The organism is Paenibacillus sp. PSB04 (assembly GCF_025809195.1).
In the GTDB taxonomy this organism is placed as follows: Bacteria; Bacillota; Bacilli; order Paenibacillales; family Paenibacillaceae; genus Paenibacillus_AQ; species Paenibacillus_AQ favisporus.
Genome location: NZ_CP081301.1, coordinates 4,053,512 through 4,111,182, shown reverse-complemented (window position 1 = coordinate 4,111,182; position 57,671 = coordinate 4,053,512). Strand labels below are relative to the sequence as shown.

Below are 57,671 nucleotides of genomic sequence, written 5' to 3'. Positions count from 1 at the left end.
CGGCTACGGCAACGCCGCTCACCCTTTAATCCCCGACAGGCTGATCCCCTTTATGATTTGCCGTTCAAAGATCACAAACAGAATAATGATCGGGATGGAAGACAGCGTGTTCACAACCATCGGCTTCACGTAATCCTCCGAGTACTGGCTCATCAAGGTCGGAATTCCCATCGGCAGCGTAAACAGCTTGTCGTTTGTCAGCGACAGGAATGGCCACAGGAAATTGTTCCACGAGCCGATAAAGGTCAGAATCGCCATCGACGCGAGCGCCGGCCGGGTCAGCGGCAGCATGATCACCGCGAATATTTTCCACACGCCGCCTCCATCCATCTGCACGCTCTCAATCAGGTCGTTCGGGATGCCGTCAAAAAATCCTTTAAGCACGATTACCGCCATCGGCGAAGCCAGCGCTGTGACGATCAGCCCCTGGTACGAATTCAGCAAATGCATGTCCTTGGCGACCTGATACAGCGGAATGATGGTTGCTTCGCCGGGAACGAGAAGACCCGCCAAAATGAAAAAGAACATGATGGCTTTAAACCGGAAAGGAATTTTGGACAATGCATAAGCCGCCATCGCCGCAACTAGAACGGTCAGAACCGTGACGACGCCTGCGACGAAGAAGCTGTTCCACACCCACTGCATCAGCTTAGTGCCGCTGATAATTTGTCCGTACACCGCGAAAGAATATGGCGGCGTAAACCAGTCGAACAAACCGGAGACCTTCATCCCTTCCTGCTTGATCGATACGACCAGCATCCAGACCAGCGGAATCAGAAACACGCACGCCGCGATGACAGAAACGATCCGGTATACCCATTTCATGCCTTAAGCCGCCTCCTTCCGGTTGTTAACGACATACTGGATAATCGACAATACGAGCAAAATCGCAAACAGCATATAGGACATCGTCGCCGCGTAACCCAGGTCATTTTTTTTGAAACCGCTCTGGTAAATGTACTGGATGATCGGCCTTGTCGAATCCAGCGGTCCGCCGCCCGTAATGATGTAAATTTGCATGAACACTTTATAGGAAGCGATAATTTGCAGCATCAGAATCATCCGTGTGATCGAATTCATCATCGGCAGCGTGATCCGCCAGAACATCTGCCCTTTGGCCGCTCCGTCCAGCGATGCCGCCTCATAAATTTCGTCCGGGATTTCCTGCATGGCGGACAGATACAAAATAAAGTTGAACCCCACCGTCCACCACAGAGTCAGAGCGGCGACCGCAATCCAGGCCAGCGACGGCTCAGTGAGCCAGAAGATCTCTTTCCCTTCCGCCAGGATGCCGAGTCCATGCAGAATCCCGTTAATGAAGCCGGTATAGGGCTGGAACATAAACAACCCCAAATACGATGCCACCGAAACCGAAAGAATGCTCGGCAGAAAAAACGCACTGCGGTACAGCTTCTGCAGCTTGGATTTCCGGTTCGCGATAAGTGCCAGCGCGATGGCCAGCACGATCATGGTCGGCGTCGTCAGAAAAACGAAAATCGTAGAATGCCATACCGCAGCCCAGAACTGGTCGTCATGAAACATGCGCTGGAAATTGTCCCACCCGACATATTTCATCTTCCGGATCAGGGTCCATTTATAAAAGCTCATCTGCGCGCCCTTAATCATCGGCCAGATCGTAAACAACACATACACAATCAGAAAGGGCAGTAAAAAAATCAGTGCCTGCAAGTCGATCCGAAGCTTCTTCATGACTCACCTTCCTCTCCCGCATCGCTCAGGCAGGCTTGGAGCCAGCCGCCCCAAACCTGTCTGATGGATCATACCCTCATGGTTACTCGCTTAAAACTTTACCGATCTCGGTCTGCATTTTGTCAACGGCATCCGAGCTCGACATCTTGTTGGACCAAACTTCGTTCAAATATTTAAAGAGCGCGTTATCGCGGATCTGCCAGTTCTTGTCGGAATGCTTGTTGAATTTAACGGTGCTTGCCACCGAGACATAATCGCTCCGGTACGGCATCTCTTTGAATTCCGGCTTGTCGAATACGGCCGGCTTCGAAGGGATATGGCCCGCTTTCGCCCAGATTTCTCCGTGGTCGGCGATCCAGTTGGCGAAAATCAGTGCAGCTTTGCGCTTCTCCGGATCTTCATTGCTCGTTGCCGGCAGAATGATCGTATGCGAATCGCCCCATGTCGCTTCCTGATCGAATACTTTAGGGATCGGCATGGCTCCGAATTCCAGCCCTTTCGTTTTCTCCCACGTTCCGGTCGCCCACACGCCGGTCATCATAATCGCCGCATTTCCGCTCTGGAACGTTTTATAGAAATCCGGGTCGTTCAGCTTGATGAAATTGTACTTATGGTATAAGTCCTTAATATAATCCGCGGCTTTTACTGCTTTTTCTTTGTCGATGTCGGCTGATTTCAGGTCGTCGGATACGACGTCATTGCCGCCCTGCTGCGAATAAAGTGCCCACCAGAAACGGAATGGATCGTCGTTGGAGCTCGAGAGCGCAAACGGATATTTGCCTTTCGGAAGCTTCTCTTTCAGCGTTGTCAGAAACTTGATGAATCCCTCGCCAGATTGCTCCAGAACCGGCTTGCCGTCTTCGCCGAGCAGCCCTGCGTCTTTAAGCAGCTTTTTATTGTAGTACATAATAAACGGATGTGTATCGATCGGAACCGCATAATGCTTGTCATCGTAAACGGAAGCTTCCAGAATGTTCTGGTTGAACGTGCTCCAGTCGATGTTGGCATCCTTTGCCGAATCGTCCAGCTCGGTTGCAACCCCCTGATTGATCAGGTCGGGAAGACGGGAAATATGGGAGATGCCCACATCCGGACCGTTGCCTGCGCCAACCGCTGTGATCAGCTTCGTATAATACTCGCCCCAGACGAGCTTCGTATTTTTCACTTGAATATCGGGATGCTCTTTATTGAACTGGTCTACCATCGCCTGCATGTTATCACCGTCTCCGCCGTCAAACAGCGTCCAGAAGGAAAGGTTCACTTTCTCGCCGCTGCCGCCGCCCGTATCCGTCGAAGCGCTTTCACCAGTACCGCCGGACGCGTCTCCGCCTGCACTGTCTGCCCCGCCACTGCTGCCGCTGCCACCGCTGCCGCAGGCGCTGAGCAATAAGGTCAGAGACAGTAATGTGATCCACATGAAGCTGAATTTTCTTCTCATACGTACCCCCCATTTTCGTCACCGTAGTCGTTCTAAAGAACAACGTTATTGTTTTATTACAATTTTATTGTTCTTATGGGGCTATATTACGGCTAAACTTCTATTTTGTCAACGCATTCATTTCATTTTTTTGTAATAAAAATTTTGAGTTGTTTCTATTCTCGTGCATATCAAATGGGCTTCATCGCTTTATCAGCAAGAAGAAATTGCCTAACCACGCTCTTCTCCCATAAAAATCCACAAGCCCCGTAACAGAAACAAAAAAACCATTGTTACAAACTTGTTGTAACAATGGTTTTACGCTTCGTCCGTGAGGGGAACATATTGGATACGCATCTTGATGTCCTGCTCATAATCGCCGAACTGCCGCCCAAAGATGTTCACCCCGCCTTTATGGACCGCATTTGGATCCACGCCGATTCGCAGGCGCAAATTCGGACGCCCTTCCAGCTGAAGATCGTTGATGCCTACATCCGATACCTTTTTCATATCCAGCGTCGTCCGGTCCTCATCGACCCGCCACGTTTTCAAGAGGCCGTACTGCGTCGTCCAATCGAGCCACCAGGAGGGGTTCAGCCTGCCGCGGCGGTCCCCGAAATCCCCCGGACTCGTCCACATCCCGATCTCAAGCCCGTTCACCCAGACCGATATGTCCGAGGGCCAATCGTTATCGAAGTTGGGCGCCTCCGAGCAGATTTCCATGGACAGCTCAAGCGATTTGATTTTGACGTTTTGCGGAAGCTCCAGCGGCAAAATGTACTCCAAGTAACCTTTGCGGAACCAGATGATCTGTGCATCGATATGCTTCGGATGGTAGAAGCTCGCCGGCTCGTCTTCCCGGATGATCATTTCGGTGCCGCTCGCCATGCCGCAGGTCGGGTATACTTCGCAATCGCTGTACAATCCGATCGGAATCTCGACCTCATACACGCCGTAATTTTCCTTGGTCGATTGGATCGCCGGGTTGAGACTGATATGGATGTCATCATAACTGCGGGTGCATACCTTCATCGCCCCCCGGGCCGCGGGCAGAAGCTCTGTCGTCAGCAGCTTGGCGGCCTCCAAAATTTTGACGTTGTTCGCCACTGTCGACACCGGCAGCTTGAGTGCTTCCGAAATTTCGATGATATTCATGCTCCGCGTGTAGAGCAGTTTCAGCATATCCACCCTCGCCCGGGTGGACAATGCATGAGCAACCTGAACCAGCTGATCCGGCTCATTCACATTCAGATCCAACATGCTAATCCTTCCTTCTCGTTCCAGCTCTTTTTATGCCTAAGTTTGAGTTTACCTTGTTTGGGACAGCAGAAGCAAGATCTTCGCAAGAAAACAAGAATTAGGGAAAGCCGGGAATCCCGTTCCCTGATAGAGAATGGAGCCTTCGATCCGGAATTTTTTTTCTTTTAGAAGGCTGCGTCCCCATCGTAATGATGATACAAATTGGCTTAACTGTGACTGTTTCCTTCATCGAATTGACATATACAATCACTGAATCCAAAAAATCCAAATTGATAGATCGAATACGGTTTACCAGATTCTATTCTGGAACACACCGTCATATCCTGATTATGGAAAAGGCGTGATTATGCACGGCACCGATATGTTTATGCACGGCTTACAGCAATCCGGATACGCAAAAAAGGAGCCCGCAGGCTCCTTCAGGGGCTCTATATTTACCCCCTCTTGGTTATGGTTACCGGCAATCCGCTTTGTGCCGATTCGTTGGCAGCCAGCGTCACTTCCAGCGTATGCATCGCTTCTTCATACGGAGCCAGAATCAAGCTCTGGTCACCCGTGGCAACGGCCCGAATGAAAGCGTCGTCCTGGACTTTGTAGAAATCGGATTTGCCGCGAAGAATGATCGTCTGCTCCGGTTCCAGAATGGTAAGCGACGTTCCTTCGAGCGTCAATCTGAAATCCCTTCCAATGATCTCCAGGGAGGAACGGCTGTCCGGCTGGGGTAGAAAACCGGTGTCGATGTGACCGATTGCGCCCGAATCGAACACCAGGTTGACCGAAGCGGCATCCGGCGTCGTGATCCCGGGAACGTCTCTGTTCAGCAGCAGGGCCATGTCAGCACTGACCTTGTGGACTGTTCCGGCCAAGTACAGCATAAGATCCACATTATGGGTCGTCTGCTCTACCAGCTGTCCGCCCGACTTGGCATGGTCCACCCACCAAGGAGTATCCGGCAACCCGCCGAACCTGTGGGCCCGCACCATGGCGATTTCTTTGCCGGCCAGGTACTGTTTCGCCTTCTGTACCGGCTCCATATACCTTAGGCAATAGCCTGTGGCCGTCATGACGCCCGCTTTCCGGATAAAATCCGCTTTTTGCCGTACAATGCCCATATCCAGCCCCAGCGGCTTTTCCACCAGCAGATGAATGCCTCTTCCTGCCGCCTGCTCTTCAATATCACCATGGGCAAAAGGAGGGACGCATACAAAGAGTGCATCCAGCTGCTCGTTCGCCAGCATCCGCCGGATATCCGTATAGGCGACTCCACCATACCGTTTTACAGCTTGTTCCGCCTGCTTCGCGGAAATATCGCACACGGCGACCAGCTCTGCCTGATCATGATCGTCAATATGCTTCAAATGCTCGGAGGCGATTCCGCCTGCCCCGACCAAACCAACACGAACCATCATGGGACCTCCTTACATACTGTTTTTTAAACACACGCAATGGGATCATTTGCTCCTGCCGCTAGGCAGCTACAATTTCGAATATCGTCCTTGCGTCTCCTGGTAAAAAGGAAGTGCAAAGGCCCCGTGAAGGGCCCTGCACTCGCTTTAACCTGTCACTTCAGATTGGCGGACCATTTCTCCGCGCGGTCCTGCAGTTCGTCCAGGAACTGCTGGATGTCCGGCGCGTTGCCGGAAGCCGCCTTGCTGATAAAGCCGTTGACGGCCGGGACGATGTCGCTCATATAGAACGGATTGGCTTCATCCATCAGCTCGGAGTGCCCGACATTGGCGATATCTAGCGCCTTTTTCACATATTTGTCTTCCGGCTTCACAAAATCGGCCTGCTTGATCGTCGGTGTCATCGCGAAGTTCTCATACGTATATTTTTGCGTCATCGGGCTGGTCAGGAATTTGAGAACTTCCCAGGAAGCTTTCACGTCCTTGGCGTTCTTCGCCATGACGAACGGATCTACGGCCACCCAGCCTTCGCCTTTGGGGCCCATATTCATCACCGGCTCGAACCGGTCCAGCAAATCCTTGTTATTGTTTGCGATAAATTCGTTCATCGTCGCGCCGCCGGTGCTGTCCAGCGCAATCGCGATGTTGTTCTTCTCAAGCCCGAAGTTTTCCGCTCCCTGGGCTGTGATAAAGCCGGCCGGCGGCAGCTTTGCGGCCTCCTTCAGCCATTCCATGACCTTGACCATTTCCGGGGTGTTCAGATGCCATTTGATCGACTTTACGTCTTTCAGCGAGCCTTCGGCCCCTTTCGCTCCGAAAGCCAGGGTCAGCGCCACAAAAGTGGAGCCGTTCAGCGAGTTGCCCGACCAGTATACGCCGTAGTTCTGCTCGCCGGTTTTCGGATTTTTGCCGGTCATCTTTTTGGCTTTTTCCAAAATTTCTTCGGGGGTCGCTTTCTCTGTCAAGCCTTCGACGCCCCAGTCGCTGAACAGCTTTTTGTCATAGATCGTCATGCGGCGGCCCAGCACGGCAGGAATGCCGAACTGCTTGGATCCGTCCGGCGACTTGGTGCTGTAGGAATTGTTCATGATGCCGTCCAGGTAAATGCCGGGATCAAACGATGTGTCTTCTTTGATCAGGTCATCCAGATCACGCAGCAGTCCGTCCTGATACCATTGGGAGGCAAAAGCTCCCCCGGTGTACAGCACGTCGGCATCCCCCGACATGAGCATCGCCGTTTGCTTGGCCTTTACGTTCTCCCAAGGAATTTGGTACAGCTCCACCTTGATATTCGGGTACATTTTCTTGAACGTCTTATCCATGTACTCGGTCAGCCCGATCGTCGGATTGCCCGTCTGCGCGTTGATGCCGTTGTCGAGCTGCCAGCCGGCCAGCGCCACCCGGACGGTTCCTTTCATGTCGGAGACTTGCTTGATTTCCACGCCGCCGGTCACGTCTTTGCCTGACCCTTCAGAGCAGGCTGCCAGCGTGAATACGAGCGTGCAGGACAGCAGGAGCAGAAGCCATTTTTTCATGCGTGTTCCCCCTTTTCATCATCAGTGTGTTCGCAATCATCATTGGTGCCGTGCGGCCCCAAGGCCGCGCTTCGCCGGGTTTACTGCTTGATCCCGGACAAAGCAATGCTTTCGATAATGTAACGCTGCAAAAACATATATACGACGACGACAGGAATGAGACTGACCGCCGTTGCAGCCATAATGATCGAGGGCTGTTGGTTGATGCCGTTGTTATACGTAAACATCGCCAGGCCGATCTGGATCGTATATTTGGCAGCGTTCTTCAGCACCAGCAGCGGCCACAGCATTTCGTTCCACACGCCCAGGAACAGGAGGATGATCATGGTGGCGATAATCGGCGTGCAGAGCGGCAAATACACCCGGCCGAACACGGTGAACTCCCCGGCGCCGTCGAGAATGGCGGCTTCGCGCAGACTGGATGGCAGCTGGTCGATGAAGGCTTTGGCCAAAAACGTGCCGAAGGCATAGTTAAGTGCCGGTAAATAAAAAGCCAGATAATTGTCCAGAAGCCCCAGCTTGCTGAAGAGCAGGTACTGCGGAATCATGGTCATTTCAAACGGAATCATCATCGTACTCAGTGCCAGCAGAAGCACCAGGCTCGCCCCTTTGAACCGCAGCTTGGAGAGGGCATAACCGGACAGCAGCGCGGACAGGGAGCTGACAACGATGACGCCTGCGCTGACGATGATGGAATTGATGATATAACGGAACATTTTAATGTTCGTAAAGGCCACTTCATACGTGCGTATGGACGGCTCTTCCGGCCAAATTTTCGGCGGAAACGTAATGTTCAGCCGGGCCCCCCAGTCGAAGCTGGTCACGAGCATCCACAGAAATGGCACGATCATGATAAAGGAGCCGAGAAACAGCACGATGGCGAGAATCCACTGACTGACAGGGATTTTTTTACGGCGCAGCGCCTTGGAATCGGCCGTTTGGATCATGGCGGGACCTCCTTTGCTTAAGTATCATGTAGTTCTGATATGACGTCGGTATTGGCCCTAGTGCGTCAGTCGAGGCTGTCTTTGCGGCGGTTTAACAGCATCATAACTGCGGTCAGCACCAAAATGATGATGAACAGCAGATAAGAAGCGGCTGTGGCCAGACCCATTTGCGATGCCAAAAATGCGTTCCGGTATATGTACAGCACCACCGTCATCAGGCTTCCGCCCGGATTGCCTGCCGTACCGCCGATCAGCCACACGTCAGTGAACCGCTTCATGCCGCCGATCGTGCCCATGATGAGCATAAAGACGAAGATCGGACGTAAATAAGGGATGGTGATATGGAGCCATTTCTTGTACCCGCCCGCCCCATCGACTTCAGCGGCTTCGTACAGGTCGCGCGGCACGCTTTGCAGGCCTGCCAGAAAAATGATTGTGTTGTAGCCAAGCGCCCCCCACAGGCTCATCAGCACGATGCTGTAGCGCGACACCTCCGGATTCGTAAACCAGCCGATGGGATGGTGTACCCCGAACCAGCTCAGCACAAAGTTCAGCAGCCCTTCTTTCGATGGGAAAAACAGAAACGAGAACAGGAGACTGGTCGCTACCGCCGACACGACGTTCGGCAGAAAATAGACGGCCTTAAAAAAGTTTTTGCCGAAGTTCCATTTGAGATTGTTGATCAGGCTCGCCAGCACAAAGGATAATACGATGCCGAGCACCACGGACAAGACGCCCATCAAAAACGTATTTGTAAGCGCTTGCCAGAAGACCGGATCCTCCAGGGCATACCGGTAATTGCTGAGCCCCACCCACTTTCCGTTTAGCGACAGGCCCGACGTCTGGTGAAAGCTGATAAACAATGCGGCAAACATCGGATAGATGGCAAATGCGAGCACGCCGATAATTAATGGGGCGCTGAACAAATAGCCGGTCCAATCATTGCGCGTGAACCATCTTTTTCGTTTGGGTGTCATTCTCTTGTCAGCATTCATCTCATTGCTTACTATCAATCGGCCCTCCTCCTTCCAAAAGGATCCCTAATGCCAACAACATGCGTCATCATTGGGTGATCATCAGCTTTGGTACATATTTATGTCCGGGACAGCCGTTTATGTTCGTTTGTTATTTCGATGTAAGACTTAAAAATAACTGGCACACTCGCCCATCCCGTGAATAGACTGTGTACCATCAAAAGGTTAAGGAAGGATTGGCCGATGAACTATCCGTATGCTAAATATGGCGTCATTCACCAGTGCAAGGACATTCCGGTGGCTTTTCCGCCGGATCAGCACCAGCACGGGCAGCCGGGGATTGAATATGTGATGAACCCGCTCCCTATCTCTGAGAATCCGAACTATGTCGGAACCGGTAAATTAAAGGGCAAGGTGGCGATCATCACCGGAGGAGACAGCGGTATCGGCCGTGCGGTCGCCATCGCTTTTGCCAAAGAAGGCGCCGACCTTGTGATCGTATATCTTAATGAGCACAGGGACGCGCAGGACACGGAGCGGCGAATCCGCCAGCTCGGCAGAAAATGCCTTCTGCTTCCCGTTGACGTGCGGTCGCCGGGTTTTGCATCGTATATCGTAGACAGCACTCTGAAGGCATTCGGGAAAATCGACATTCTCATTAACAATGCCGGGGTTCAGTACTTCCAAACCTCACTGCTGGACATTTCCGAAGAACAGCTGCGAAATACGTTCGAGGTAAACATTTTGTCCTTTATCCTTCTGACCAAGGCGGTCCTCCCCCACCTCCGGCCGGGAAGCAGCATCGTAAACACCGCTTCCGTGACTGCGTATCTCGGCAATGATACGCTCATGGACTACTCCTCGACTAAAGGTGCGATCGTCAGCTTCACCCGCGCTCTCGCCCGAAATCTTGCCCCTCAATGCATCCGGGTTAACGCGGTTGCTCCGGGTCCCGTATGGACACCTCTCAATCCCGCTTCGATACCTCCTGAGCGGGTTGCCGTCTTCGGCCGCGACGTGCCGCTGGGGCGTGCCGCCCAGCCTTACGAGCTGGCACCCACGTATGTGCTGCTGGCTTCGGACGACGGGTCGTATATCACCGGAACGACGATCCATATCAACGGAGGGCAAATGGTTACTGATTAGTGCTGAGGCAGCATCGCAAAGAGGCGGCGCTTTAGCATCGATGAAATTCGATCTTTACGGGACGGAGGTCCTGGGTCAGTCAGAAGCGTCAAGCGGTTTGCATGCAAAAAAAGAGAGCTGAAAGACAGCTCTCTTTTTTTGCAGCTTATGATTTTCCTTTTCCGCTGACAAGTCCAATGATCATGACGACAAGTGCCAATAAAGCGATCAGCTGATCGATCGTCATCGCCGCCCGCCTCCTCTGTGCAAGGATGGCTCTTCCCAGACGGCTTCTCTCTCCCGTGCTGCTTGCGTACGTTCCCCATTACAGATATATGAGCGGGCCGGGTGGAATATGACCGATCCATAGAACGGCGATTATAAATCCCGCAGAAATTGCTGAACCCGCTCCTTGTATTTCTCCTTATCCAAATAGCCTTGAAACAGCCTGTTGCTGGTTACCTGCTGTCCCCCGAAGAAAAAGCGTTCGTAGAGCTGCTGCCGCCCACCGAAACCGCTGCTGCTCAGCTCCCAGGCCAGCCGGAACAGCGCAGTCTTATCCCGCGCGTCCATGCTGCTGCCTTTGAGATAAGCCGATAAATAGGGAGCAATCCCGGGTGCCTCAAAATCCTGCTCTGACGGAATCATAATGACGTTGCTGGACCCGAGCAGCTGGATAATTTCCATCATCCGTGCATACATTTGGGGATAGACGACGGCAGCGGACCAGAGCGGCTTATAGTCGGGCATCATGCTTCCCCACCGGTCCACCTTTGCACCCGCTTCGGAGGCGAGCAGCAGCGCCTTGAGCAACTCCAGATTTACGATCACCTCTGTCACTTGTTCGGTGACCACGCTTCCGGTTCTTTCCAGTGCGTCGACAATGGACAGAATGATTCCAAGTACAAACTCGGTCTTCGCCACGTATCGGCAGCAAACCTGGTGCGCTGCATGCACGTGAAAGCCGCTCTGTGCAAAGAAGCGTATGGACAGGCTGTCGTTGCCAAGAATGAATATACGCTCCCATGGAACGAGCACGTGATCGAAAATGACGAGAGTGTCCATTTCCTCAAATCGCGAGCTGAGCGGATAATCGTAACCCGAATCGCCGCCGACCAGGCTTTCCCGGCTTATCCACTTCATCCCCGGCAGGTTGTTCGGGACGGCAAAAGCAAAAGTTTCAGGATTGTCTTCCTCCTGAAACACGAACGATGCCGGCGGATACACAAGTATTTCATCCGCTGTGACTCCCTGGGTCGCCAGCAGAAACGCGCCTGACACGATGACGCCTTCTGTCGTCTGGTCGACGATGCGTGCCGCGGTATTGACGATCGTTCCGTCATCAAGCATTTCGGCGGTACGGCTCGCCGCCGGCTGCACGAAGGCGTGGGATAGCGTAATGTCATTCTCTGAGCAGTACCGGTAGTAATTCCGCATGTTGTCCGCATACTTCGCATCCGCTTCAGCCAGCAGCTCCGAGGCGGCAGCGTAGGCCATAACGGCCGTGTTCATATAATCCGGCGATCTGCCGAGTAGGCCGAAATGCCGCTCACCCCACAGCGTCATCGCGCTCCTGCGTCTGGCCAAATCTTCCTTCGTCTTCGGCTGTAAGTACGATAAGCCTACCGGCTCCCCGGTTTCCGGAGATGTGTATGTCAGAAGCTGCGCATACTCCTCCGCGACCTGCATATCGTACAGTGACGCCTGAGTGCTCATTAACCCGCGGAAAGCCGCATGGTCGGACAGCTTTCCTTGGATTTGCTTACCTCGAAGCCAAACCTCCGGCTGTGCCTGGTCGATCCGCTCTATATACTCCTTACCGTTTTTCACCGGCATACGGATGGCTCCCTTCCTAGGAAATGTTACATTCATCCTATTCCGTGCCGCTGTATGAAGTGAGGTATGACCGCCTAATGATGGAGGCTTCGCATGAACAAAAAAACCTTGCATAAAGTGCAATTCACTCTCTTTAACGCGAAATAGGAACATGATATGATAGCAGAAAATAACGAATATGGGGGAAGCAGACTATTCTTAATCCAAGTCAACTAGGCGATATCTCCGCTCTGCAGGAGCTGTGCGAGCGGGCCGATGCCATCACTCTGAAATTAAACTGGAGCATGCTGAAGTCCCGTCCCGCGGACGCAAAGCTGGACTTTTTTCATTATTCCGGCGATATGCTGACCGGTTTTCTCGCCTTATATCCGCTCGGCGGCGGTCTCGAGGTATGCGGCATGGTACATCCGGATTACCGGCGTCAGGGAATATTTACGAATCTATGGAAGGACGCCATCCGCTCGGCTAACGTTTCAGCCTATAAGACCATCCTTCTGAATACCCCGGCTTCCTCTTCCAGCGGCATAGGCTTCATCGAGTCCCAAGGAGGGGTGTTCTGCCATTCGGAGTATCAAATGAAATGGCATGACGACGGCCAAACTGTCGCGGAAGCGTACCCGTCGGTCCAGCTGCGAAGCGCGGAGCTTGCCGACATGGAGGACATCATCGCCATCGATCAGGAAGGATTCGAGATGAGCCGGGAGGAATCAGCCGAAATCTACTCATCGCTGCTGCAGGAAACGGGAACCCGGCCGCTCATCATTAAGCGGGATGGGGTTACCGTCGGCAAGGTATCTCTTGAAGATACAGGATCCGATACGTGGATATACGGCTTTGCGGTGAAAGCATCTGTTCGGGGTCAGGGGATCGGCCGCAGCACACTGATGCTCATCGTATCCGAAGCGATAGCACGGGGGCGGGACATATGGCTGGAGGTGGCGGTTCAGAACCCCAATGCGCTCCGGCTGTATGAGTCCTGCGGATTCAAAGTGATGAGACAGCAGGACTACTACGAGTACATGGCGTCCCAATAATCGCCACAAGAAAAACCGGCTGCGCTTGGCATGTCCAAGGCGCAGCCGGTTTATTGCGTTGTGCGGGGCGGAGTAGGCGCGGTTTTACACCCGCTCCGCATTCAGCTTGGCTTCCATCGATAGAACGGCCTGGAATTCATAGACCAGCGCCCCGTTATCCGCTACACGTAAATGGACCTGTCCTTTGCGGCGCATCGCTTCCAGCGCCTCGCCGGCCTGCTCCATGCTGAGCGTCGTATTCAAGGCGACGTCCGCTGCGGTCAGCAGGTTTTCCTGCTCCGCAGCCAGGTGAAGAATGCTCTTCTCCATCTCGGGGGTGATCTCCATCCATGCTCTCGCTTTTTTCGTTTTCGTGCGCAGTATAAGTCCGATTCCAAGCGGAAGCACGGCGAAGACAAGAAAGCCAAACCAATCCTTCGTGCCGCCACGGACCGCCAGATTGACATAAAGAATGCCGCAAAACAAGCCAAACCAAGTGAGAATCCACGATATTTTCCGTCTGCTGCTCACCGGCAAGTCCTCCTTTCGCGAGGGGTTATCTTTATTATACCTTTACCCGCACCGAGTATGAAGAAAGTGCATTGTATGTATGAAATGTTGTACAATATAAGCTAAATGAAATTAAAGAACAGAAGGATGGAATGCATTCATGTATGTAGCACGCGATTGGCAGGATTATGAATTGATTGATACCGGGGACGGGGAAAAGCTGGAGCGTTGGGGAGACGTCATTCTCCGCAGACCCGACCCGCAGATTATATGGCCGCTCACCAACGAAACGGGGCAGTGGCGCCAAGTTCACGGGCATTACCACCGAAGCTCTTCGGGCGGCGGCCAATGGGACATGAAAAAGCCGATCCCCGACCGCTGGACCATTTCCTACGACAAGCTGAAGTTCCATATCCGCCCTACCAACTTTAAACATACCGGTTTGTTCCCCGAGCAAGCAGCCAACTGGCGCTGGATGATGGACAAGATTGCCGGGGCGGGCCGGCCGATCCAGGTGCTGAACCTGTTCGCCTATACCGGCGGAGCCAGCGTGGCGGCAGCTTCCGCAGGCGCCCAAGTCGTCCATGTCGACGCCGCAAAAGGCATGGTTCAATGGGCCAAGGAGAACCTGCAGCTGTCCGGCCTCGGAGACCGTCCGGTCCGTTTCATAACGGACGACGTGTTCAAATTCGTGCAGCGCGAACAGCGCCGTGGCAATAAATACGACGCGATCATCATGGACCCGCCATCCTACGGCCGTGGACCCGGCGGGGAAATGTGGAAGCTGGAGCAGAGCCTCTATCCCTTCGTCGAGAGCTGCATGAGCATCATGTCGGACAACCCATTGTTTATGCTCATTAATTCGTATACGACCGGTATTTCGCCGACCGTACTGCATAACATCCTGTCCATGACGGCAGCCCGCCGGTTTGGAGGAAGCATTTCCTGCGGCGAGCTCGGACTGCCGATTACCGCCTCCGGACTGAATCTGCCGTGCGGTATTTTGGGAAGATGGGAGTCTTAAACCATGAGCAGAGCCGATGGTCAGGACGTCCGCATTCCGATTTTGTATGAGGACAATCATTTATTAGGCATCGTGAAGCCGGTCAACGTTCCTACGCAGGAAGATGCCTCCGGGGACGCCGATCTGGTCAGCCTGCTCAAGGAGGACATCAAGATCCGGTATAACAAGCCCGGCAACGTATTTGTCGGCCTGGTGCACCGGCTGGATCGCCCCGTCGGCGGGGCGATGGTGTTTGCCAAGACATCCAAGGCCGCCTCTCGGCTTTCGGAAACGGTACGCTCCCGCAAGTTCCGCAAAGTTTACGCGGCCGTCGTACATGGGAAGCTGCCTGCGCCGACAGGAAGCCTGAAAGACTTCCTGCTCAAGGATGCCAAGACCAATACCGTGTCTGTGGTGAAGCCGGGAACAACCGGCGCGAAGGAAGCGCTGCTGGATTACGAAGTGATCGCAGAGACGGACCGCTATAGCTTGGTCAAGGTGGAGCTCCATACCGGCCGGTCCCATCAGATTCGGGTTCAGATGAGCCATGCCGGCTGTCCGCTCTACGGCGATCAGAAATACGGCAATGGGGTAAATAAGCCGGGGCAGCAGATCGCACTGTGGTCTGTCATCGTCGGCGTCCCTCATCCCGTCACAAAGGAAGAGATCGTTCTTGCCTCGCTTCCGCCTGCCGAGCATCCCTGGAATTTGTGGCCGGAAGCGACCCTGAACGCTTTGACGGACAAGGAATCATAATTCATCCCGCCCGGCGGCTGCAATCGGCCGCAAACAGTATAAAAGCCGGAGAGCCCTGCATACGCAGGCTCTCCGGCTTTTTTATGATTTAATAAGAATAAGTTCTGCGGAACTGACAAAAGACGGTTACGATCCAACTTCGGCATTTTGCCGGCATCCAACGACCTTCTCGTTCCGCCATTCTTTTTCCCGTCAGCTTCTTGTCAGCACCAGCATTGAGGCAGCCCCCCGTTGGAATTCGTAGTCCGACGGCCGTTCCTCGGCCGACCATCCGTTTCCGGCAGCGAACGTCAGCAGCTTCCCTATGTCCTTGTACCTGCAGCTGCTCTGGTCCACCAGCGGAAAAATCCGGATTTCATCCTTCGTCACCCGCATCAACTCAGCCACCGTCTGCTCATGAAATGCGTAATCCAGCTTGTCGCTGTACATAAACAAGAAATGCGCCGACAGCGTCATGTCAAACTGCCGGTCTGCAAACGGCAGCACCGGCAAAACCGCAGCAATGTAACGATCAGGGTGCTGCTTCATATCCTGGACTGTGGCGTTCAATGCCCTCGTACGCTCAGCACGAAGTCCTTCGGGACCACCGAATTCGTCCCACCGATAATGATCGCCCAGGCTCTCCACATGCTGCACCGCATGCCCGATATCGAGCCTTCCCTTCGCCTCAAGTGCCGCAGGGTCAAACTGATAGGCTATATCCACAGCAACGGCTTCAATGCCGATCTGCCTCGCTTTAGCCGTAAACGAGCATGCCCCGCCGGGGCAGTCCAGGACGGTTCGTCCCTTCAAGTCCCCGGGATTCAAATGAAACATCCGCAAATATTCGTCATAGGTTCTTCCAATGAAGACGATCCGCTCCAGCCGGATGTCCCCCGCCTTTCCTTCGGAAAGGCTAATCTGATCACGGCTTGGCTCCTCATCGGCCAGCCCTCTGTTTAACGGCTCAGCCACGGCCGCCGCTTCTCCGGGACCCTCTTCTCTGGTACCGACTTCTTCGGTACGATCTCCGCTCGCAAACTCTGCTCTTCTCAACTCTTCTCGGCTCATCTCCAGGGCCACACACCTTTCTGCTCACATGTTAAATCCCTAACAGGATTTCACAAATTGTATCCGCCGGAGCCCCATGTTGTCAATATCCTCCATTGGGGCCAAGACGCGCTTGATGTGCTTTCGCAACAAGAGCCGGCCTACGGCTTCGATAATGCTGCACAAAAAAAGACGGGCGCTGCAATGATGGCAGCAGCCCGTCCGGCTTGTCTTGGAATTCATGCTATTATTCAAAGTGATAAGTCCAGAACCGCTCTTGGCTGAAGCGCTCCAGCACGGCTTTATCCAGCTCCGACTGTCCGCTCGTCTCCCAGCGGAACTGCGACTGATGGGCGCGGATCGAGGCAAACTTCTGCGGTAAAAAATCGCGCACATCCACGAGGACATCCGGTTTGCCAAGGATCTTCTCGCACCCGTTGGAGAACGCCAGGCAGTGCACTTTCGGCCGATCCTTCTTCGACATGGCCGTCACGGTCCGGATAACCGCGGCTCCGGTCGCGTCATGGTCCGGATGAACCGCGTACCCCGGATAAAAAGTGATGATCAGCGACGGCTTCACTTCGTCAATCAGCGCGCGCAGACGGCTGGTGAGCATCTCCTGATCCTCAAACTCCACCGTCTTGTCATGCAGACCCATGAGGCGAAGATCCTGGATGCCGATCGCCCGGCAGGACTCTTTCAGCTCCTTCCGGCGCAGCTCGGGAAGCGTCACGCGGTTCGCCAAGATGGGATTGCCCATGTTGCGGGCCATTTCCCCCAGGGTTAAACAGGCGTACGTCACCTGGGTTCCGGCCTGGATATGCTTAGCCAGCGTCCCCGACGTGCCGAACGACTCATCATCGGGGTGGGGAAACACCACAAGGATATGTTTTTCCATATGTCTAACCTTCTCTCTCGTTAAAATGGTTGGCGGCTCAGCTGAAGCGCCACGACGAGCTTGCCGTCGCTGTCATGTCCGGCCATGATCAGCCGATCCGTTTCCGTTTCTTCAAAATGGGTCAAGCCTTGGGAATAAACCCAGCCCTGCTCCATCTTGAGGCCGACCCGGTAAGGGCCAAAGCCGGCGATGGAGCCTTGCGAATATCGGACGACGCCGTTATGGATAAACGTCGATGCGGTAAATTTGGATGAATCGTTGTGCGAAGCGTAAGCACCCGTTGTCATTTCAAGGTGTATATAAAGGTCCTGGTTTTTCAGTGAATCTAGCATCTCCTGGACCATGCCGGGATTGATCAGCTGCATATTCCTTCCCCCATTCTGATAGCGTCTAACTGCAACATTATTTATTATAATTCAAAACAACGGGAAATCACAATCAAACCCGTAGATTTAGTCATCTTGGGCGGAAGAACGGGCGTGGCAAAGTCCAAAAATATGCATGACGAAAAAGGAAAGAAGCTGCCCATGACAGCTTCTTCAACACATGACATATTTATTGCCGTTTAATCGGCCAGTTCCCTGCCTTTGGTTTCCTTACCGAGAAGCAGCACTCCGATTGCACCAATCAGCACAATGACAAAAAACATGCCGAAAATGGTATCGATGCTGATGCCCTTGCCAACCATGACGCCTACGAGCAGCGGGGCAATTACGCCGCCGACCCGGCCAACCGAGGTGGCCAGCCCCACGCCGGTGGACCGCACCCGGGTCGGGTACAGCTCCGGCGTATAGGCATACATGCCGCCCCACGCACCGAGGTTGAAGAAGGACAAGCAGATGCCCGCGGCAATCAGCATGCCTTCGGTATCCGCATAACCGAACCACAGCGCACTCAGCGCCGTCAGCGTCAAATAAGTGACCATGACGAACTTGCGTCCGAACTTCTCGATGAAGTAAGCCGCGGTAAAATAACCGGGCAGCTGGGCGATCGTCATGATCAGCACGTATTCAAAACTTTTGACCAAACTGAAGCCTTTGAGAACCATGACCGACGGCAGCCACAAAAACATGCCGTAATAGGAAAACACGACGGTAAACCACAGAATCCAAAGCATCAGCGTAGAGCGGCTGTGCTCTTTAGCCCAAATCGACTTGAATTTGCTCCCGAAGGACAGCTTGGAGACGCTTGCCTGCTGTTCCTTGAAACGCGGCGCATCTTCGATGGATTTACGTAAATATATGGCATACAGCGCAGGTAAGGCCCCGATGACAAACGCAATCTGCCATCCGTACTTCGGAATGACGAAGTAAGACACCAGCGCAGCGACCAGCCATCCTCCCGCCCAGAAGCTTTCCAGCAGGACGACGGCTCTGCCGCGGTCACGTGCCGGCATCGACTCCGAGACGAGCGTTGAAGCCACCGGCAGCTCGCCGCCAAGACCGATACCGGTAATAAACCGCAGCAGGCACAGCACGGCAAAGCTTGCAGCCAACGCGGACAAGCCGCTCGCCACCGAAAAAATGAGCAGGGTCCACAGCAGGATCGTCTTGCGTCCGAACCGGTCGGCCATATAACCGGCAGCAGCCGCTCCGATGACCATGCCGACGGAGTTCATGCTGGTCAGGACCCCGACCTGCTGCGGTGACAGCTTCCATTCGGCTGTTAATGCCGTTACGATAAACGATATGATGCCGACATCCATAGCGTCGAACAACCAGCTGAAGCCGGCGCTAAAGAGCAGCTTTCTTTGCTTGGGGTGGCGCAAAAGCTCTAACTTACTCATCCATGATGACTCCTCTTGAAGAAATAATAGGGGTACAAGCATCGTTATCCATACGATGCCCTAAACGGCGCCTTCCAACACGCCCGGCGCGGTTTAGGCCGTGATTTTGCCCAATAGATACACCAGCAGCTGCTGGTTGTGAAGCGAGATTCGGCTCAGCACGCCGGACAGGAACGCATCGCGGATCTGCAGACCGCGGAGCACTTCGTTCTTGCCCTTTTCCGAAATGGACACCCACACGATCCGCCGATCGTTCAAATCCCGCTCGCGCTGGATCAGCCCGTTCTTCTCCATGCGGTCCAGCAGCATGGTGACCGCGGCAGGGCTTGTCGCCAGCAGCGGGGTCAAATCCGAAGGCTTCATCCGTTCCTGATCGCTCAGCACTTCAAGTACAGTTAGCTGAGACTCTGTCAGGGCCGGAGCGAGCTCGTTTTCCATATGTAATTTGTAATCTTTGCTTAGTTTAGACCACATTTTCGCAAATTCGGAAGTCTGCACTGTATATCCTTCCTTTCGCTCAGTATCTTGTAATCGTCATGATTTACATGATTAAGTTTCGCGCAATTTAAAGCAATTCCTTCTTCACCATGAAAAATTTCTTTGCTTGGTTCGTGAAAACTGTGTAAATTTACAGGAAAAACATCCCCTAAAACGCGGCTCCGATGGCCTTCCCGTGCCCATTTAGAACCTTTTCGGGGAGCCTCGAAATTTTTAAAAATTTTCGGTTAAAAACAAAGGGCATCCCGCAGCCCGGGATGCCCTTTGAGCAATAATTTATGATTTGGACTCCGTCCGGCTCGGCTCAGAGCCGGTCACGAGCAAATCGACAATCTCGTCTTTCTTCTCCACATGCACGAGCAGCTTGCCGATCGATTTCCGCTCGGCGAGCGGCGCCTGCTCCGAATTGAAGCTGAAGCTTTGGCCGGCTTGGGTCATGGCCGTGATCTCAAGCGGCTCGCGGCAATAAAAAGCTCCCGCGATGCGGGATCCGTTCGGCTTCACCCGCTTGCCTTCCTTGAACTCGAACGTAGCCAGTCCCTTGCCGCCGCGGCTCTGCGGCAGATAGTCCGCCAGCAGCGTCCGTTTGCCGTAGCCCAGATCCGTCAGGGTGAGGATTTCGCCCTCGTCCTCTTCTACCCACAGGGCGGATACGACCTCATCGCCTTCCTTGAGCTGAATTCCGCGCACCCCGGCGGATACGCGGCCCATCGCATTAACCTCCTGCTCCTTGAAGCGGATGCTCATGCCGTCCCTGCTGACCAGCAAAATGTCTTTGTCGTTATTGCTCATCGTTACCGTCAGAACCGCATCGTCGCTGCCGACCTTGCAAGCGGCAACCGCGCTGGAGCGGTTTGTCATGTATTCTTTCAGCTCCGTCCGCTTCACTTGGCCCTTGCGAGTCACAAAGACGAGCGATTTATCCGGCTGATCAAAATTGTTGACAGGGATGGCCCCGACAATCTCGTCTTCCTTCGCCAGGTTAATGACGTTGACGATCGCGGTTCCCGGGTCCTTCCACTTGAACTCCGGCACCTGATGCACCGGCAGCAGGAAGAACTGGCCTCGCTGCGTAAAGATCAGCAGATTATCCAGCGTGTTGACCTCCAGCACCCTGTTGACATAATCGCCCTCCTTCACCCCGGAGCTGTCCAGCTCCCCGCCGGAACGCGTAAACGACAGCATGCTCGTCCGCTTGATGTATCCATCGTTGGACAGAGTTACGAGCACATCCTCCGAGCTGACCATGACTTCCAGGTTGACCTTGATTTCTTCAACCTCGCCCTGGATCGAAGAGCGCCGGTCCACGCCGTACTTATCGCGGATTTCGAGCAACTCCTTGCGGATCAGCGCGATCAGCTTCTTGTCGCTCTCCAGAATCGCCTGGTACTGGGCGATCTTCTTATGCAGCTCGTCCAGCTCCTTCTGCAGCGTCGTGATCTCCAGGTTGGTCAGACGGTACAGCTGCAGGGTCAGAATCGCATCGGCCTGACGCTCCGTAAACCCGAACATCCACTGCAGGTTGTTCTGCGCATCCTGACGGTTGCTGGAAGCCTTGATCGCCGCGATGACTTCGTCCAGAATGTTCAGTGCCTTGACAAGCCCTTCGAGCACATGGGCTCTGGCCTCCGCCTTCTCGAGGTCAAACTGCGTCCGGTACGTCACGACCTCGCGCTGATGCTCGATGTAGGCCTGCAGCATCGCTTTCAGTCCAAGCTGCTGCGGCGCCTTGTTGACGATGGAAACCATGTTAAAGTTGTACGTCACCTGCAAATCGGTCTTCTTAAGCAGGTACGCCAGAATGCCCTGGGCATCCGCTTCCTTCTTGATTTCGACAACGATGCGCAATCCTTCGCGGCCGCTTTCGTCACGAACCTCCGAAATTCCCTCGATTTTTTTCTCGAGTCGAATATTCTCCATTTGTGTCACCAGCCGCGATTTGACGACCTGGTACGGAATTTCGGTAATGACGATTTGCTGCTTGCCGCCGCGCAAAAACTCAATGTCCGCTTTAGACCGGAGATAAATCCGCCCCTTGCCCGTCTGGTACGCTTCCTTGATTCCGTCTCCGCCCATGATCAGGCCGCCCGTCGGAAAGTCCGGACCTTTGATAAAGGTCATAATCTCGTCCAGTTCGATTTCCGGCTTCTGCATGACGGCGATGCATGCGTCGATCACCTCGCGCAGGTTGTGCGGCGGAATTTCGGTTGCAAAACCGGCGGAAATGCCGCTGACCCCGTTGACCAGCAGATTCGGATATCTGGAAGGAAGAACGACCGGCTCCTTGGCGGTATTATCAAAGTTGTCCTTGAACTGTACGGTGCGCTTCTCAATATCCCGCAGCAGCTCCATGGCGATCGGCGACAGGCGCGCTTCCGTGTAACGCATCGCTGCGGCCGGGTCATCGTCAATCGAACCCCAGTTGCCGTGACCGTCCACCAGCACATGCCCCATCTTCCAAGGCTGGGCCATCCGGACCATGCCGTCATAGATGGACGCGTCCCCGTGGGGATGATAGTTGCCCATGACGTCCCCGACGGTTTTGGCGGATTTGCGGTAAGGTTTATCCGGTGTGTTGCCCGAATCGTACATTGCATACAGAATCCGGCGCTGAACAGGCTTCAGGCCGTCCCGCACGTCGGGAATGGCCCGGTCCTGAATAATATATTTGGAGTACCGGCCAAAGCGGTCGCCGACGACCTCCTCCAGAAAGGCCGGCAAAAATTGTTCCGATAAGCTCATCCATTCACCTTCTATTCCTCGAACTCTCTAAAGTCCACGTTTTCCACGATCCAGCGCTTGCGCGGATCAATCTTGTCGCCCATCAGCGTGGAGACGCGCCGTTCGGCCTTGGCGGCATCCTCGATCTGCACCTGCAGCAGCGTTCTGGTATCCGGGTTCATCGTCGTTTCCCACAGCTGTTCGGGGTTCATTTCGCCGAGTCCCTTGTAGCGCTGAAGCTCGTAGTTTTTACCGAACTCTTTCAGATAGTTTTGCAGCTGCTCGTCGTTATATGCATAACGGATCGTCTCCAGCTTGCCGGATTTCCGCGTAATTTTGTACAGCGGAGGCTGAGCGATATACACTCTTCCGGCATCGATCAGCGGCTTCATGTAACGGTAGAAAAAGGTCAGCAGCAGCACTTGAATGTGCGCTCCGTCCGTGTCTGCGTCGGTCATAATAATAATTTTGGAGTAATTGCTGTCTTCGATTTCAAACTCGTTGCCGATGCCGGCCCCGATGGCGGAAATGATCATCCGGTATTCTTCGTTCTTCATAATGTCGGCGAGCTTCGCCTTCTCCGGATTCATCGGCTTCCCCTTCAGCGGAAGGATGGCCTGAATTTTGGAATCCCGGCCCTGCTTGGCCGATCCGCCCGCAGAGTTCCCTTCCACGACAAACAGCTCCGTACGGGTAAAATCCTTCGACTGTGCCGGCGCCAGCTTGCCGCCCAGATTCGAGCTCTCGCTGCGCTTCTTGCCGCTGCGCATGTCGTCGCGCGCTTTCCGTGCGGCTTCCCTCGCTTTGGAGGCCTGGATCGCCTTTTTGATCAGCGTCTGCGCCACCTGCGGATTTTCCTCGAGGAAAATCTGCATTTTCTCCGAAACGACCGCATCGACGGTGCTCCGCGCGGAAGCGCTGCCGAGCTGGTCCTTGGTCTGACCCACGAATTCGACCTCGGCCATCTTAACGCTGATGACCGCCATCATGCCTTCGCGCAGATCGTTCCCCTCAAGGTTTTTGTCCTTTTCTTTCAGCAGGTGATTTTTGCGGGCATAATCGTTCATCACGCGCGTGTAGGCCGTTTTAAAGCCTGTTTCATGCGTACCGCCGCCGCGAGTCGGAATCGAGTTAACGAAAGAAGCGATCGTTTCGGTATATCCTGCGTTGTACTGCAGGGCCACCTCGACCTCGACGTCTTCCTTTTCCCCATAAAAGTGAATGACGTCATGCATGACGTCTTTGCCTTCGTTCAGAAATTCGACGAACTGGCTGGCGCCGCCTTCATAGAAAAACTCGTCCTGGCGGTCCGCACGCTCGTCCTTCAGGACGATCCGCAGCCCGGAGTTCAAGAACGCAATTTCCTGAAGCCGTTCGGCGAGGGTATCGTAAGTTACGTTGATACCGCCCTGAAACACACGCGCGTCAGGCTTAAACGTCACCTTGGTGCCGGTCTTGTTCGTATTGCCCAGCACTTCCAGGCCGGTCACCGGCTCGCCGACGTGCTCCTTGCCGTTCTTGTCCTGCCAATATTCAAAACGCATCCGGTGAATCTTGCCTTCCCGGTAAATTTCCACCTCAAGCCATTCCGACAGTGCGTTGGTCACCGAAGCGCCTACTCCGTGCAAACCGCCGGACTTCTTGTAACCCGATCCGCCAAATTTACCGCCGGCATGCAGGATGGTATATACTACCTGCGGCGTAGGGATACCCGTCTTGTGCATTCCTGTCGGTATCCCCCGTCCGTTGTCCAAAACGGTGATAGATCCGTCTTTGTGTACCGTAATATCAATTCTCGTGCAGTATTTGGCTAAATGCTCGTCTACAGCATTATCAACAATTTCCCATACCAGATGATGAAGTCCGGATGAGCTGGTGCTGCCAATATACATACCTGGCCGTTTGCGAACCGCAACCAGGCCTTCGAGCACTTGAATGTCGTCAGCATCGTATCCGGTTTGGCCGTTCGGGCCGCCCTTTGATGACTCTGCAAACATATCGATCTGCTCGACCATTCATGCTCCCCCTTTGTGTTTCTTTATGTAGGATGAATTTCATCCAAAATGCAAACAGATGTTTTGTTATCCTTGTCCATTTTAATTCAAGATATCCCTTTTCGTAAAGACAAGGAAAGAGATTGCAATCGCAGCAGCCCCCCAAACCGTCAGCACGATGAGGGAAAACGTCAAGCTCATGCCCTCGATCGGCGCCGGTGTGCCCGACAGGTAGTTGGTCAGCTGCAGGTTGACCATAAACAAATATTTGGCGCTGTTCCATGCGGACGCCATGTTCGTCAATATAGAGCCGGCAATGAGCGCCGCCATCATGACGACGATACTGGCGGCGGTACTGCGGACAAGCACGGACACCATAAATGCGAGCACCCCGACGACAAGGCTGACGAACCAGGCTAGACCCGCCTGCATCAGCAGGTATTCCCACTGCGGGACGGCATGAACGGCGGTCATATCCACTTCCGAGCCGTGGATAAGAAAGCCAGTGAACACCGGAATCGTAAAGCCTTTGTAGCCAAATACCGCGCCCGAAATCAAATAAGTGATGATGACCGTCGCCACGACGATTAACGAATTGTACATGACCAGCGCGATTAGTTTACTGAGCAGCACCTTCCACCTTTTGACCGGCCGGGTCAGCAGCATTTTGATCGTGCCCGATGTCCTCTCGCCCGATACGATATCCGAGGCGATCGCCATTACCAACAGAGGAATGAACAAGGAAATGGAGTTGTCCAAAAACTCGCGGGTAAAGGTGACGCCGTTCGGCTCGTTCGGGTTCACGTCATGGTCCAGGTAATACTGCAGCTGCTGGATAAAAATTTTCCGGAACTTTTTCCATTCATCCGGAACGCGGTCGCTGCTGAGTGAATTTTCATTATCGGTGATCTGCTGCTGAACTTCAAGCCGCCAATCGCCGTGAAACTTCTCGCGCGTCCGTTCGGCCGAGCGCATCTGGGCATAGGTGAACATGGGCACCAGGACGACCAGGATGAGCAATACGACATAAAACCGTTTCTTTTTGATAATTTTGATCGTTTCGTTTTTGACCAGCGGAAGCAGGTTAATCAATGCTCTCACCTTCCGTCATTTTGAGGAACAGCTGTTCCAGAGTCGGATTAATTTTATGCACGCCATTGACTTCAATCCCTGCTGAAACGAGCTGTCTGACGATGGAGGCGACAAGCTGTTCGTCCATCCGGGTCACGATCGCTTCCTGCCCCATACCGGCGATGATGGCGTCATCGAGCACCTCTTCGGCGTCCGAAATCACCTCTACGCCTGCCTGCCGGCTGAGTAAGGACCTGCCTTCTCCCACGGAAGAGAGATCCCATATGACATATTGGGCATTTTCCGATACCAGCTCTTCAACAGGACCCACGGCCAGTACGCGACCCTTGCTGATGATGGCTACCCGGTCGCACAGCAGCTGAATTTCGCTCAGCAGGTGGCTGGACACAAATACGGCGAGCCCTTCATCGGCCAGCTGACGGATAAACTGTCTCAGCTCCTTGATTCCTTTCGGATCGAGCCCGTTGGTCGGCTCATCCAGGATCAGCAGCTTGGGCCGTCCCAGAAGGGCTTGGGCGATTCCAAGCCGCTGCCTCATCCCGAGCGAATACGTGCTGACCTTGTCATGAATGCGCTGGTCGAGCCTGACGATGTCAACCACTTCCTGGATACGCTGACGGTCTATACCGCGCTGCATCCGGGCAAAATGCTCAAGGTTCTCCCATCCTGTCAAATAAGTATACGCCTCCGGGTTTTCGACGATCGAGCCTACAAACCGGAGCGCCTGCTCCTGATTCTTGTTCACGTCGTATCCGCACACCCGGATGGTACCGCTGGTCGGCTTGATCAAATCCACCAGCATGCGGATGGTCGTCGTTTTGCCAGCCCCGTTCGGGCCCAGAAAGCCGAACACTTCGCCCTCCCGGACGTCGAAGGTGACATCGTGAATGATCCACTTCCGTCCGATCTTCTTCTTCACATGCTCCACCGACAGAACGACGTCATCCTGCGATTTCAAGATGCTTCCTTCAGACATATGCGCGCCTGACGCCCCTTTCCCGCTTCTTTCTCACAACATTCCCTGTACAATTCGCTCTGCAATCCGCTCATATCCTTGATCGTTCGGATGGAAATGATCCGTCGACAAATACTTGTTCAAACTGTGCTGAAACAGGTCGAACGTCGGAACAAACGTCATGTTGTCATATTTATTGATGACCGTGAGTGCGGCACTGTTCCACTCCGAAACGGCCTGATTACCGGCCACTTTAAGATCCTTCACGTCTACAAACGGATTATAGAGCCCGACGTAAATGATGAGCGCATCCGGGTTGATCTTCCGGATTTGCTCCAAAATTTGCTGCAGCTTTTTCTTCGCCTGGGGCAGCGCTTCCAGCAGCTCATCAGGGTCCAGATCCGCAGCCTCTCCGTCGTTGCCCGCGGTACCGGTCTGGCTGCCTGACAGCAGATCCGCCCCCTGGAACAAATCATTGCCCCCGATGGACAACAGAATGATGTCCGCCTCGCCAAGCACGTACCGGGTCCCTTGTTCCTTTAACTTCGGAAGCAATCCGGATGTGGTCAGCCCGTTAATGCCAAGATTGTTCAGCAGGGTCACCTTCTTGCCCGTAGCCTCCGCAAGCTTGGTCACACTTCGCCGCGCGAAGCCGCTCCCGGTGCTGTCGCCGGTTCCTTTGGCCAGGGAATCTCCAATGACCGCAGCCTTCAGCTCTTTTTTCTGTTCAATATTGCCCGGTGCCGTTCCTTCAGGTTTAGCGGAAGGAGCCGACAGGTTTAGCTTGCTGCCTTGGGGATGGTTGATATCCTGTACCGCGTATGCGAAGCCGGCGATGAGGAGGAGCGTTGCCGCGATGGACAGAATGCCGATAATCCGCCAAATCCACTTCGATGAACTCAAGACATAATCCCTCCACAGATCAATCTGAACGGTCGTTTCCGTAAACGTTATGTACATAAACATAAAACTTCTCCCGGCAATTTGCAAATCATGCCATATTCCCGGTTTTAACGCCAGTCTTTTTTGTCGATTTTGTGAACATAGTGGATATCGGGGAGAAACGGAGTTATAATATTCCCTGTTAGACGACGCGGGTTATTAGCTTAGCTGGTAGAGCAGCCGACTCTTAATCGGCAGGTCGCAGGTTCGACCCCTGCATAACCCATCAAAGCAGAATTCGTATGCTGAAGCATGCGGGTTCTGCTTTTTTCAATTCCTATGCAATCATCGGACTCACCGCCCTGACCCGGTTTTCCATATTCCCGAGGGATTGACCGAACTTTTCTTAAAATAAAAGGGTACCCCTGCCGAACGGCCATGGGGCACCCCTTTTGTTTAGATGATATATGAATGATTAGTTCGCAATAAACTCTTGAACCCAGACCCCATTATAGTAGGCCACGCCGATCGTGGTGTAATGGCTGTTCAAAATGTTCGCGCGGTGGCCTTCGCTGTTCATCCACGCATTCATGACGTCAGCCGGATCCTTTTGGCCTTTGGCGATGTTCTCGCCAGCATAGCTGTAAGAAATGCCGTACTTCTTCATCATGTCAAACGGAGATCCGTACGTTGGAGAATTGTGGTCAAAGTAATTGTTGCTGTACATGTCTTTCGCTTTGTCCATCGCCATACCGGACAGCTTCGTATTTTCCTTCAGCGCACCAAGGCCGGCTTTCGCACGTTCCTGGTTAACCAGCTTGATCACTTGAGCGGCATAGCCGGACTTGTCAGCCGTGTTGCTTCCGCTGTTGTTGGACGGAGTCGAAGGCGTCGTAGTCGTTGGCGTCGACGGCTTGCTCGTCTGTGGAGCCGAAGGCTTGCTTGTTTGCGGCGTGGAAGGTTTGGTCGTCGTTGGCTTGTCCGTTCCCGTTGTCGGTACGTTTACTTGCCCATTGGAAGGCAGCTCGTACACGAAGTTCCAATTCAAAGAACCGCCGTTATTTTGCAGCAGCTGCTCCAGGTAAGCCTGCAGGCTGCCGAGATCTTGTTTTTGAGGAGCGGAGGTGGCAGAAGCGGCTGATGCAGATCCGGACCCGATCAGTCCTGCAGCCAGTACGGCAGCGAAAGCTCCTCCGGCGATGGTCTTCATCATTCTGTTTTTCATCTTGCAAACATCTCCTTTTCGCAGTGAATTATCGTAAGTTGATTTCGTTTACACAGGTTACAAAGTTGTAAACAATCTACCCTCACATTGTAACATGTTTGTTTCTTCTGGCTACGCCTCAAATATTGGTAAACCTTCTTACATCAACCATCCGTCCTTCTTTCAGCCGAACTACTCCAGCTCCAGCACAAATAAGCCGCAGCATGAAATGCCGCAGCTTGTTTGCATAACGAGAAGATCGATTCCTTTATGGCCTATTACTTTTTGGCAGCATACTTCCGCATGTCGAAAGCGACGGCCGCTACGATGATCAATCCCTTAATGATGAGCTGCCAGTAAGGGCTGATGCCGATAAAGGTCAAGCCATAGTTGATGATCGTGAAGATCAGCACGCCCACCATGACGCCGGGCACCGTGCCAATGCCGCCGGTGGTCGACACCCCGCCGACGACGCAGGCCGCAATGGCGTCCAGCTCGTACATATTCCCGTAGTTGTTCGTTGCGCCGCCGGTTCTGGAGGCTTCGAGCACTCCCGCCAGCCCGTAGAGGGCGCCTGCGATAGCATAGATATAAATCAGGTACTTGGCGACGTTGATGCCCGATACTTTAGCCGCCTGGATGTTGCCGCCGATCGCGTACATGTATTTTCCAAGCTTCGTTTTCGTGAAAATGACCCACACGATGAACGCCACGAAAATGGCGATCAGCACGATATAAGGCACGGAATATTGCCCTTCGCCGATATATCCTGTACCGATCGCTGTGAAATCTTTGCGCAGACCCCCGATTGGCTGGGAGTTATTCGGCTCCATATCAAAATACAGCGAGTTCAGGCCGTACACGGCAACCATCGTGCCAAGCGTTGCGATAAACGGCGGAACGTTCAGCTTCGAGACGACCAGCCCGTTAACCAATCCGCACAGCAGGCCGACGATAATGGCCAGGACAATGGGCAGCAATACATGCAAATGTGGCAGATTCGGAAAAAAACGCGCAGCATAGTCCGAGCTCTGCAGCATCGATGCCGAGATAACCGCGGTCAGGCCGACGATTCGGCCAGCCGACAAGTCGGTTCCGGCTGTGATCAAAATGAACGCAACGCCAAGCGCGATGATGGCGCGGGTCGATGACTGGATAAGAATGTCCCGCAGCGAGTTTACGGACAGAAAAGAAGGATTGTAGATCGTAATCCCGATGACCAGCAGCACCAGCACGATGTAAATCGCATACTGCGAGGCAAATCCCTGAAATCTCCTGCCTGTGTTGATTTTATTGGTGTTCAGCATGTTAGTTCCTCCTTCGGCTTTCCCTAATGCTGGGCGGCCAGACGCATGATTTCTTCTTCCGTGGCGCTGCTTCCGTCCACGATGCCGGTCAGCCGTCCTTCAGACATCACCATAATCCGGTCCGACATACCGAGCAGCTCCGGCATTTCGGAGGAGATCATGATGATGCTTTTCCCCTGTTTCGCCAGGTCTTTGATGATCGTATAGATTTCAAACTTCGCTCCGACGTCGATACCCCTTGTCGGCTCATCCAGCAGCAGAATTTCGGGTTCGGTCAAAAGCCATCTGGCCAGCAGCACCTTCTGCTGGTTACCGCCGGACAAGTTCATGATCAGCGCCCGGGTGGTCGGCGTTTTGGTGCGCAGCTTCTCCACCATTTGATCGGCTTCCTGCTTTTTGCGTTTGCCGTCCAGCAGGAACAACGCTTTGCGATATCTCCCCAAATTGGCGATTGCCGCGTTTTCGTGCACAGGCAGAACGGAGAAGATGCCGGTGGCCCGCCGTTCTTCCGTCAGCAGCGCCATACCGAGCTTCTTCGCGTCCTCCGGCGACTTGATCTTGACCGGTCTGCCGTTCAGGGAAACGGAGCCCGAGGCGATGTCCCTCAGCCCGAACAGCGCTTCGATCAGCTCGGTACGCTGGGCGCCGACCAATCCCCCGATGCCGAGAATTTCCCCTTTGCGCAGCTCAAAAGAAATGTCTTTAAACGATTTCGGAATGGGCGAAGTCACGCCCTCAACCTTCAAAATCACTTCGCCAGGCACGTTTTCCTTCTCCGGAAACCGGTGTGTCAGGTCCCGTCCGACCATCTTCGCGATAATCATCTCTGTGGTCAGCTCGCTGGCCGGCCATGTGCCGATTTTGCTGCCGTCGCGCATAATCGTGACATCGTCGGAAATTTGCAAAATTTCCTCCATTTTGTGCGAGATGTAAATGATGGCCACCCCGCGTTTCTTAAGATCACGGATGATGCGGAATAAATGCTCGACTTCCACACCAGTCAAGGACGACGTCGGTTCGTCCATGATGATGACCCGCGCATGAAAGGATACTGCCTTAGCGATTTCGATGGACTGGATTTTGGAGACCGACAGCTTGCCGACCATCACGTCCGGATCAATATCAATGTCCAGCTGCTTGAACAGCTCCTTCGTGTCCCGGCACATTTTTTTATGGTCGATAAACCGGATGAATCCCGCGCCCTTTGTCGGAAAACGCCCCAGCCAAATATTTTCCATCACATTGCGAAAAGGCACCGGATGCAGCTCCTGATGAATCATCGAAATCCCCAGGTTCAGCGCATCCTTGGAATTGTTGATCTGGACCTTATTGCCGTCCAGCAGAATTTCGCCCGCGTCCGGCGAATAAATGCCGTACAGGCATTTCATTAAAGTGGACTTGCCGGCACCGTTCTCCCCCATCAGGGCATGAACCGTACCGGGCCTTACCTGCAGCGTAACCCCGTCCAGCGCCTTAACGCCGGGAAACTCTTTGCTGATCCGGTTCATTTCCAGTAAAAATTCACGCTCAGCCATAACTTCCGCTCCCTGCCCTCATCCAGAGGAAAGGACGGACCGCACTTCTCGTCCGCCCTTTCCGGGGATGGTTAGTTTAAGTCCAGCCTGTCGGCTTACTTCGCATCGTCGATGTTGTCTTTGGTAATTTTTTTGTAAGGAATCCACACGTATTGATTATCCGTAATGTCGAATCCGACGTTCTCCTTGGTCGGCGTTTCGCCCTTGGCCAGCAGCGTGGCCAGCGTCACGGAAGCTTTGCCCTGGTTGTTCGCATCGTTCAGCACTGTGCCGAGCAGCGTGCCGTCCTGCAGTGCTTGAAGTGCCGGCGCCGTAGCATCGACGCCGACAACCGGCATCGTTTTTCCGCCCGTGAAGTAGCCTGCCGCTTTCAGCGCCTCGATCGCGCCAAGCGCCATGTCGTCGTTGTTCGCGAGAACGGCTTCGATTTTATCACCATGCGAGCCAAGGAAAGCGGCCATCTTCTCCTGCCCTTTCACACGATCCCACATCGCGGTGTCTTCCGCCAGCTTCTCGACCTTGATGCCTGCGTCTTCGATCGCCTGGATCGAGTACTTGGTGCGCAGCTCCGCATCCTGGTGTCCGGGTTCTCCTTTGAGCATGACGTACTGCAGGACACCGTCCTTGTTTTTATCCGCTTCCGGATGGGCCTTCCAATAGTCCGCGATCAGTTCCCCGGACATCGTGCCGGATTCTTCTGCCTTGGCGCCGACGTAATACACTTTGTCCCATTTCTTCATGTCTTCGGGCAGCGGCTCACGGTTCAGGAAGACGACCGGGATGCTGGCCGTTTTGGCTTTGTCGATAATGACGCCGGCCGCCGTGCGGTCCACCGGGTTGATCAGCAGCGCATCGGTCTTTTTGGTAATGAACAGATCGACCTTGTCGTTTTGGGTCGGCTGGGAGTTCTGGCTGTCCACAATATCCACCTTTGCCTTGCCTTCCGCATTGGTTTTGATGGCATTACGTACACCCGTCATGAACGTATCGTCGAATTTATAAATGGCTACCCCGATGGACGGCTCCTTGCCGCTGTCCGCGCTGCCGCCCGAAGCCCCCGAGGATTTGTCGCCGGAGTTCGAGCAGCCGGCCATGACCGTACCCAGCAGCGCACCGGCTAGGATGACGGAAGTGATTTTTTTCATCGTTCACAGACCTCCTGATATTCTCTTTAACGTGCCTCTCGTATCTCTTGGATACGTTTACATTATGCTGTATCCGCGGGCGGATTCGAATATAAAATTCTCATGTGTTCTATGAAAATTCTCATGACGTGGGGAGCATGATGCGATGAACGCAAAAAAAGTGCCGCTTAAGGAGGTGCGGCACTCGGTTCACCAATAGCTCAGCGGACAAACGGAAACAGCTGCTTCTGATTATCCGGCCAGAGCATATTGTCGAGATCGATAATTTTGGACTTGGTATCGATGCGCTCAGGGACGTCCAGGCCCTCCATCGCTTCAACTGCGTACTGCACAGCCAAATAACCGTTGTTAAACGGGTTCTGGATGACCGTCGCCTGCACGGTCCCCTCCTGCAGCAGTTCCATCACTTTCGCCGGGCTGTCGAACGTGATCAGCTTCACGCGTCCGCCGGCCCCCAGCTTCTGTATCTCTTCTCCGGTGCCGATCGACGCCACTTCGTTAAGCGCCACAATCCCGTTTATATTGGGATGCTCGTTCAGCATTTTGCGGGTAAGCTCACGCGCCAGCTGTTCATTGGACTGGCAGTATTCCACGGCCACGACCTGAACCCCGGGAAACCGGGCGATATAATCCATAAAGCCCTCCTCGCGCTCGTCGCCGTTTTTGGAGCCCTGCACAAAATTCATCACGCCGATGCGGCTGTTCGTTCCGGTTAGGGCGACCATCCGCTCCGCCGCCTTCTGGCCCGCTTCGTAGTTGTTCGTGCCCACGAACGTTTTGACCCGGGCCGATGCCACCTCGGAATCCATTGAGATGACCGGGATTTTGTAATAGGCCGCGCGGTCGGTCACCTGGGCCAGCTTCATGTAGTCGCTCGCAGACAGAATGATGGCATCCGCCTTGTTTTGGATGGACTGATCCATCAGCTGAATTTGCCCGCCGATATCGCTTTCGTTGTCAGGCGCCTTAAACGTCAGCTGAACGTTGAATTCTTTGGCCGCCACCTCGGCGCCCATTTTCACCGTATTCCAGTAGTCGCCGTGGTTCATCTTGACGATCATGTCGATGGTCCGCGGCTTGCCTGAGGCGCGGAGATTCGGAGGCGACGAGGAACAAGAGCCCGTGAGGAGCAAGATGGCAAGCAGCAGCGCTGCTCGGACGATTCCTTGGCTTAAGCTCATGATATCCCCCTCTCCAGTTCCTCCGCACGGTCCGATACCGCCGGCAGCGTGATCGTAACACTTGTCCCTTCTTCCAGTTCGCTCGCAAAATGCAGACCGTAAGGCTTGCCGTAGCACAGCCGGATGCGCTCGTTCACGTTCTTCACGCCGACACCCGATCCGCTGCCGCTGCGGTGGTTACCGCTGAGAATCTGATCCATCACCTGCGGGGTCATGCCAAGCCCGTTGTCCTTGACGGTCAAGACGAGCTGCTCTCCCTGAACCGCCGCCGAGATGGAGATCCAGCCTTCGTCCGGCATTTTCTCGATTCCATGATAAATGGCGTTCTCTACGATCGGCTGCAGGATCAGCTTCAGCGTCCTGCAGGAGCGTGCGGCTTCATCGCACTGAATCTCATAATTGAACTTATGCTTGTAGCGGATCTTCTGGATGATCAAATAATGGCGCACATGCTCCAGCTCTTCTTCAACGGTGATGATCGTGTTCCCTTTGCTCAGACTGATCCGGAAAAACTTGGAAAGCGAAGTGATCGTCGTCACGACCTCTTCCTTTTTTCCTTTTTCCGCCAGCCGGATCACCGAATTCAGCGTATTGTAGAGAAAATGGGGATTGATTTGCGACTGCAGCACATCCAGCTCGCTTTTCCGCTTCGCTTCCTGCTCGTGAATGATCTGGTCCATCAGCTGGCGGATGCGGTGCAGCATAAAATTAAACCGCTTGGACAGCTGCACCACTTCATAAGCGCCGCTGACGTAAATCGGCGTGCTGAAATCCCCCTGTCCGACGCTTTGGACCGACCGCTCCAAGCGGCGGAGCGGCTGGGATATTTTCGCCGAGATGAAGACAGCGAGGAGTACCACAGCCGTAATGACGACCACGAGAAACCAGAAAATAAACTGATTCAGGTCCTGCTTGGTCGTCACAATTTCGTCCGGAAAGGCGACCCCGACGATTTTCCAGCCGATGGGCTGTACCGTCCGGATCGTGATATACCGCGGCACGCCGGTCGATTTATCGATATAGCTGCCATAGGCATAGTCAAACACGGGCTCCAGATTTTCGTACTTCAAACCGGCATAGATGAGCTGCTGCTGCGGATGGTAGACGATGTTCCCCAGCTCGTCGATGATGTAAGCATAACCCTGCTTGCCAAGGCTCACTTTGCGGCTCAGCTCATCAATCGTCCGGAAGTTGACGTCAACGAGCAGAATTCCGCGCTTTACTTTTCCCTGGTCCCGATATTCGATCATGCGGCTTAACGATACGACCCACTTGTACTGGCCCTTGTATAAATTTTGGATGTGCGGCGGGGAAAAAGACAGCTTCTGCGGCACCTCCCTGGCCGACTCGTACCAGCTCTGTTCGGTCAGCTTGGTGTTCCGGCGCATTTCGGCATTCGGAATGTCCAGCACGAGCCGGCCTTCGGGCGTAAACAGCGCTACGGATACAAGGTCTTCCCGGGTATGGAGCAGTGTGGTCAGCTGCTCACGGAGCACCCCGCTGCTGACGTCAGCCGTTTGATCAATCTGCTGCTCGACTACAGCATAAATGTCCTGCATCCCTTTGACATACAGCTCCAGGTGGTAATTGACCTGCTCGATAATTTGCTGAATATTGAGGTAGGCGTTCTCCTCCGCCGTCTTGGAAAATTTATTGTACAGCATAATGCTGACCAGGATGACGACGAGCACCGTCATACCGGCAAAGGTCGCGGTGATGATCGTTTGAATGCTACGCAGCCGGAAGGACATGGGCAGCCGGGGAGCACGGGGCTTCAGGCGACGATGCGGAATCTTCAAGCCGATTCGCCTCCTCCGTGGCCGCTGCGGTATTCTTTGGGCGTAATGCCGAACTTCTTGCGGAAGCAGAAGCTGAAGTAGTTCGGATCCGCGAACCCAAGCGTTTCGGCGATTTCGAACGCTTTCAGCGACGTCGATCGCAGCATCTCCTTGGCCGCTTCCATGCGTACATGCAGCAAATAGGCTACGAAGGTCATCTTCATTTCCTTTTTAAAAATGCTGCTGAAATACCCGGTGCTGATGTGCAGATGCCGGCATACTTTGTTGATGGAAATGTCGCTTTCCCGGTAATGCTCATGAATATACGTTTTGGCATCCTCAACAAGCTGGTTATATCCGGACTGCCTTCCCTGCGCGATCGTTATCATCAGCCTTGAGGATACCCGGTGTATCCACTCCCGCAGTTCCTGTAAATTGTTGTAATGGTACATGTCGGCGAACGGCAGCGATCCACGGCCAAACACCTCTTCAAGCTCGATGCCGAACTCCTTCGCCACCCGGATGACGGCGGTCAACACGCCGATGATATACACTTGGCAGTCCTGCACGCTGACCTTGGACGACTCCAGGCCGTCAAACATCCGCCTTACCGTCTCCTCCAGCTCTTCCGCCGTGCCTACGCGGATGCTCCGGACGAGCTCCTGCTCCTTCAGGCTGTCGAATACGAGCGGATCCGCCTTCCGCTGTTCCACATCATCGATCCAAATGACCCGGTTGTTGCCGAGAATAGGACGATAGTCCAGCGCCTGCGACGCTTCCGCATAAGAATCGAACACATCGCCTAACGACCGGTATACAGAGCCGGCCCCTGCCGTCACCGTCAGCTTCAAATATTTGTTCACGTTCAGACGGATTTCCTCCAGCAGCTCCAGCGTCCGCTGCGCCGCCGCACTCTCATCCGCATCGGGCAGCACTGACAGGAGGACGCAGTCGTTATGGTGAATAAACGCCTTGAACCCTTGCCGCAATTGGCAAATCTCTGCCGCCACGTTGTACACGGCAAACAGCAGCAGGTACCGGTCCTCCGAGTATTTTAGCGACAGCGCTGATGCCGGATCCTCCGCTTCCTCCCGGACATCCCGTTCTCTCTGCACTGGATCGGGACGAATGATCGAAGCCATAAAGGTTTGTCCGTCCAGGCTGATCCCGTAACTGGCTCCTTTCTCGATGTATTCCTCAGGCGTAAGCCTCCGGGTCACCAGTGAAGACAAAAAAAGCTCCCTGAGTACAGGTATGCTTTTCCGGTAATGCTCCATCAGCAGCTGGACGTTTTCCTTCTCAGCCCGCTCGGCATCCATATGCGTCTTCACCTTCAGCAGCACATCCACAAGCTCCCGGGAAGAAAACGGCTTGAGCACATATTCGTCAATCTGCAGCTTAATCGCTTTTTGGGCATACTCAAACTCATCGTATCCGGTCAAAATAATGATTTTGGTGGACGGGGCATGCTCCCGGATCCACGCGGCCAGCTCTAAGCCGTTCATAAAGGGCATTTGGATGTCGGTCACGACGATGTCCGGCATCTCCTTTTCCATCCATTCCAGCGCTTCGCGTCCGTTTTCGGCTGTACCCGTCACCTGAAAGCCGTGAAGCTCCCAGCTGATTTCCTCGACCAGCCCATCCCGGACGTCTTCTTCGTCTTCCACCAGCAGCAGTTTATACATCATTCATCCCTCGGCTGTTCCAAATTTGTACTCACACTTGTCAGAACATGAACAATCGGCTCCTCCGGCCCAAAACTCATTGGTCTTGTCGAAAAATGTAACCGCTTTCGAAATATCACTCACGTATTGTATATCAATTCATATGTATTGTAAATATTGAACATGTTTGTAGAATACGTCGGTACTTAAGGATACCAGAAATAGAAAAAAGCCCTCCTCTGCAGGGGGGCCGGTATGTTGGAAATCGGTATTATTTCAGCTTTCTGATGAAGCGGTAGCCGACTTTATCAAAACCGATATGTTCATAAAAGGCATGGGCCGGGGCACGTTCCACACGGTTGCCGCTCGTCAAAAACAGAACCTGGCTGCCGTGGGCTCTTCCCCATTCTTCGCTGCTGCGGATCAGGCGCTTGCCGATCCCTTGGCCGCGGTGCTTCTCGGATACGATCAAAGCGGATACCTGAGTCGCCGTCTCGCCTGTGGCATAGGAGTGAACTTGATTCAACGCCACCATGCCGACAACTTCTCCGTCCAGCTCTGCTACCATTGTGCACAGTTTCGGATTGTCTTCCGAGGCTTCCATCCGTTCGCGCATAACGTTGATCGTCGTTGGATAGTTGAGCTCGCGCATTAACGCCGTTACAGACTCCAGATCGCAATTGCAATTTGATTTACGGATTTGCAAAGTAGGAGCCGACAAATTACTGTTCATGATCATATTCCTCCACTTTTAAAAGACTGGCGGCTTGCTTAGCCGTGTTCCGTGCTTTCTGAATATCCGGGTCAGTGCTTAACGCTACCGCCATCCTCCGGCCGATCTTCGTTTCAGGCTTGCCGAAAATCCGAACCTGTGTCCGGGGAAGGCTCAGTGCTTCCTCTACACCGCTGACGGCAAAATTCGTACTTGCATTCACCGCTTTCAAAGTTGCCGAAGCTCCCGGTGTCAGCAGTTCAACCGACGTAACCGGAAGTCCGAGAATCGCTCTGACATGCAGGGCGAACTCCGATAAATCCTGCGTCACCATGGTCACCATGCCGGTGTCATGCGGACGCGGGGATACTTCACTGAATATGATGCCTTGCTTGGTAACAAACAGTTCCACTCCGAAAATGCCATATCCCCCGAGCTCGTCTGTAATGGCCTTGGCAATGGACTCTGCCTCCCGCAGCTGCTCTTCACTAAGGACATGAGGCTGCCAGGATTCTACATAATCCCCGTCCTTTTGAATATGTCCAATCGGCGGGCAAAATGTGGTTCCGCTCACAGAGCGGACCGTCAAGAGCGTAATTTCGCTCTCAAACGTAACAAATGCTTCAACGATCACGCGGGTGCTCTTCGCTCGTCCGCCTTCCAGGGCTGCATTCCAGCATTCTTCCGCATCTTCTGGTGTGCGGCAAACGCTCTGCCCTTTACCGGATGAGCTCATGATCGGCTTAACCACGCAGGGCGTGCCAAGCACGGCTACCGCTTCTTGCAGCTCCTCCAGACTGTCGGCGAATCGATAATCCGCCGTGGGAAGTCCGAGATCTTCCGCAGCCAGGCGGCGAATCCCTTCGCGGTCCATCGTCAGCCGGGCGGCGCGAGCCGTCGGAATGACGCGGTACCCTTCCTCTTCCAGCTCAAGGAGAGCCTGTGTAGCTATAGCTTCAATTTCCGGGACGATGATGTCCGGATGTTCCTGATGAATAATCCGCTTCAGCGATTCGGGATCGAGCATATCAATGACATGGCTTCGATGGGCCACCTGCATCGCAGGGGCGTGTTCATATCGGTCCACGGCAATGGTTTCTACGCCCAAACGCTGAGCCTCGAGAACTACTTCTTTTCCCAATTCACCGCTGCCTAGAAGCAGCAGTTTTGTAGCATGTGCAGAAAAAGGAGCACCCCACACCACTTCCCAATTCCCCCCTACTAATGTATACCACAAATGTATACCTCTCTATCATTTTCGGGGTTCCGAAGGAAGAATGCAAGAGTGCTCCGACATTTTCCTGCAAAATTCACAATCTCTCCTTATTTGAATGGCGATCATTGGAGAAGCTTGCTTGATTTTACAATTTTGGTTGTTTGTTAATTGGCTGTAAACGCACCGTTAACTTTCGGCGACCGGGGGAAATATAATATCTCCAACGATGTACCTACGGAAGACAGTCCATTTTTATGCGGAAGTTTATCTTTCGGCCAGAACAATTCAGCTCGGCTGAAAGCCTATATAAGTTTTAAAAATGAATGATGATGGTAGCAAGTACGTAAAATGTTCCTACGATCTCTCTTGTTTTCGGATTTCTTGATTTTATGGAACCTACGTGAGGCAGAAAGTCCGAAAGCCAAAGCATATGCTTCCGATGTTAGCTTTCCTTTTGAAAGCTCTTAAGACCGCTTCGCTTCTTCGGAATCATTTTACTCCCTTGCTGGCATCGAATTCTTTAGGTCAACTTATATATTATATCATCCTTAGACAAACCGGAACTGCGCTTCGATCAGACCATGGTACGTTCCCTGCTTCTGCATCAGTTCCTGGTGGTTGCCTTCCTCCTTGATCTCGCCGTGATCCAGTACGACGATTTTGTCCGCATGGCGGATCGTCGACAACCGGTGCGCGACGATAAAGGAAGTCCGGCCTTTCAGGAGCACCTTCAGCGCTTCCTGAATTTTCAGCTCAGTCTCCGTATCGATGCTTGCCGTCGCCTCATCAAGAATAAGAATGCGCGGATCGGCCAGAAGCGCCCTGGCGAAGGACAGCAGCTGCCGCTGCCCCATGGAGAGCATGTTCCCCCGCTCCTCGACCTCCGTATCGTAACCGTTCGGCAGCTTCATAATAAATTCATGAGCGTCGACAGCCTTGGCTACTTCCTCGATCTCCTCGTCGGTCGCGTCCAACCGGCCAAAGCGAATGTTATCGCGGATCGTTCCCGAGAAAATGAACGTGTCCTGCAGCACGATTCCGATTTGGCTGCGGAGCGTATCCAGCTTCACGTCCCGGATGTCCAGACCGTCAATCGTAATTTTGCCCCCTGTTATATCATAGAACCGGCTGAGCAAATTAATGATTGTACTTTTTCCTGAACCGGTATGCCCGACGAGGGCGATCGTTTGACCTGCCTTGACGTCGAGGTTGATACCCTTGAGTGCCGGCCGGCCCTTCTCGTATTCGAACACGACGTTTTCCAGCTTGATATCGCCGTGAATTTTCGGCATCGGCTGGGCATTCGGCTTGTCGTCGATATGCGGCTTCTCATCGATAAATTCGAAGATCCGCTCCGAGGAAGCCATCGCCACCAGCAGCTGATTGTACATCTGGCCGAGCCGGTTGATCGGCTCCCAGAAGTTGCCGACATAGCTGGAGAAGGCGACCAGGAGACCCACGGTCAGCTGGTCCTCCTGTATCAGGTAAGCCCCGAACCAGAATAGGATCAAGGTGCCGATGCCCCCTGTGATTTCGATCAGCGGGCCGAACCCTTGGTTCAGCGTGGACGCACGGTCCCACGACTTTTTGCTGTCCATGTTCATTTTGTCGAAAAACTTGATGTTCTCCTGCTCCTGTGTGTAAGCCTGCGTAACGCGGATCCCCTGGATCGATTCGTTCAAATGCGAGTTGATCCGGGAATTCTTCATGCGCACTTCCTGCCAGGCGCGGCGGATCTTGACCCGCAGCTTTGTGGAGATGAAAAACATGATCGGCACGGTCAGAACAACCGCAAGTCCGAGTTTCCAGTTGATCAGCATCAAAATGACCACGATCCCGACCAGCTGGACACAGTCGATCATCAGGTTGACGACACCGTTGGTGAACAGCTCCTGCAGGGAGTTGACGTCATTCGTGATACGCACGAGCACGGAGCCTGCCGGCCGCTTGTCAAAAAAGTTGAAGGACAGCTTCTGGATGTGCTGGAACAAATGCGAACGCAGGTCGTAGATGACGCGCTGTCCGATAATGTTGGTCAGGCGGATCCGGTACGTACTCGCGATCCACTGAATAATGTAAAGAACAAGTGCCGCCGCCGTAAGCAGATACAAGAGCGTCAGGCTCGTATTACCGTCTTTCGGCGCGATCGCCTTGTCGATCGCCTGACTGGTCAGGAACGGAACGGTCAGTTTCGTAATCGTCCCGAGGACCATCATCAGCAGGACGAGCGGCAGCATTTGCTTGGCATAAGGCTTCATATAAGCGAACAGCCGGGTCAGCTGGGACCAGTTAAACGGCTTTTCGATGACTTCGTCATCCTGATACACGAAGCGTTCGCCGGTTACACCTGGCGTCTTCCCCTTCGGGTTGTTTTTATTTGCGGCTCCCGGCCGCTGTTTATTCGTTTCCGCTGCGGGATTCATGAGCTCACCTGCTCTCCTGCATTCCCATTCATCCGGGCAATGTGGTCTGCATATTGAATATGGTATACATCCTGGTAAGGGCCAGGCACCGTGATTAACTCTTCATGCTTGCCGCGCTGCACGATTTTGCCCTCATTCAGTACGAGAATCTCGTCGGCATGCCGCAGGGAAGAGATCCGGTGGGCGATGATGAACGTCGTCCGTCCCTTCATAACTTCCTGGAAGCCCGACTGGATTTCGTGCTCGGTCTCCATGTCGACGGCGCTCGTCGCGTCATCGAGGATGAGGATTTTCGGATTCTTCAGCAGCGCGCGCGCAATCGCGATCCGCTGCTTCTGCCCTCCGGAGAGGCCCATGCCCCGTTCGCCGACCACCGTATCGTAACCGTCCGGCATTTCCATAATGAAATCGTGGGCTTTGGCCAGCTTGGCGGCCCGGATGATCTCGTCCATCGTTACGTCCTTCAGGCCGTATGCGATGTTATTGCGGATGCTGGACGAGAACAGGAACGTCTCCTGGAACACCGACGCGATTTGGCTGCGCAGGCTCCGGACTTGAATGTCATTGATGTTCTTGCCGTCCAGCTTGATGCTGCCGCTATTGACGTTATACGCATGCATCAGCAGCTGGATGATCGTCGATTTCCCTGATCCGGTTCCGCCGAGCAGGCCGATGACCGATCCTGGAGGCGCATCCAAATTAATGTCCTGGATAGCGGCCAGCTTATTGCCATAAGCAAAGGTAACATGTTCAAAAGTGACATGCCCTTTCACTTCGTCGGAAGACAGAGCGACGGCATTGTCTTTATCCTTGACGTCAATCGGCTGGTTCAGGAGCTCGAGCACCCGCTCTCCCGAAGCTTCCGACTGCGTGTAGTTGTTGATGAGATAACCGATATTCCACATCGGTCCGATAATGTACCAGATCAAGCTGAAGAAGGCAACGAGCTCGCCCAGCGACAGCGATTGGTGAATGACCAGCGTGCCTCCGACACCGAGGAGCAGCACGACGCAGATGGACGCGAGAAGCTCCATGACCGGAAAGTAGCGGCTCCACAAACCCGAAGCGAAGATCTGGTTGTTCTTGTAGCGTTCGTTACGCACGGAAAACTTGTCGACTTCGTGAGGCTCACGCGCAAATGATTTGACCGTACGAACACCTGTAATGTTCTCCTGTACCGAAGTCGTCAGCGCACTCAGCGCCAGGCGCATTTCCTGGAACGCCGGGTGGATCTTGCCTTCGAACTTCAGGGCGACAAACACCAGGAACGGGATACTGATCATGGTAGCGAGCGTCAGCTGCCAGCTGATCGACAGCATCATGACCGCCCCGAACACAACCATGAGGATCGTGTTCAAAATTTGCGGGATGCCGAAGGCGATAAATTGCCGGATCGCTTCGAGATCCCCGGTCAGACGGGACATCAGGTCGCCGGTTCTGGCCGTGTCGTAATAGCGGAAAGACAAGACTTGCAGCTTCTCGTAGCAGCCGTTACGCAAACGGTATGCCAGATAGTTCCCCAGTCTTCCGCCGAGCATGCCGCTTAAAAACTGCATGACGGCTTTAAGGGTGACGACACCGATGACGGTGAGCGCCAGAGCGGGAACGAGCTCAAAATGCTGCGGAACGATCGCTTCGTCGATCAGCTTCCGGAGCAAATTCGGGGTAACAAGCCCCAGCGCAGTAGCTATGGCGAGGCAGAGTATAGATAAATAAAGAAAACTGCGCTTCGCCCAAAAAAAGCCCTGCATTTGCCTGAGAACATTCATGGTTCTCCTCCTTCGAGTCATGTGAATGCTTGAAAATCATTCGCGTAAGTTGTGAACATTTATGAAGTTTAACACCGTCTCTCAGAGGCGGCAAAGAGGATAACAGCGCATATTTTCGCCGCTTTGTCAATGGTTCGGCATTAACTGGATATAATCCGGGTTTACTTATCAAATCATGCCAAATCCTCTCAATCTCTGCGCTTCCCGATAAAAAGCCGGGTGGTGCTGTAAAAGCGCTTCCTGACTTGGGGGAAAGCTTCCATTTTTCGGTGTCCGAAACGGTCTTCGTGAGGTTAGCGTTACGGTCAGTACCGGCTTTACGGGCCCATCAAATCAAATAAAAAAGCCCCTGATATGGGGCTGAAGAAACCGGTAAAGGAAAATAGGCAGTATTTCCTTTGTTGAATTCTATTTCAGACTAAGGTTTCCAATAACGTCCAGCCCTTTCGACTGCCCCATGGCCAGCGGACCGACGATTTCGGTATCGACAACATAGACGTGATTGTTCTTTACAGCTTTTAACTGCTTCCATACGGCCTCATTTTGCAGCTTTTCCAAGGTAAGCTCGGCGGAGCCGGTAAAGTCCTTGCACAGGAAAATATAATCCGGGTCAGCCTCGCCAACGCCCTCCAGGCTGATCTCTCCCCAATCCTTCATCCCCGGAAACCTGCTGAAGCCGAGTTTGTTGTAATACGGCTCCATCCGCACGCCGCCATAATAATTGAAACCTTTGTTCCAGGTCATCATAAATATCGCCGTTTTTCCCTTCACACCTGATTCTTTCATGCCGGCGGCGAGCTCCTCCAGCTTTTGATTGTAAGCGTTGATGTATGCCTGCGCGTTCTCTTCTTCTCCCGCAACTTCGGCGATTTTACCGATCGTGTCCTGCCAGTTTTCCGACTGATGGATTAAGATCGTCGGCGCGATTTTACTCAGCTGGTCGTAGATTTTCTCGTCGTTTTCCCAAGCGATGATCACATCGGGATCCAGGGCCAGCAGCTTTTCCAAATCCGGAGCGTCGTTGCCGAGGTCCGCGATCTGTCCGTTTTTCGTAAACTCGTCGTACACGGGAAAGTTTTGCAGAGACTGCAGACCGACCGCTCCCGCGACCAGCTCTCCCCTACCGAGCGCAAACAAATGATCCACATAAGGAAAATAGGTGACGGCGATTTTTTTGGGCGCTTCGTTCAGCACCGTGTCCCCCTTATCATGATGGATCGTCCGGGGAAAGGCCGCGGCCGTCCCTTCGATGGATGGAGCACTGCTCTCTTTATTTGCGCCTGGTGCTTCCGGTTCGACGCCTCCTCCATTTCCGCAGGCTGCCAGAAGCAGGACAAGCATAAGCGAAGCCAACGGCAGCAAGCCGTATCGTATAGCACGGTTCTTCCACTCACTCATTTTCAGGTACCCCTCGTTTCTTCGATGTATATGATAATGATTTTCATTATCATATACAGTATATACAGACAGGGCGCCTGCTGAGAATAGACAAATTCCCGAATGGAAGTGGATTATTGCCCACGACGGGTACGGAACTCGGTAGGCGTCACACCGACATGCTTTTTAAACAGTCTGCTGAAATAATGCGCATCGGCATAACCGACGCCAGCGGCAATATCACCGATGCTGCTGACGCCGGTTACGAGCAGATGCTTCGCCCACTTCATGCGATACTGAATGAGATAATCGATCGGAAACAGTCCGGTGTACTTATGAAATAGGTAAGAAAACTGCTTTACGCCTAGGCCGTACAGACTGGCCAGCTGCTCCAGCGTTAGCGGCTCCTGAAAATGTCCGTGAATGTATGCCGTCGCCTGTTCGGCAATGCCGGTCCCGCCTTGGTCCCTGCCTTGGCCGGATCCCGTCAACAGATCAAACAGCAGCGCATAGAACAGCTCTTTGGTGCGCAAGTACTGAATGGGACCAGGTCGAAGGGCAGCCACATGAAGCGCAATCAACTTATCCGTCAGCGCTTCATCCGCTGCCGCACGCCAGCCGAAATGACGGAAGGTGCATGGGGCGGGAATCCCGCCGGGAGCAGCAAGTTCGTAATGGATTAAGACATAGTCAAACCCTTCATCACCGACCGCCAGCTCCAGCGTCATCCCTTTACCGCCGTGAACGACAATCCCTGGCCGGACGTCATATGCCGTTCCGTTAAATACAAATTCCGCCTTGCCGCGCAGAGCAAATACGAAGCCCGCACTGGAAGTCGGGCGTTCCTTCGTATGGCCGTTGTAATTACCGGGTTGAAGCGAAGTCATATAGACGCCGGTCACCGTTAAGACGCCGTCTGCAAACTGGCGGGCCAGTTCATTGGCCTTCCTCCATGAATCTTCCCCCTGTAGGCTTGTTCATTTTCGTAAAAATGGCGCCTTCCCGGCAGGCGGAAGCCATTGGCTGCCCCCATACGCGGAGGAGTGGCCATCTTCCTTGCCGGGGCACCTCCTAAGATGTCATACGTTTCTCAATATGAAGCAGTTCGGCTGCGAGGGTATCCCACGTCTCCGGCCGTTCGCCCTGTTCCAGCGAGGCGGTCAGCGCATCGACCGTTTCCTTCAGCTGCTCCTGCAGGGCGCCGGCTTGCCTATGCTGGGCATCCCCCATCCGCTGCGCGTAAAAATCAGTCAGCAGCCCTTCCTGCGCGGATACTTCGCGGCTCAGCGCTTCCTTGATCTGTTCTTCTACAGCCGAACGCATTTTTTCGCGTCCTCCGCCTTCAAAGAAGGCCTTCGGCGATTTAAAATAACCCCAGGCCGCGTTCCAGTCGACGATGCCTTCCAGCTGAACTTCCTTAAGCTCCGGCGTTTCCCACTCCTTTTCCTCCGGCGGATTCAGAACCAAACCGGCATCCAGTGCGGATATATCCTCTGTCGTCTGTACGGCGGCCGCATGCACGATTTGTTTGCCTTTGTTCTCCAATCGAAGCGTCGTGGCCAGCAGCTCCTGTTCCAGCTCACGGACGAGCGTCCGTTCCAGCTCGCGTCCGCACCCGGCAAACACCCGCTTCAGCTGACCCGCATCCTCACGCAGAACGGAAGGATGAAACGTTTCGTTAAAAAAGTCACCCATTCCGAAACCGATCCGCTGTCTGACGTGGAACAGCAGCTCTTTCGTTTCCTGTGCAATCAGGTTCCCCTGCTGCATTGAGGCAAACTGCCCGACAAGCCCCTTGGCCTGCTCGGCTGTCCGAACCAGCTCCTGCTTGCGCCGCTGCCTGCTGCCTGCATCCTGCCGGGACAGACGCGCCCATTCCTCCGCCCTTTTCCGCGCAGCCGACACCTCGGATGCGGCGGCTTGGAGGGACAGCTTGGGCAGCTCTTCCCCGGCGAAGACTCCGAGCGCATCCTCAAATGCGCCGAGTCCCGATTGCGCCAGCATGGCTTCATCTCCGCCCAGCTTCGCCTCGAGCGCGGTCATGCTGGAGAGGGGGTAAATATGCGGCAGCCGGATGCCCCGGGCTTTCAGGTTGCCGTCCACATGCTTGACGACCTGCTCCAGCTCTTCCGGGGAAGCAGCCAGATCGGCCGCGTTGACGATGAAAAACATTTTATCGAGGGCAAAGCTGTCCTTCACCCGGCCGAGCTGGGTCAGGAACTGCCTGTCGCCCTTGGAAAACGCGTGATTATAATACGTTACAAAAACGATGGCGTCCGCCTGCTTCATATATTGGAACGTCACGCCGGTATGGCGGGCGTGCAGTGAGTCAGCCCCCGGCGTATCCACGAGCACGATTCCCTGCTCCGTCAGCGGAGAGCTGTAATACAGATCAATCCGGTCGACAAAGCAAGATTTAGTCTCATCGGCTACAAAAGAGCGGTACTCCGGCATATCAACGGTCTGAACGCTGCCCAGCAGCGGTTTCGCCAGTTCCCAGCCCGCGGCGGCCGCCTTGAGAAATCCGTAATGCGGCAGGCCGGCCGGATGCACACCTTCCGGCTTCATGGAACGTACCGCCTCAAGCCAGCCGTCGCCTTCCGGCTTGCTGAGCTGGAGGATCGAGAAGGAATATGCCAAATCGTCCTGGAAGGCCTCGGCCGACTTCATTTGCACCCTGGCCGTCCCGTGCGCATACTCGCCCTCCGGCGCCAGGATGCGGTTGATCGCCGCTGTCGTCGGATGCGGCGAGACGGGCAGCACGCTGTCGCCGAGCAGAGCGTTGGCGAACGAAGACTTGCCGGCACTGAACGCGCCGAACAGTGCCATCGTGAACGAGCCGCCGGCCAGCGCCTCGGCTCGGCCCTCCAGCCCCCGCGCGGCGGATGCCAGCACGGGATGGCGCCCCAGCAGCGCAGCCGCTTCGCGGAGCTGCGCCGCGGCCGCGTCAAGCCGCTGGCGGCGGCCCTTGGCCGCGCCGCCCTGCGGCCCCGCCCCGCCATGCGGGGCGGGCTTCACAGCGGGCGCCGCCACAAGCGCGCCCGCGTCTTCCCCGGCCGGCTGCGCAGCCGGCCGGGTTGGGGCGCTCACCCGCGGCAGGGTGCCGGGGGTGAGCGCCTGGTGCGGCGGCAGCAGGCGCGCCGCCGCTTCCTTGCGCGCCGTGATGGCCGCTGCCAGCTCCATGTAGCGGGCCATCGCGGCGGACTGCTCCTGCAGCGCGGCCAGCTCCTGCTGTGCGCGCTGCTTGGCGGGCGCGGCGGATGCCTCGACATCCGCCAGCATCTCTTCCGCCGCGTCCAGCGCAGCGCGGCGGTACAGCGCCTTGATTTCTGCCGACAGCTTGCGGCAGTAATTCAGCAGGTATTCGCCGGACAGCACTGCTCCCGGCTCCACCGTGCCCTCCAGCAGTTCCGGCTCGATGACCGGCATCCGATCGGCAAGCTGCTGATCGCGTTCCTCGTTCCAAATCCGGTGGGACTGTCCCCAGCGGCGCAGCAGCTCCTGAAGATGCCACCCGATCTGGGAGGCGCACTGCTCGCGCAGCGAAGACAGAAAACCGTCCAAGCGCTCCTGCTTCTCCTGCTCCGTCTTCGCCCCGGAGAACAGAAAGCCCTTCTTGAAGCCCGGCTTGCGGCTTTCGAGAAACAGCTGCGCCCGATCCCGCAGATCGGCCGGCGTCAGGTTGGCATTCTCGAGCAGTCCTTCCGCCTCACGGCGAACCGCTTCCCGCTCCAGCTGCCGGATATTCTCAAACCGGTCGATCTCCTCCCTGAGCGCGCCCATTTCCCGTTCCAGCTCCGCCGCCTTCTCGGCGCCTCCCATCTCCTGCATCAGCTGCTCCATGTCCTCCTGCAGCGAATCGGCGAACTGCGCCGTATGCTGCTCGGCGATATGATGCGCGGAGCACTCGATGCTGTAAGACAATAGCGGTGCCCGCTTGGCGATCAGCTCCTGCACCAGGCCATCCAGCTGAGCCCGCTGGTTATACGGATGCTCCGGATTCTTCAGCGAGATAAACAGCAAATTCTCGTAATGCACCTGCCACCGCTTGAAAGCCGCCTCCACTTCCTGGCGGTAGGTATCAAAGGATAGCTCCCGCTCCCGGTGCTTATCGATTTGGTTGACGATCAGATATAGCGGTTTGCCCCAATCCGACAGGCTCTTGGCAAACACCAAATTGTTTTCGGACTGGACATGGTTATAGTCCATCACATACAGAACGACATCCGCCAAATGAAGCGCGGAGTGGGTCGCTTTTTGATGGCCGTCGTCCGTCGAATCCACGCCGGGTGTATCCATGAAGACGCCGTGCTCCCCAAGCAGGGGGACTTGATCCCACACTTCCACCGATGAATAGTCACCACCGTTGGTGCAGTAATCGTACAGTTCCTTAAGCGAGACTTGAAGCGGGTCCGCGGTCTCTTTCGGGGCTTCATCCCTTGCGCCTGCGGCCGGATAGATCAGGGCGCGCGGCTCGCCATTGCGGATGGAGACGACGTTGGCGCTGGTCGGCACCGGACCGGATGGAAGCACCTTTTGTCCGCATAAGGAATTGATCAGGCTGGATTTTCCCGCCGAGAAATGGCCGCAAAAGGCGATGGTCATTTCCCCGGCGTCTGCTTTATGTATTAAATCGTCGATGAGACTCGCCGATCTCGCATCGCCCCAAGCGGCAAGCTGCTCTTTCAGAGGCTGCAGCGCAATAGATCCTTGGCTAGCTGTAGTTTGGACAGTGAACGACATGCTGACTACTCTCCCTTGTGTCAATTGACCGAATGAGGCGGCTCATGACGCTTTTTGCCGGAAAACCCATTCAAATAGTTTTATTTTAACATTCCACCGAATGGTTGGAAATCATTTTGCCGGACAAAAAAAATAAAACCGAATACCATTCGGTTTTATCCTGGGCCTTACGCTGCATATACAGGCCGTTAAATCGACGCGCTTTCCAGTTCCGGAATCAAAATTTCAAAGACTTTGCCGTGCTGCAAAATCGTCAAGCCCCGGGACTTGTCCTTCATGACAACGACTTCAGGCTTAACGGACATCCGGTCCAGGTAATGCTCAGGCACGTCGCCCGAATGGCTCACCGTGATTCCTTCGACTTCCTTCTCTTCGTTTTCGCTCAGTTTGCTTTCCACAACCGCGTCAAAAATATCGGAAAACATTTCAAAATTGTCTGTGTACACCGAAATGCATTTCATCTAAATCCCATCCTTCTCCATCTTTGTTCTTCCTATCCTGTATGTTCCTTATCTTTTCTGATTTGGGACGTCTTCATACGTTTTTTTCCTTCACGGCACACATCGAGCAGCGGACATACCTGACATTTCGGATTCTGTGCCTTGCAGTGATACCGGCCGAAGAAGATGAGCCTGTGGTGCGTGATCGTCCACTCATCCTTGGGCACCCGCTTCATCAGCTTTTTCTCCACTTCGAGCACCGAGTCCTTCCAGCCCGCCAGGGCAAGCCGCTTGGAAACCCGCTCGACGTGCGTATCCACCGCAATCGCCGGAACGTCAAAAGCATTCGACACCACCACATTGGCCGTCTTGCGTCCTACGCCGGGAAGCTGTACCAGCTTGTCATGCTCTCGTGGAACCTCTCCGCCATACTGTTCGATCAGAATGCGGCACAGATTGTGGATGTGCTTGGCTTTGTTCCGGTACAGGCCGATCCGGCGGATATCCTGTTCGAGCTCCTCCAAGGGAACCGAAACATAATCCTCAGGCGTTTTATACTTTTGAAAAAGATCCTTGGTTACCTTGTTTACCGTTTCGTCCGTACACTGGGCGGACAACAGAACCGCGATCGTCAGCTCGAACGCATTGCTGTGGTTTAATTCACAATGCGCATCAGGGAACATCGCTCCGATCGTGTCCAAAATATAGCGAACGGTTTCAGCCTTCATGCGAAGTACCTCCTGCAAAAAAAAACGTCCTGACGCGGGTAAGAACCCCGCATCAAGACGGTGTATCTTATGACCATTCCCAAAGCATACTATTGTTTCTGTATTTCTACAATCGTTCCATTGTTTAAATACAATACAATAGTATCATTTTCTTTCAGGGATTGCACGGTCAATATCGTGTCACCTTGATGAATATATGCGCCAGGCGAAAGCGTGTAAAGGTTGGCATCATTGACATTTTGCCGTTTCACATATATTTCCTTCGCATAACTGTCATATTTCCAGTAGGTTTGGGTCGTTACGTTCAGCACCTTGACCACGGCATTGCCGCTTTCGTCCTTGCGGACTTCGACGCGGTTGCCCGCAGCCAGGTTCCCCAGGCTCAGAGCGCTGCCGGCGTCATTGACGATTTTCGACCCGGTTCCGAGCTTGAACGTTTCCGTCGTGCCGGCATAATCCTTCACCGTAATGCTTGGCGATGCCGCAGAAGAGTCCACCGCCGTGATTTGGCCCGTCGTCAGCTTCACGATTTGCGCGGCAGCCGCGTTTGTTCCGTTAAACGTCACGTTGAGGATTTGTCCGGCACGAATATCCGCCAGTTCCACCGCCTGTCCGTTATCTCCTGTCAGTGCGGCTTTGTCCAGATAGAACTGGCTCGTCACGCCATCCTTCTTCACCGTAATTCGGCTGCTGGTATAGTTCATGTCCACGACTTCAAACTGAACCGTCGATTTCAATAGAATGGACGAAATGGCATCCTGCGTCGCATTCAGCACGAGGGCGACATCACTGCCGATCTTCACGTCGGACAGCGAAGCGTTGCTCTTGCCGTATGCCTGTACAGCAGGATTACTGTATGGCAGCACGAGTGTTTCCCCGCCAGGGGTTACCACAGTTATCTTCTTGGCAGCCGTATCGATCGCGGTTACCTTGCCGTCGTACTGGTAGATAACCTCAAGCGACAGCGCCCGGTTCGTCAGATAGCTGACGTTCACTTTACGGCCGGTCGTCAGCAGCGATTCGATGCCGGACAGCGTCGGATTGGCCGTGTTGTACACCAGCTTGGTTTTATCGTCAAGCGTCACAACGAACGGTTTTTTGTTGGCATCCATCAGCGTGAGCAGCTTCGTCTTCGGTTCATAGGATACGACCGAGGCTCCGCGTTTTTGCTCCATCTGGCGGTTCAGCACTTCGATTTTGGTTACCTGCTCGTCAGGATTCAGCGTAATTTGCACCTGGTCGCCAGCGGTGGAATCCGCGATCAGATCGCTAAGAAGCGGTGCGCTGATGCCGCTGATGACGATTTCCGGCTTGCTGGCAAGAAGCTTCACTTCAAGTGCTCCGCCGTCCCGCTTGTAGGTGATGGTCGAGCCGTTTGCTCCAACCTCATACAAGGATCCGCGGATCGTACGCTCCACTCCCTGTTTTAATTCAATGGATTGAATCATGTTGTTTCTGATCGTGTAATTAATGGTCGAGCCCGCTTTCAGTTCGGATGGAGACAGAATCTCATTCTGGTAACTGAAGAACGAGTTGGCATCCCAAGTGTAGCTCTCGAGATTGCCCGCGTCATTTTTGATAACGAGCGACTTGGTGGCCGTATCGATGCTCTGCAGCGTTCCGGTGCCCGTCTTGTTCACGATCCCCGATTTCACTTGAACGATGACCGTTTTCTTCGCAGAGCTGAACGTTTCACGAGATACCGATACCTTGCTGCCGACCGCGATGGCGGAAGGATCGATCTTCGCACCGTTCTGATCCAGGAACGTCGTGCCCGCATCATATGTAAACTGCTGGAACGTGCTGTTCGTTTCGATCCAGAGAATGTTCCCCGGAGACAGCTTCTGGAACGTTCCTTCCGTGCTTTCCAGCTGAACGGTTGGATCCGTCACTTCCACATACCCTGCCTTCGTCCCGCTGCCGATGACCATCACTTTGGTGTACGGCTTCAGTTCCGTAAAGGCAATCTTCGTTTCCGAATCCTTTGTAAAATATCCGGTTGTCGCATCAAGGGCGTAGCTCTTCACACTGCCGTCTACATACAAATCAAGCTTATTATCGCTCAGCCCGGTGATGATGCCTTCGGCGGAGTTGTCGTACTTAATGTTGTTGTAGGCTTCGGCCCGGCTGAAAAAGGTCGCCAGCTGGGCGCGCGTAACCGAACCTTGCGGATCAAAGCGGTTACCATCCACACCATTCGTCAATCCCAGCTCCAGTGCCACGTTCACAAAGCCGCGTTTTGAAGCGGAAATCTTGCCGTTATCGGCAAACGTCGTGGCCTTCGAGGCTGCGGCGGAAGCTTGGCTTTCCTTGCCCAGAGCGCGGACGAGCACTTCGGTGATCCACTCCCGGCTCGCCTTCCGCTCGCCCCAGTTTCCCTTTTGACCGGTGGCCGCGCTTTCGGATGCCTTGTTCAGCAGGCTTTGCTGGAAAGCGAGTGCAACGTATGGCTTGAAATAATTATTTACGACGACATTCTCCGGCAGCGCAACGGCCGTGTCCGTGCTCAGCTTGTTCTGAAGCCCGGCAAAACGGATCGCCATCGTAACAGCTTCCTGCTGGGTCACATAATCGTTTGGACGGAACAGCCCTTTATCACCGAGGATGATGCCTTGGGCAGCAAGCTTGTATATATGCTTCTCAGCCCAGAATCCGCTCTTGACGTCACTGAACTGGCCGGCAGAAGCTGCTGTTACACTTGCTCCGGTCGTCGCCGGGGTATCCGCGAATACGGCTGTGCCCGAGCTTAATGCCATCATACCGACCAGGACGGCGGAGACGACTTTTTTAGAAGGTAAGGAATGATTGCTGCGTTTCTGAACCATGATAGTGCCCCTCTCTGAAATAAATAGAAAGAACTAAAGCGGAGGCGCCCGTTCCCCAGGAATCATAGCTCCCACAAAGGATGCGCGACGCTCCAACTTTAGTTCGATACTATCAGCCATGCTCTAGCTGTATATAATTCGACATCCAGGAGCCGAGCTCCTGCTATATTTCCTGAAATTCCCCAAAAAAATCAGTGTCTTGTCATCGGATGCTCCAAATCGACATGCCCCATCAGGCTTTCCACCTTGGCGCCGTCAACCAGCAGTTCGATCGACTTCACTTCGTCAAACTGGAACAGCGTGTTGTCGAGCGCGTCCAAGGCGAACTGCTCGCCCCCTGCACCAAGACGGGCCTCATCCGGCATATGAATGTCGATGGTGAGCTGACCGTCCTTCATGCTCAGCGATTTAAGTTCCACCTTGCCCCAGAGAGGAACGAGGTCCGATTTGTCGCTGGCCTGCAGCGCTTCGAACGCCTTCTTATACTTTTCATCATCGCTGCTGAAGCTGATTTCCTTCTGGACTTTGTGCAAATCCAGCTCCTCAGGATCTGTATAATAGACATCGATATTCAAGCTTTTTTGGTTCGAATTCGTCGTTTGTGTGGACGTGGATTGGCCCTGGCCAGTCGACTCTTGACCCTGTCCTTGCCCTTGCGAACCGGATGAGGTCTGACCTTGGTCTGAACCTTGGTCCTGCCCGCTGTCGGAAGTAACGGCACCGTTGGTGCCTTCGGTTCCCGTTTCTCCGGCTGCCGTATCTCCGCCGCTTCCAGTCACCTGCTGATCGGAGGCCGTCTCCTGCTGCTGATCTGGTGAGGCGGTCGGCTTCTGGCCGCAGCCTGCCAAAGCAACCAACGCCAGAGCCAGAACCCCTGCACACCAAACTTTTTTATTCATTGACTTCCCGCCTCCTTGTTCCTGCGACTCATCATGATTTCACACCTAAATACTCTTTAATACCACTGACAATGCCTTTGGCAACCCGCTGCTGGAAGCTTTCCGAGAAAAGGGCAGCCTCGTCGTTTTTGTTGCTCAGATAACCGACTTCCAGCAGCACAGCCGGCATCTTCGTCTCGCGAATGACGTGGAAATTGCCGTAGCGAACGCCGCGGTCCTTCAGTCCGGTGGCTTGTACCAGGTACTTATGCATCACGTTGGCCAGCGCCTTGCTGGCATCCCGCTGATAATAGGTTTCACTTCCTGTTGCCACAGAGGAGCCTGCACTGTTCGCATGAATGGAAATAAACACATCCGCCTTCAAATCGTTGGCGATCTTTACCCGTTCGCTCAGTTCAAGGAACGTATCGTCACTGCGGGTAAGTACGACATCGATGTTAGGATCATTTTTGAGCAGAGCCCCTACTTTGAGGGCAACCGCCAAGTTAAACGCTTTTTCTTTTTTGCCGGAAACGCCTGATGCGCCAGGATCCTGATCGCCATGGCCTGCATCAATGACGACGATTTTTTTGCCGCCTCCGCCAACTGGAGTGGAAGGAGTGCCGCTGTCTGATGTGTTCAAGTCGATGATATACATCCCGTTTTCATTGGTCAGCTTATAATTTTTTGCATAATTCAGATCAATGACCACGCGTACCGTGGAAGGATTATCGTTATACAGCGAGTAACGGACTTTGGATACATCCGGATAGCCGCTGACGTTGATTGAGCCGTTATAATTGCTGTCCAGCGGAGAAGAACCGCTGAATTGATCCGAAAATTTCGCGTTCGTCAGATCGATGACGACCCGATCGGGACCAGTCATTTTAAAACTGCTGGCCTTAACCGACCCGCTGGTTGCGATCAGCAGCCGGTTGTCGCTGAAGCTGAGTCCATTGACGAGCCCGACGCTGCTGTCGTTATCGCCGCTGCCGCTGCCGCTGCCGGGTACGGTTGTCCCGCCGTTGCCTGCACCGGTGCCGGCATTTCCGCTGTTTCCGGCATTCGAATCCGGGGTAATTAAATATACCACTTTCTTCACATTATCCCAGCTGACGGTCAGTCCCATTTGCTCACTCACAAAGCGAAGCGGGACGATGACCGTGTCGGTGCGCAGAATCGGCGCGATATTAAGTGCAACCTTACTGCCGTTAACCGTAGCATTCTTTTGATTAACAACAAGCTTTATGACTGTCGAGTCCTTTTGTATGGTTACCGTGCCGGTCTTCTGCTCCCATGCGACTTCAAATCCCAGACTCTCTCCGACCACACGAAATGGGATCATCGTATTACCCTTCACATTTTCAACCACTGCATTACCTGTTAGCTTCAGCTCATTGTCATTCAAAAAAATCTTTGTGCTCCCTGCCGCAGCCTGTCCATTATGAGGAAACGCCAAAATGAAGACAAATATAAACGCAAACAAAAAACCAAACTTCTTCATTATTCACCCCTACCATTCTCAAATTTTTCAACTGCTTTTTGACGTTTCGGCTTCGGCATCTTCGACATCACCAGACATTTATTAGACGCGAGCCCCCTTGAAAAGTTGCGAATATATTCCTCTATATGCAAAAGTTTTACTATGACTTTGGATGGACAAAACCGGGATTTTATGTATTATCGATTCAAACACCCCTGCTGAAAAGCATGGTTCCCGCAAAAAAAGCATGCCGACTCCCAATAGGAATCGGCATGCTTCTTCGTTACGATTGAAACGATGATCTACTCGCCTCTCTTGATCGGATGGTCGAGATCCATGTGGCCCATCAGACTCTCCACGGCTTGGCCGTCGACGAGGATGTCGATCGCTTTGATTTCGTCGAATTGAAACATCGTTTGCTTGAGCGAGTCGAGGGCAAATTGTTCCCCGCCCGATCCCAGCCGTGCTTCGTCCGGGATATGAATATCCATATGCAGGAGTCCCGTATCCGTGTCCAGCGACATTTTGGTCAATTCGATTTTCCCCCACAGCGGAACGAGGTCGGTGCTGCCGCTGTCTTGAAGCGCTTTGAACGCCTCAACGTATTTCTCAAGAGGAACCTGGTAGCTGATCTCCTTCTGGGCTTTCTTCAGCTCCATTTCCTGCGGGTCGGTGTAATATACATCAATGGTCAATTTCTGAAAGCTGGGTTGATCCTTAGCTGCCTCACCGGTTGAATCACCCTTGGGTTCCCCGGTCCCTCCACTGCTGTCACTGCCCGAATTGCTGCCTGCCGTGCTGTCATCCGGAGCAGTACTTTCCGTAACCGGCGGCGATGTGCTCTCGTCCGCTTGAACCGAGCTCGGTTCGGAAGCGCTCGCTGGGGGTGGAGGAGCCGTCTTCGCTTTCTGACCGCAGCCTGCTCCCACAATCATCACAGCGGACAGAAGAACTGCGCACCATATTTTTTTATTCACCATAACACTCCTTTCAGCCAAGTTCCGAATTCTATAATCCCAAATATTCCTTAATGCCGCTCACAATTCCCTGCGCGACGGACTGCTGGACGTTTTCGGAGAACAAGGTTGCCTCATCCTTCGGATTGCTCAGATAACCAACCTCCAGGAGAACAGCCGGCATTTTGGTCTCCCGAATGACGTGGAAGTTGCCGTATCTCACTCCCCGGTCCGCCAGGCCGGTAGCCTGAACCAAATACTTGTGCAGCACGTTCGCCAGCGATTTGCTTGCATCACGCTGATAATAGGTTTCGCTGCCGCTCGCCGCAGACGAGCCTGCGCTGTTCGCATGAATGGATACAAATACGTCGGCATTCAGATCGTTGGCTATTTTAACACGGTCCTTCAACTCGAGGAAAGTGTCATCGCTTCTCGTCAGAACAAAATCGATATTCGGCTCGCTCCCGAGAAGCTGTCCGACCTTCAGGGCAACCGCCAAGTTGAAGTCCTTCTCCTTCGTTTTCGAATAGCCGATCGTCCCGGGATCCTTGGCACCGTGCCCGGCGTCGATCACGACGACCTTCTTCCCGCTGCCCCCGACCGGAACCGACGGCGTCTCCGAAGCTAAATTCAAATCGACGATAAACATCCCGCTTCCGGACGGATCCGGGTAAGCGGCATAGTTTTTGGCATAGTTCAAATCAATCACGATCCGAACGGTGGACGGACTGCTGCTGAACAACGAATACCGGATCCCGGAAACGTCGGGATACCCGCTGACGTCCAGTTTCCCTTGAGCGTCAGCGCTCAAGGGAAGCGTCTCGCCCAGTGCTCCTGAGAATTGGGTCTGCGGCAGATCCACGACGATGCGGTCCGGATTTTTCATCGAAAACACTTTCGGGACCACATTTCCATTACCGGAGGTAGCGATCATCAGGCGGTTGTCGCTAAAACTGATGC

At 54.0% G+C, this 57,671-nt stretch carries 46 protein-coding genes and 1 tRNA gene (2 of these 47 running past the window's edge); 5 read left to right on the top strand and 42 right to left on the bottom strand.

Features of this window, described 5'->3' with window-relative positions; genetic code table 11:
• The 9 genes from K2F33_RS19080 to K2F33_RS19040 all read right to left on the bottom strand — a co-directional run.
• Nucleotides 1-22: the beginning of a hypothetical protein gene (locus K2F33_RS19080; RefSeq protein WP_263878252.1), read on the bottom strand. 998 nt of this gene lie to the left of the window's left edge; the window shows 22 of its 1,020 coding nt (coding positions 1-22); it begins with the start codon at nt 20-22; its stop codon lies beyond the left edge, outside the window.
• Nucleotides 19-825 (bottom strand): carbohydrate ABC transporter permease, encoded by an 807-nt coding sequence (locus tag K2F33_RS19075; protein ID WP_076171004.1) that lies wholly within the window; start codon nt 823-825, stop codon nt 19-21. The genes K2F33_RS19080 and K2F33_RS19075 overlap by 4 nt, the downstream gene beginning before the upstream one ends.
• Nucleotides 826-828: 3 nt before the next feature.
• Nucleotides 829-1,710 (bottom strand): carbohydrate ABC transporter permease, encoded by an 882-nt coding sequence (locus K2F33_RS19070; protein WP_076171002.1) that lies wholly within the window; start codon nt 1,708-1,710, stop codon nt 829-831.
• An 82-nt stretch (nt 1,711-1,792) separates the two neighbouring features.
• Nucleotides 1,793-3,148 carry an ABC transporter substrate-binding protein gene (locus K2F33_RS19065; RefSeq protein ID WP_076171000.1) on the bottom strand — a complete coding sequence of 452 codons (1,356 nt, stop codon included), beginning with the start codon at nt 3,146-3,148 and terminating at the stop codon, nt 1,793-1,795.
• Nucleotides 3,149-3,445: 297 nt separating this feature from the next.
• Entirely contained in the window at nt 3,446-4,387 is a 942-nt protein-coding gene (locus K2F33_RS19060; RefSeq protein ID WP_076170998.1) for an ArsR/SmtB family transcription factor, read from the bottom strand.
• A 434-nt stretch (nt 4,388-4,821) separates the two neighbouring features.
• Entirely contained in the window at nt 4,822-5,796 is a 975-nt protein-coding gene (locus K2F33_RS19055; RefSeq protein ID WP_263878251.1) for a Gfo/Idh/MocA family protein, read from the bottom strand.
• A gap of 152 nt (nt 5,797-5,948) precedes the next feature.
• The gene (locus K2F33_RS19050) at nt 5,949-7,328 is read right to left on the bottom strand and encodes an extracellular solute-binding protein (RefSeq protein WP_076170990.1); all 1,380 of its coding nucleotides are present in this window, start codon (nt 7,326-7,328) and stop codon (nt 5,949-5,951) included.
• 80 nt (nt 7,329-7,408) lie between these two features.
• Nucleotides 7,409-8,275: a carbohydrate ABC transporter permease gene (locus K2F33_RS19045; RefSeq protein ID WP_076170988.1), complete on the bottom strand. Its 867-nt coding sequence runs from the start codon at nt 8,273-8,275 to the stop codon at nt 7,409-7,411.
• A gap of 65 nt (nt 8,276-8,340) precedes the next feature.
• Nucleotides 8,341-9,270 (bottom strand): carbohydrate ABC transporter permease, encoded by a 930-nt coding sequence (locus tag K2F33_RS19040; protein ID WP_076171734.1) that lies wholly within the window; start codon nt 9,268-9,270, stop codon nt 8,341-8,343.
• 222 nt (nt 9,271-9,492) lie between these two features.
• On the opposite strand from K2F33_RS19040, the gene K2F33_RS19035 reads away from it, so the two are divergent.
• Nucleotides 9,493-10,395: a glucose 1-dehydrogenase gene (locus K2F33_RS19035; RefSeq protein ID WP_076170986.1), complete on the top strand. Its 903-nt coding sequence runs from the start codon at nt 9,493-9,495 to the stop codon at nt 10,393-10,395.
• A 357-nt stretch (nt 10,396-10,752) separates the two neighbouring features.
• Here the strand turns inward: K2F33_RS19035 and hpaB are convergent, their stop codons facing one another.
• Nucleotides 10,753-12,210, bottom strand: coding sequence for a 4-hydroxyphenylacetate 3-monooxygenase, oxygenase component (gene hpaB / locus K2F33_RS19030; protein WP_263878250.1), 1,458 nt, complete (start codon nt 12,208-12,210; stop codon nt 10,753-10,755).
• A 284-nt stretch (nt 12,211-12,494) separates the two neighbouring features.
• Here hpaB and K2F33_RS19025 point away from each other — a divergent pair, with 284 nt between their 5' ends.
• On the top strand, nt 12,495-13,244 hold the full coding sequence (locus tag K2F33_RS19025; protein WP_084203926.1) for a GNAT family N-acetyltransferase: 750 nt from the start codon (nt 12,495-12,497) through the stop codon (nt 13,242-13,244).
• Between the two features lie 84 nt (nt 13,245-13,328).
• On the opposite strand, the gene K2F33_RS19020 is transcribed toward K2F33_RS19025, so the two are convergent.
• The gene (locus K2F33_RS19020) at nt 13,329-13,754 is read right to left on the bottom strand and encodes a hypothetical protein (protein ID WP_076170980.1); all 426 of its coding nucleotides are present in this window, start codon (nt 13,752-13,754) and stop codon (nt 13,329-13,331) included.
• A 139-nt stretch (nt 13,755-13,893) separates the two neighbouring features.
• Between K2F33_RS19020 and K2F33_RS19015 the strand changes: the two genes are divergently transcribed.
• Both K2F33_RS19015 and K2F33_RS19010 read left to right on the top strand, forming a co-directional pair.
• Entirely contained in the window at nt 13,894-14,757 is an 864-nt protein-coding gene (locus K2F33_RS19015) for a class I SAM-dependent methyltransferase (RefSeq protein WP_076170978.1), read from the top strand.
• A 3-nt stretch (nt 14,758-14,760) separates the two neighbouring features.
• Nucleotides 14,761-15,492, top strand: coding sequence for an RluA family pseudouridine synthase (locus tag K2F33_RS19010; protein ID WP_076170976.1), 732 nt, complete (start codon nt 14,761-14,763; stop codon nt 15,490-15,492).
• Between the two features lie 192 nt (nt 15,493-15,684).
• Here K2F33_RS19010 and K2F33_RS19005 read toward each other — a convergent pair whose 3' ends face one another.
• The 10 genes from K2F33_RS19005 to K2F33_RS18960 all read right to left on the bottom strand — a co-directional run bounded on the left by K2F33_RS19005 (nt 15,685) and on the right by K2F33_RS18960 (nt 27,431).
• The gene (locus K2F33_RS19005) at nt 15,685-16,542 is read right to left on the bottom strand and encodes an SAM-dependent methyltransferase (protein ID WP_244169278.1); all 858 of its coding nucleotides are present in this window, start codon (nt 16,540-16,542) and stop codon (nt 15,685-15,687) included.
• Nucleotides 16,543-16,768: 226 nt separating this feature from the next.
• Complete coding sequence (gene bshB2 / locus K2F33_RS19000) at nt 16,769-17,419, bottom strand: bacillithiol biosynthesis deacetylase BshB2 (protein WP_076170974.1); 651 nt, start codon at nt 17,417-17,419, stop codon at nt 16,769-16,771.
• 20 nt (nt 17,420-17,439) lie between these two features.
• The gene (locus K2F33_RS18995) at nt 17,440-17,784 is read right to left on the bottom strand and encodes a YojF family protein (protein WP_076170972.1); all 345 of its coding nucleotides are present in this window, start codon (nt 17,782-17,784) and stop codon (nt 17,440-17,442) included.
• A gap of 200 nt (nt 17,785-17,984) precedes the next feature.
• On the bottom strand, nt 17,985-19,205 hold the full coding sequence (locus tag K2F33_RS18990) for an MFS transporter (protein WP_076170970.1): 1,221 nt from the start codon (nt 19,203-19,205) through the stop codon (nt 17,985-17,987).
• Between the two features lie 93 nt (nt 19,206-19,298).
• Entirely contained in the window at nt 19,299-19,703 is a 405-nt protein-coding gene (locus K2F33_RS18985; RefSeq protein WP_076170968.1) for a MarR family winged helix-turn-helix transcriptional regulator, read from the bottom strand.
• 276 nt (nt 19,704-19,979) lie between these two features.
• On the bottom strand, nt 19,980-22,445 hold the full coding sequence (gene gyrA / locus K2F33_RS18980) for a DNA gyrase subunit A (RefSeq protein WP_076170966.1): 2,466 nt from the start codon (nt 22,443-22,445) through the stop codon (nt 19,980-19,982).
• 11 nt (nt 22,446-22,456) lie between these two features.
• Complete coding sequence (parE, locus tag K2F33_RS18975; protein WP_076170964.1) at nt 22,457-24,439, bottom strand: DNA topoisomerase IV subunit B; 1,983 nt, start codon at nt 24,437-24,439, stop codon at nt 22,457-22,459.
• An 81-nt stretch (nt 24,440-24,520) separates the two neighbouring features.
• Nucleotides 24,521-25,510 (bottom strand): ABC transporter permease, encoded by a 990-nt coding sequence (locus K2F33_RS18970; RefSeq protein WP_263878249.1) that lies wholly within the window; start codon nt 25,508-25,510, stop codon nt 24,521-24,523.
• On the bottom strand, nt 25,503-26,486 hold the full coding sequence (locus K2F33_RS18965; RefSeq protein WP_076170960.1) for an ABC transporter ATP-binding protein: 984 nt from the start codon (nt 26,484-26,486) through the stop codon (nt 25,503-25,505). Before K2F33_RS18965 ends, K2F33_RS18970 begins: the two co-directional genes overlap by 8 nt.
• 33 nt (nt 26,487-26,519) lie before the next feature.
• Nucleotides 26,520-27,431, bottom strand: a complete 912-nt coding sequence (locus K2F33_RS18960) for a GDSL-type esterase/lipase family protein (protein ID WP_318670956.1) — start codon at nt 27,429-27,431, stop codon at nt 26,520-26,522.
• 129 nt (nt 27,432-27,560) lie between these two features.
• Between K2F33_RS18960 and K2F33_RS18955 the strand changes: the two genes are divergently transcribed.
• Nucleotides 27,561-27,633 (top strand) — tRNA-Lys (locus K2F33_RS18955).
• A 189-nt stretch (nt 27,634-27,822) separates the two neighbouring features.
• On the opposite strand, the gene K2F33_RS18950 is transcribed toward K2F33_RS18955, so the two are convergent.
• The 21 genes from K2F33_RS18950 to K2F33_RS18850 form a co-directional block, all read right to left on the bottom strand.
• Nucleotides 27,823-28,572 (bottom strand): CAP domain-containing protein, encoded by a 750-nt coding sequence (locus K2F33_RS18950; RefSeq protein WP_076170958.1) that lies wholly within the window; start codon nt 28,570-28,572, stop codon nt 27,823-27,825.
• Between the two features lie 257 nt (nt 28,573-28,829).
• Entirely contained in the window at nt 28,830-29,858 is a 1,029-nt protein-coding gene (mglC, locus tag K2F33_RS18945; protein WP_076170956.1) for a galactose/methyl galactoside ABC transporter permease MglC, read from the bottom strand.
• Nucleotides 29,859-29,881: 23 nt separating this feature from the next.
• A complete protein-coding gene (locus K2F33_RS18940; RefSeq protein ID WP_076170954.1) occupies nt 29,882-31,393 on the bottom strand; it encodes a sugar ABC transporter ATP-binding protein in 1,512 nt (503 codons plus the stop codon).
• Between the two features lie 95 nt (nt 31,394-31,488).
• Entirely contained in the window at nt 31,489-32,538 is a 1,050-nt protein-coding gene (locus K2F33_RS18935; RefSeq protein ID WP_076170952.1) for a galactose ABC transporter substrate-binding protein, read from the bottom strand.
• A 200-nt stretch (nt 32,539-32,738) separates the two neighbouring features.
• Complete coding sequence (locus tag K2F33_RS18930) at nt 32,739-33,719, bottom strand: substrate-binding domain-containing protein (RefSeq protein WP_076170950.1); 981 nt, start codon at nt 33,717-33,719, stop codon at nt 32,739-32,741.
• On the bottom strand, nt 33,716-35,470 hold the full coding sequence (locus K2F33_RS18925; protein ID WP_076171727.1) for a sensor histidine kinase: 1,755 nt from the start codon (nt 35,468-35,470) through the stop codon (nt 33,716-33,718). Before K2F33_RS18925 ends, K2F33_RS18930 begins: the two co-directional genes overlap by 4 nt.
• A gap of 44 nt (nt 35,471-35,514) precedes the next feature.
• Nucleotides 35,515-37,185, bottom strand: coding sequence for a response regulator (locus K2F33_RS18920; RefSeq protein ID WP_318670955.1), 1,671 nt, complete (start codon nt 37,183-37,185; stop codon nt 35,515-35,517).
• Between the two features lie 247 nt (nt 37,186-37,432).
• Nucleotides 37,433-37,894, bottom strand: coding sequence for a GNAT family N-acetyltransferase (locus K2F33_RS18915; protein WP_234489346.1), 462 nt, complete (start codon nt 37,892-37,894; stop codon nt 37,433-37,435).
• A complete protein-coding gene (purT, locus tag K2F33_RS18910; protein WP_145137334.1) occupies nt 37,884-39,074 on the bottom strand; it encodes a formate-dependent phosphoribosylglycinamide formyltransferase in 1,191 nt (396 codons plus the stop codon). The genes K2F33_RS18915 and purT overlap by 11 nt, the downstream gene beginning before the upstream one ends.
• 563 nt (nt 39,075-39,637) lie before the next feature.
• The gene (locus K2F33_RS18905; protein WP_263878248.1) at nt 39,638-41,512 is read right to left on the bottom strand and encodes an ABC transporter ATP-binding protein; all 1,875 of its coding nucleotides are present in this window, start codon (nt 41,510-41,512) and stop codon (nt 39,638-39,640) included.
• Nucleotides 41,509-43,281 (bottom strand): ABC transporter ATP-binding protein, encoded by a 1,773-nt coding sequence (locus tag K2F33_RS18900; protein WP_089548002.1) that lies wholly within the window; start codon nt 43,279-43,281, stop codon nt 41,509-41,511. The genes K2F33_RS18905 and K2F33_RS18900 overlap by 4 nt, the downstream gene beginning before the upstream one ends.
• 408 nt (nt 43,282-43,689) lie before the next feature.
• Entirely contained in the window at nt 43,690-44,679 is a 990-nt protein-coding gene (locus K2F33_RS18895) for an ABC transporter substrate-binding protein (RefSeq protein WP_263878247.1), read from the bottom strand.
• A gap of 113 nt (nt 44,680-44,792) precedes the next feature.
• Nucleotides 44,793-45,545 carry an AraC family transcriptional regulator gene (locus K2F33_RS18890; protein WP_263878246.1) on the bottom strand — a complete coding sequence of 251 codons (753 nt, stop codon included), beginning with the start codon at nt 45,543-45,545 and terminating at the stop codon, nt 44,793-44,795.
• Nucleotides 45,546-45,729: 184 nt separating this feature from the next.
• A complete protein-coding gene (locus tag K2F33_RS18885) occupies nt 45,730-49,401 on the bottom strand; it encodes a dynamin family protein (protein WP_263878245.1) in 3,672 nt (1,223 codons plus the stop codon).
• A gap of 188 nt (nt 49,402-49,589) precedes the next feature.
• A complete protein-coding gene (locus tag K2F33_RS18880) occupies nt 49,590-49,862 on the bottom strand; it encodes an NAD/NADP transhydrogenase alpha subunit (RefSeq protein WP_076170940.1) in 273 nt (90 codons plus the stop codon).
• 32 nt (nt 49,863-49,894) lie between these two features.
• A complete protein-coding gene (nth, locus tag K2F33_RS18875) occupies nt 49,895-50,569 on the bottom strand; it encodes an endonuclease III (RefSeq protein ID WP_076170938.1) in 675 nt (224 codons plus the stop codon).
• A gap of 89 nt (nt 50,570-50,658) precedes the next feature.
• Nucleotides 50,659-53,394 carry an S-layer homology domain-containing protein gene (locus K2F33_RS18870; RefSeq protein WP_263878244.1) on the bottom strand — a complete coding sequence of 912 codons (2,736 nt, stop codon included), beginning with the start codon at nt 53,392-53,394 and terminating at the stop codon, nt 50,659-50,661.
• Nucleotides 53,395-53,585: 191 nt separating this feature from the next.
• Nucleotides 53,586-54,293, bottom strand: a complete 708-nt coding sequence (locus K2F33_RS18865) for a GerMN domain-containing protein (RefSeq protein ID WP_263878243.1) — start codon at nt 54,291-54,293, stop codon at nt 53,586-53,588.
• Between the two features lie 31 nt (nt 54,294-54,324).
• On the bottom strand, nt 54,325-55,776 hold the full coding sequence (locus K2F33_RS18860; RefSeq protein WP_263878242.1) for an N-acetylmuramoyl-L-alanine amidase family protein: 1,452 nt from the start codon (nt 55,774-55,776) through the stop codon (nt 54,325-54,327).
• A gap of 281 nt (nt 55,777-56,057) precedes the next feature.
• Nucleotides 56,058-56,735 carry a GerMN domain-containing protein gene (locus tag K2F33_RS18855; protein ID WP_318670954.1) on the bottom strand — a complete coding sequence of 226 codons (678 nt, stop codon included), beginning with the start codon at nt 56,733-56,735 and terminating at the stop codon, nt 56,058-56,060.
• 28 nt (nt 56,736-56,763) lie between these two features.
• Nucleotides 56,764-57,671 carry the 3' portion of an N-acetylmuramoyl-L-alanine amidase family protein gene (locus K2F33_RS18850; RefSeq protein WP_263878241.1) on the bottom strand. 595 nt of this gene lie beyond the right edge of the window, so 908 of the gene's 1,503 nt are visible here — the last part of the coding sequence; its start codon lies beyond the right edge, outside the window — the gene reads right to left on this strand; it ends in the stop codon at nt 56,764-56,766.

What these genes read in the sequence shown, in the direction of transcription:
- K2F33_RS19075 (WP_076171004.1), bottom strand. Translation starts at nt 825, where the DNA reads ATGAAATGGGTATACCGGATCGTTTCTGTCATCGCGGCGTGCGTGTTT.
- K2F33_RS19070 (WP_076171002.1), bottom strand. Translation starts at nt 1,710, where the DNA reads ATGAAGAAGCTTCGGATCGACTTGCAGGCACTGATTTTTTTACTGCCC.
- K2F33_RS19065 (WP_076171000.1), bottom strand. Translation starts at nt 3,148, where the DNA reads ATGAGAAGAAAATTCAGCTTCATGTGGATCACATTACTGTCTCTGACC.
- K2F33_RS19060 (WP_076170998.1), bottom strand. Translation starts at nt 4,387, where the DNA reads ATGTTGGATCTGAATGTGAATGAGCCGGATCAGCTGGTTCAGGTTGCT.
- K2F33_RS19055 (WP_263878251.1), bottom strand. Translation starts at nt 5,796, where the DNA reads ATGATGGTTCGTGTTGGTTTGGTCGGGGCAGGCGGAATCGCCTCCGAG.
- K2F33_RS19050 (WP_076170990.1), bottom strand. Translation starts at nt 7,328, where the DNA reads ATGAAAAAATGGCTTCTGCTCCTGCTGTCCTGCACGCTCGTATTCACG.
- K2F33_RS19045 (WP_076170988.1), bottom strand. Translation starts at nt 8,275, where the DNA reads ATGATCCAAACGGCCGATTCCAAGGCGCTGCGCCGTAAAAAAATCCCT.
- K2F33_RS19040 (WP_076171734.1), bottom strand. Translation starts at nt 9,270, where the DNA reads ATGAATGCTGACAAGAGAATGACACCCAAACGAAAAAGATGGTTCACG.
- K2F33_RS19035 (WP_076170986.1), top strand. Translation starts at nt 9,493, where the DNA reads ATGAACTATCCGTATGCTAAATATGGCGTCATTCACCAGTGCAAGGAC.
- hpaB (WP_263878250.1), bottom strand. Translation starts at nt 12,210, where the DNA reads ATGCCGGTGAAAAACGGTAAGGAGTATATAGAGCGGATCGACCAGGCA.
- K2F33_RS19025 (WP_084203926.1), top strand. Translation starts at nt 12,495, where the DNA reads ATGCTGAAGTCCCGTCCCGCGGACGCAAAGCTGGACTTTTTTCATTAT.
- K2F33_RS19015 (WP_076170978.1), top strand. Translation starts at nt 13,894, where the DNA reads ATGTATGTAGCACGCGATTGGCAGGATTATGAATTGATTGATACCGGG.
- K2F33_RS19010 (WP_076170976.1), top strand. Translation starts at nt 14,761, where the DNA reads ATGAGCAGAGCCGATGGTCAGGACGTCCGCATTCCGATTTTGTATGAG.
- K2F33_RS19005 (WP_244169278.1), bottom strand. Translation starts at nt 16,542, where the DNA reads ATGAGCCGAGAAGAGTTGAGAAGAGCAGAGTTTGCGAGCGGAGATCGT.
- bshB2 (WP_076170974.1), bottom strand. Translation starts at nt 17,419, where the DNA reads ATGGAAAAACATATCCTTGTGGTGTTTCCCCACCCCGATGATGAGTCG.
- K2F33_RS18995 (WP_076170972.1), bottom strand. Translation starts at nt 17,784, where the DNA reads ATGCAGCTGATCAATCCCGGCATGGTCCAGGAGATGCTAGATTCACTG.
- K2F33_RS18990 (WP_076170970.1), bottom strand. Translation starts at nt 19,205, where the DNA reads ATGAGTAAGTTAGAGCTTTTGCGCCACCCCAAGCAAAGAAAGCTGCTC.
- gyrA (WP_076170966.1), bottom strand. Translation starts at nt 22,445, where the DNA reads ATGAGCTTATCGGAACAATTTTTGCCGGCCTTTCTGGAGGAGGTCGTC.
- parE (WP_076170964.1), bottom strand. Translation starts at nt 24,439, where the DNA reads ATGGTCGAGCAGATCGATATGTTTGCAGAGTCATCAAAGGGCGGCCCG.
- K2F33_RS18965 (WP_076170960.1), bottom strand. Translation starts at nt 26,486, where the DNA reads ATGTCTGAAGGAAGCATCTTGAAATCGCAGGATGACGTCGTTCTGTCG.
- K2F33_RS18960 (WP_318670956.1), bottom strand. Translation starts at nt 27,431, where the DNA reads ATGTTTATGTACATAACGTTTACGGAAACGACCGTTCAGATTGATCTG.
- K2F33_RS18950 (WP_076170958.1), bottom strand. Translation starts at nt 28,572, where the DNA reads ATGAAAAACAGAATGATGAAGACCATCGCCGGAGGAGCTTTCGCTGCC.
- mglC (WP_076170956.1), bottom strand. Translation starts at nt 29,858, where the DNA reads ATGCTGAACACCAATAAAATCAACACAGGCAGGAGATTTCAGGGATTT.
- K2F33_RS18940 (WP_076170954.1), bottom strand. Translation starts at nt 31,393, where the DNA reads ATGGCTGAGCGTGAATTTTTACTGGAAATGAACCGGATCAGCAAAGAG.
- K2F33_RS18935 (WP_076170952.1), bottom strand. Translation starts at nt 32,538, where the DNA reads ATGAAAAAAATCACTTCCGTCATCCTAGCCGGTGCGCTGCTGGGTACG.
- K2F33_RS18930 (WP_076170950.1), bottom strand. Translation starts at nt 33,719, where the DNA reads ATGAGCTTAAGCCAAGGAATCGTCCGAGCAGCGCTGCTGCTTGCCATC.
- K2F33_RS18925 (WP_076171727.1), bottom strand. Translation starts at nt 35,470, where the DNA reads ATGTCCTTCCGGCTGCGTAGCATTCAAACGATCATCACCGCGACCTTT.
- K2F33_RS18920 (WP_318670955.1), bottom strand. Translation starts at nt 37,185, where the DNA reads ATGATGTATAAACTGCTGCTGGTGGAAGACGAAGAAGACGTCCGGGAT.
- K2F33_RS18915 (WP_234489346.1), bottom strand. Translation starts at nt 37,894, where the DNA reads ATGAACAGTAATTTGTCGGCTCCTACTTTGCAAATCCGTAAATCAAAT.
- K2F33_RS18905 (WP_263878248.1), bottom strand. Translation starts at nt 41,512, where the DNA reads ATGAATCCCGCAGCGGAAACGAATAAACAGCGGCCGGGAGCCGCAAAT.
- K2F33_RS18900 (WP_089548002.1), bottom strand. Translation starts at nt 43,281, where the DNA reads ATGAATGTTCTCAGGCAAATGCAGGGCTTTTTTTGGGCGAAGCGCAGT.
- K2F33_RS18895 (WP_263878247.1), bottom strand. Translation starts at nt 44,679, where the DNA reads ATGAGTGAGTGGAAGAACCGTGCTATACGATACGGCTTGCTGCCGTTG.
- K2F33_RS18890 (WP_263878246.1), bottom strand. Translation starts at nt 45,545, where the DNA reads ATGACTTCGCTTCAACCCGGTAATTACAACGGCCATACGAAGGAACGC.
- K2F33_RS18885 (WP_263878245.1), bottom strand. Translation starts at nt 49,401, where the DNA reads ATGTCGTTCACTGTCCAAACTACAGCTAGCCAAGGATCTATTGCGCTG.
- K2F33_RS18880 (WP_076170940.1), bottom strand. Translation starts at nt 49,862, where the DNA reads ATGAAATGCATTTCGGTGTACACAGACAATTTTGAAATGTTTTCCGAT.
- nth (WP_076170938.1), bottom strand. Translation starts at nt 50,569, where the DNA reads ATGAAGGCTGAAACCGTTCGCTATATTTTGGACACGATCGGAGCGATG.
- K2F33_RS18870 (WP_263878244.1), bottom strand. Translation starts at nt 53,394, where the DNA reads ATGGTTCAGAAACGCAGCAATCATTCCTTACCTTCTAAAAAAGTCGTC.
- K2F33_RS18865 (WP_263878243.1), bottom strand. Translation starts at nt 54,293, where the DNA reads ATGAATAAAAAAGTTTGGTGTGCAGGGGTTCTGGCTCTGGCGTTGGTT.
- K2F33_RS18860 (WP_263878242.1), bottom strand. Translation starts at nt 55,776, where the DNA reads ATGAAGAAGTTTGGTTTTTTGTTTGCGTTTATATTTGTCTTCATTTTG.
- K2F33_RS18855 (WP_318670954.1), bottom strand. Translation starts at nt 56,735, where the DNA reads ATGGTGAATAAAAAAATATGGTGCGCAGTTCTTCTGTCCGCTGTGATG.